Annotated in this window: 34 protein-coding genes; 31 read left to right on the top strand and 3 right to left on the bottom strand. The window is 47.2% G+C overall.

What is annotated here, in order from left to right:
* Nucleotides 1-331: 331 nt before the first annotated feature.
* The 16 genes from RDP42_RS07735 (at nt 332) to RDP42_RS07660 (ending at nt 20,380) form a co-directional block, all read left to right on the top strand.
* Complete coding sequence (locus RDP42_RS07735; protein ID WP_308763221.1) at nt 332-922, top strand: hypothetical protein; 591 nt, start codon at nt 332-334, stop codon at nt 920-922.
* 9 nt (nt 923-931) lie between these two features.
* Entirely contained in the window at nt 932-1,771 is an 840-nt protein-coding gene (locus tag RDP42_RS07730) for a DUF2764 family protein (protein ID WP_308763220.1), read from the top strand.
* A 15-nt stretch (nt 1,772-1,786) separates the two neighbouring features.
* On the top strand, nt 1,787-3,544 hold the full coding sequence (locus RDP42_RS07725; RefSeq protein WP_303916753.1) for a V-type ATP synthase subunit A: 1,758 nt from the start codon (nt 1,787-1,789) through the stop codon (nt 3,542-3,544).
* A gap of 24 nt (nt 3,545-3,568) precedes the next feature.
* Nucleotides 3,569-4,888, top strand: a complete 1,320-nt coding sequence (locus RDP42_RS07720) for a V-type ATP synthase subunit B (RefSeq protein ID WP_148330952.1) — start codon at nt 3,569-3,571, stop codon at nt 4,886-4,888.
* Between the two features lie 17 nt (nt 4,889-4,905).
* Nucleotides 4,906-5,511, top strand: coding sequence for a V-type ATP synthase subunit D (locus RDP42_RS07715; RefSeq protein ID WP_303916751.1), 606 nt, complete (start codon nt 4,906-4,908; stop codon nt 5,509-5,511).
* Nucleotides 5,508-7,316 carry a V-type ATPase 116kDa subunit family protein gene (locus RDP42_RS07710; RefSeq protein WP_308763219.1) on the top strand — a complete coding sequence of 603 codons (1,809 nt, stop codon included), beginning with the start codon at nt 5,508-5,510 and terminating at the stop codon, nt 7,314-7,316. The genes RDP42_RS07715 and RDP42_RS07710 overlap by 4 nt, the downstream gene beginning before the upstream one ends.
* A gap of 40 nt (nt 7,317-7,356) precedes the next feature.
* Entirely contained in the window at nt 7,357-7,818 is a 462-nt protein-coding gene (locus RDP42_RS07705) for a hypothetical protein (protein WP_022353285.1), read from the top strand.
* Nucleotides 7,819-8,054: 236 nt separating this feature from the next.
* Nucleotides 8,055-9,731, top strand: coding sequence for a glycosyltransferase (locus RDP42_RS07700; protein ID WP_308763218.1), 1,677 nt, complete (start codon nt 8,055-8,057; stop codon nt 9,729-9,731).
* A 28-nt stretch (nt 9,732-9,759) separates the two neighbouring features.
* Nucleotides 9,760-12,327: an alpha-glucan family phosphorylase gene (glgP, locus tag RDP42_RS07695; protein ID WP_308763217.1), complete on the top strand. Its 2,568-nt coding sequence runs from the start codon at nt 9,760-9,762 to the stop codon at nt 12,325-12,327.
* Nucleotides 12,328-12,416: 89 nt separating this feature from the next.
* Nucleotides 12,417-13,094: a response regulator transcription factor gene (locus tag RDP42_RS07690; protein WP_308763216.1), complete on the top strand. Its 678-nt coding sequence runs from the start codon at nt 12,417-12,419 to the stop codon at nt 13,092-13,094.
* Nucleotides 13,091-14,359, top strand: a complete 1,269-nt coding sequence (locus RDP42_RS07685) for a HAMP domain-containing sensor histidine kinase (protein WP_308763215.1) — start codon at nt 13,091-13,093, stop codon at nt 14,357-14,359. Before RDP42_RS07690 ends, RDP42_RS07685 begins: the two co-directional genes overlap by 4 nt.
* Nucleotides 14,360-14,463: 104 nt before the next feature.
* Nucleotides 14,464-14,898 (top strand): PepSY-like domain-containing protein, encoded by a 435-nt coding sequence (locus RDP42_RS07680; RefSeq protein WP_303916716.1) that lies wholly within the window; start codon nt 14,464-14,466, stop codon nt 14,896-14,898.
* 153 nt (nt 14,899-15,051) lie between these two features.
* The gene (locus RDP42_RS07675; protein ID WP_308763214.1) at nt 15,052-17,268 is read left to right on the top strand and encodes an alpha-L-rhamnosidase C-terminal domain-containing protein; all 2,217 of its coding nucleotides are present in this window, start codon (nt 15,052-15,054) and stop codon (nt 17,266-17,268) included.
* Between the two features lie 282 nt (nt 17,269-17,550).
* Nucleotides 17,551-17,697 carry a hypothetical protein gene (locus RDP42_RS07670; RefSeq protein ID WP_308763213.1) on the top strand — a complete coding sequence of 49 codons (147 nt, stop codon included), beginning with the start codon at nt 17,551-17,553 and terminating at the stop codon, nt 17,695-17,697.
* Nucleotides 17,684-18,685, top strand: a complete 1,002-nt coding sequence (locus RDP42_RS07665; protein ID WP_308763212.1) for a virulence protein RhuM/Fic/DOC family protein — start codon at nt 17,684-17,686, stop codon at nt 18,683-18,685. The genes RDP42_RS07670 and RDP42_RS07665 overlap by 14 nt, the downstream gene beginning before the upstream one ends.
* A 324-nt stretch (nt 18,686-19,009) precedes the next feature.
* Complete coding sequence (locus RDP42_RS07660) at nt 19,010-20,380, top strand: MATE family efflux transporter (protein ID WP_308763211.1); 1,371 nt, start codon at nt 19,010-19,012, stop codon at nt 20,378-20,380.
* Between the two features lie 57 nt (nt 20,381-20,437).
* Here RDP42_RS07660 and guaA read toward each other — a convergent pair whose 3' ends face one another.
* On the bottom strand, nt 20,438-21,991 hold the full coding sequence (gene guaA, locus RDP42_RS07655; RefSeq protein ID WP_303914232.1) for a glutamine-hydrolyzing GMP synthase: 1,554 nt from the start codon (nt 21,989-21,991) through the stop codon (nt 20,438-20,440).
* Nucleotides 21,992-22,175: 184 nt separating this feature from the next.
* On the opposite strand from guaA, the gene ruvX reads away from it, so the two are divergent.
* The 9 genes from ruvX to RDP42_RS07610 all read left to right on the top strand — a co-directional run bounded on the left by ruvX (nt 22,176) and on the right by RDP42_RS07610 (nt 30,996).
* Nucleotides 22,176-22,592, top strand: coding sequence for a Holliday junction resolvase RuvX (ruvX, locus tag RDP42_RS07650; protein ID WP_303914230.1), 417 nt, complete (start codon nt 22,176-22,178; stop codon nt 22,590-22,592).
* A 19-nt stretch (nt 22,593-22,611) separates the two neighbouring features.
* Entirely contained in the window at nt 22,612-23,166 is a 555-nt protein-coding gene (def, locus tag RDP42_RS07645) for a peptide deformylase (protein ID WP_204475374.1), read from the top strand.
* Nucleotides 23,163-25,166, top strand: coding sequence for a tetratricopeptide repeat protein (locus RDP42_RS07640; protein ID WP_308763210.1), 2,004 nt, complete (start codon nt 23,163-23,165; stop codon nt 25,164-25,166). The genes def and RDP42_RS07640 overlap by 4 nt, the downstream gene beginning before the upstream one ends.
* Before the next feature lie 74 nt (nt 25,167-25,240).
* Entirely contained in the window at nt 25,241-27,181 is a 1,941-nt protein-coding gene (gene thrS / locus RDP42_RS07635) for a threonine--tRNA ligase (RefSeq protein WP_308763209.1), read from the top strand.
* A 106-nt stretch (nt 27,182-27,287) separates the two neighbouring features.
* Nucleotides 27,288-27,866, top strand: coding sequence for a translation initiation factor IF-3 (infC, locus tag RDP42_RS07630; RefSeq protein WP_022233767.1), 579 nt, complete (start codon nt 27,288-27,290; stop codon nt 27,864-27,866).
* Between the two features lie 75 nt (nt 27,867-27,941).
* Nucleotides 27,942-28,139, top strand: coding sequence for a 50S ribosomal protein L35 (rpmI, locus tag RDP42_RS07625; protein WP_022233768.1), 198 nt, complete (start codon nt 27,942-27,944; stop codon nt 28,137-28,139).
* 110 nt (nt 28,140-28,249) lie between these two features.
* Nucleotides 28,250-28,600, top strand: coding sequence for a 50S ribosomal protein L20 (gene rplT, locus RDP42_RS07620; protein ID WP_007564746.1), 351 nt, complete (start codon nt 28,250-28,252; stop codon nt 28,598-28,600).
* A gap of 469 nt (nt 28,601-29,069) precedes the next feature.
* On the top strand, nt 29,070-29,831 hold the full coding sequence (locus tag RDP42_RS07615; protein ID WP_308763208.1) for an EFR1 family ferrodoxin: 762 nt from the start codon (nt 29,070-29,072) through the stop codon (nt 29,829-29,831).
* Between the two features lie 13 nt (nt 29,832-29,844).
* Nucleotides 29,845-30,996: a lactonase family protein gene (locus RDP42_RS07610; RefSeq protein ID WP_308763207.1), complete on the top strand. Its 1,152-nt coding sequence runs from the start codon at nt 29,845-29,847 to the stop codon at nt 30,994-30,996.
* A gap of 17 nt (nt 30,997-31,013) precedes the next feature.
* Here RDP42_RS07610 and RDP42_RS07605 read toward each other — a convergent pair whose 3' ends face one another.
* Complete coding sequence (locus tag RDP42_RS07605) at nt 31,014-32,288, bottom strand: PAS domain-containing sensor histidine kinase (protein ID WP_308763206.1); 1,275 nt, start codon at nt 32,286-32,288, stop codon at nt 31,014-31,016.
* Nucleotides 32,285-33,652 (bottom strand): sigma-54 dependent transcriptional regulator, encoded by a 1,368-nt coding sequence (locus RDP42_RS07600; protein WP_308763205.1) that lies wholly within the window; start codon nt 33,650-33,652, stop codon nt 32,285-32,287. Before RDP42_RS07600 ends, RDP42_RS07605 begins: the two co-directional genes overlap by 4 nt.
* Before the next feature lie 214 nt (nt 33,653-33,866).
* Here RDP42_RS07600 and RDP42_RS07595 point away from each other — a divergent pair, with 214 nt between their 5' ends.
* The 6 genes from RDP42_RS07595 to RDP42_RS07570 form a co-directional block, all read left to right on the top strand.
* Entirely contained in the window at nt 33,867-35,300 is a 1,434-nt protein-coding gene (locus RDP42_RS07595; RefSeq protein WP_308763222.1) for a TolC family protein, read from the top strand.
* A 12-nt stretch (nt 35,301-35,312) separates the two neighbouring features.
* The gene (locus RDP42_RS07590) at nt 35,313-36,563 is read left to right on the top strand and encodes an efflux RND transporter periplasmic adaptor subunit (protein WP_308763204.1); all 1,251 of its coding nucleotides are present in this window, start codon (nt 35,313-35,315) and stop codon (nt 36,561-36,563) included.
* Between the two features lie 218 nt (nt 36,564-36,781).
* Nucleotides 36,782-37,735 (top strand): tetratricopeptide repeat protein, encoded by a 954-nt coding sequence (locus RDP42_RS07585; RefSeq protein ID WP_308763203.1) that lies wholly within the window; start codon nt 36,782-36,784, stop codon nt 37,733-37,735.
* A gap of 41 nt (nt 37,736-37,776) precedes the next feature.
* A complete protein-coding gene (locus tag RDP42_RS07580) occupies nt 37,777-40,095 on the top strand; it encodes an FtsX-like permease family protein (protein WP_308763202.1) in 2,319 nt (772 codons plus the stop codon).
* A 110-nt stretch (nt 40,096-40,205) separates the two neighbouring features.
* Nucleotides 40,206-42,584 carry an FtsX-like permease family protein gene (locus tag RDP42_RS07575; RefSeq protein ID WP_308763201.1) on the top strand — a complete coding sequence of 793 codons (2,379 nt, stop codon included), beginning with the start codon at nt 40,206-40,208 and terminating at the stop codon, nt 42,582-42,584.
* A 39-nt stretch (nt 42,585-42,623) separates the two neighbouring features.
* A partial coding sequence (locus RDP42_RS07570; RefSeq protein ID WP_308763200.1) for an ABC transporter permease occupies nt 42,624-44,715 on the top strand: 2,092 nt, incomplete at its 3' end.

Genomic DNA, 44,715 nt, shown 5'->3' with positions numbered 1-44,715 from the left:
CGCCACGCCGATGGTACTGCGTACAAGTGGGAGAGTAGGTAGTCGCCGTTTTAGATAGAGCCCCGAGGCAGAAATGCTTCGGGGCTTTTTTTGTGCATCCTTCTTTCTCGGTTTTTCTATACTTTTGTTTGCTTAAGTCGTTGAAAACATGTACTTTGAACGGAATTAGAGGCTTTCCGCATTAAAAAGTCATAATTTAAGATTTTCATTTATTTTCAGTGTTCTCAGTTAAATATTCATGAGGAATATACTTGCTTTGAGTAAAAAAGTTGTTATATTTGGGCAACTAAAAAATCTTATAGGCAGTAATCTTTTATAAATATAAATCATCATGGAAAACAAAATTCAAGAGCTAACCGATAAAATCTACCGTGAAGGGGTAGAAAAAGGAAATGAGGAAGCTCAGCGACTGGTGAATGAAGCTCAGGCTCAGGCGGAGAAGCTGATTGAAGATGCGAAGAAACAGGCTGAAGTGATACTGGCCGATGCAAAAAAATCAGCTGATGAATTGACTGAAAACACGAAATCAGAGTTAAAACTTTTTGCAGGTCAGGCGGTGAATGCGTTGAAGACGGAAGTAGCCAATCTGCTGACTAACCAAACTGTGGAAGATGCAGTGAAAGGTTTTACTGCAGACAAGGAATTCCTTTATAAATTTATTCTGACTCTGGCTGAAAAATGGTCAGTTAATGAACCGATTGATATTTCAGTGAAAGATGCGGAAAGCTTGAAGAAATATTTTACCTCAAAGGCAAAGAATTTGCTGGATAAAGGTGTCACTATCACTCAGGTAAATGGAATGAAGATGTTGTTTTCCATTTCACCTGCAGATGGCTCTTATAAGGTGAATTTCGGAGAGGAAGAGTTTGAAAATTATTTTAAAGAATTCCTTCGTCCTCAGTTAGTTAAAATGTTGTTTTAATCCAATGGCATGAGCAACTATTATTACTTGGTGGCTGGCTTGCCTACTTTATCTTTGGATGATGGCAAGCTGAGCTATACCGTTGAAAACTTTAAATCTGAACTTTATCCTTCGTTGTCTGATAAGGACAAAAAACTGATCGATTTGTTTTACCTGAAATTTGATAATAGAAATCTACTTAAATTATTAAAGGATAAGGATGCGGGAGTGGACGAACGAGGAAATTTTTCTGCCGAAGATTTGCTTCTTCTGATAGAAGCTGTTCGTCAGGGGGATGCTCGTGAGAAAAAATTCCCTTCTTATTTATATGATTTTGTAGCATTGTATTTTCAGAATACAGGTGAAGAACATTTCGTTGCTGAGGAGGCACTTGCGGCTGCCTATTATGCGTACGCCATGAAATGTGGTAATCGTTTTGTGAGCCGTTGGTTTGAGTTCAGTCTGAATGTGAACAATATCCTTTCTGCTTTTATCTCACGTAAATATAAACTGGAAGTAGCTTCACGGATAGTGGGAGATACCGAGGTCTGTGAACTGTTGAGAACGTCGAATGCGCGTGATTTCGGCTTGGGTGAGCAGTTGGAGTATATGGAAGACTTGCAACGTATTGCAGAAATGGATGAACTGGTGGAACGAGAAAAGAAAACGGATTTGCTGGCTTGGAAATGGCTGGAAGACGAGTCATTTTTCAATTATTTCACGGTAGAGCGTCTGTTTGTCTTTTTGCTACAGCTGGAGATGATTGAACGCTGGATTTCACTGGACAAAGAAAAGGGAAGCGAACTGTTCCGTCAGATGATTCAGCATTTGAAGGAAGAGGTACAGATTCCGGAAGAGTTTAGAAAATAGTAAAAATAAAATAGAATGGCAACAAAAGGAACTGTGATAGGCGTTATCGCCAATATGGTTACATTAACCGTCGATGGTCCAGTGGCACAGAATGAAATCTGTTATATTTCGACCGGAGGCGACCGCCTGATGGCTGAGGTCATCAAAGTGGTGGGTAAAAATGTGTATGTACAGGTTTTTGAAAGTACACGTGGACTGAAAGTGGGTGCAGAAGCCGAATTTACGGGCCACATGCTGGAAGTTACATTGGGTCCGGGGATGCTTTCGAAAAACTATGATGGATTGCAGAACGACCTTGACAAAATGGAAGGGGTATTCTTGAAACGTGGCCAGTATACTTATCCGCTGGATAAAGAAAAGAAATGGTTATTTAAACCCATTGTAAAAGCGGGTGATGAAGTGGGGCCTTCTGCTTGGTTGGGTGAAGTGGAAGAAAATCATCAGCCATTGAAGATTATGGTACCTTTCCAGCTTCAGGGCACTTATAAGGTGAAATCCATTGTAGCGGAAGGTGAATATACGATAGAAGATACAATTGCAGTTTTGACGGACGTGGAAGGCAACGAGATTCCGGTGAATATGATTCAGAAATGGCCGGTGAAGAAGGCGATGACCAATTATAAAGAGAAGCCGCGTCCCTATAAACTGCTGGAAACGGGTGTACGTGTCATTGATACGATGAACCCGATAGTGGAAGGAGGTACGGGATTTATTCCGGGACCGTTTGGTACAGGAAAGACGGTGCTTCAGCACGCGATTTCCAAACAGGCTGAAGCGGATATCGTAATTATCGCAGCTTGTGGTGAGCGTGCTAACGAGGTCGTGGAAATCTTTACAGAGTTCCCGGAATTGGTAGACCCGCATACAGGACGGAAGCTGATGGAGCGTACGATTATCGTGGCCAATACTTCCAACATGCCGGTAGCTGCTCGTGAAGCCTCTGTGTACACGGCTATGACGATGGCTGAATTTTATCGCGCCATGGGATTGAAAGTCTTGCTGATGGCCGACTCTACTTCTCGTTGGGCACAGGCTTTGCGTGAAATGTCTAACCGTATGGAGGAACTTCCGGGACCAGATGCCTTCCCGATGGACCTTTCTGCTATTATTTCCAACTTCTATGGCCGTGCGGGCTATGTACATCTGAACAATGGACAGACGGGTTCCATTACTTTTATCGGTACGGTGTCACCGGCCGGTGGTAACTTGAAGGAACCGGTGACGGAAAATACGAAGAAGGTGGCCCGCTGTTTCTATGCCTTGGAGCAGGAACGTGCTGACCGTAAGCGTTATCCGGCTGTAAACCCGATTGATTCTTATTCCAAGTATCTGGAATACCCTGAATTTGAAGCTTATATTACAGAGCATATCAATGGAGAATGGATTGGCAAGGTGACAGAACTGAAGACGCGTTTGTTGCGTGGTAAGGAAATTGCCGAGCAGATCAACATCTTAGGTGATGACGGGGTACCTGTAGAATATCACGTGATTTTCTGGAAATCAGAACTGATTGACTTTGTGATTTTGCAGCAGGATGCGTTTGATGAGGTGGATGCAGTGACTCCGATGGAACGTCAGGAAGAAATCGTGAATATGGTGATTGATATTTGCCATACGGATTTCAGCTTCGACAATTTTGTGGAAGTGATGGACTACTTCAAGAAAATGATTAATATCTGCAAGCAGATGAACTATTCACCGTTCCGCTCTCCGCAGTACACGGAGTTCCGGAAACAGTTGCAGGAACTGGTGGATGAACGAAAAGTAAAATAAGTGAAATCAATAAATGGGTAGAAAATGGCGACAAAAGCTTTTCAAAAAATATATACAAAGATTAGCCAGATAACCAAGGCCACTTGTTCGCTGAAAGCGACGGGAGTAGGTTACGATGAACTGGCTATGGTGAACGGCAAGCTGGCGCAGGTGGTGAAGATTGCCGGTGATGAGGTGACTCTGCAGGTTTTTGAAGGTACGGAAGGTATTCCTACCAATGCAGAGGTCGTTTTCTTAGGTAAGTCTCCTACGCTGAAGGTGAGCGAGCAGCTGGCCGGACGTTTTTTCAATGCTTTCGGTGAACCGATTGACGGAGGGCCGGAGGTAGAAGGTACAGAAGTAGAAATTGGTGGCCCGTCGGTAAATCCGGTACGTCGTAAACAGCCTTCAGAGCTGATTGCAACGGGTATTGCCGGTATCGACTTGAACAATACCTTGGTATCCGGACAGAAGATTCCGTTCTTTGCCGACCCGGATCAGCCTTTCAACCAGGTAATGGCCAATGTGGCCTTGCGTGCACAGACTGACAAGATTATCCTGGGAGGTATGGGTATGACGAACGATGACTACCTTTATTTTAAGAATGTATTCTCGAATGCAGGTGCCCTCGATCGTATCATCAGTTTTGTGAATACCACGGAGAATCCGCCGGTAGAACGTCTGTTGATTCCGGATATGGCCTTGACCGCTGCTGAATATTTTGCGGTGGAGCACAATGAAAAGGTATTGGTGCTGCTGACGGATATGACTTCGTATGCCGATGCGTTGGCTATCGTGTCCAACCGTATGGATCAGATTCCTTCGAAGGACTCTATGCCGGGTTCACTCTATTCCGACTTGGCGAAGATTTACGAGAAAGCTGTACAGTTCCCGAGTGGAGGGTCTATCACGATTATTGCGGTGACTACCCTTTCGGGAGGAGATATTACACATGCAGTTCCGGATAATACAGGTTACATCACGGAAGGTCAGCTCTTCTTGCGTCGTGACAGCGACATCGGTAAGGTAATTGTCGATCCGTTCCGTTCATTGTCACGTTTGAAACAGCTGGTAAGCGGTAAGAAGACCCGTAAAGATCATCCGCAGGTGATGAATGCCGCCGTACGTCTGTATGCCGATGCCGCCAATGCCAAGACCAAGATGGAAAACGGTTTCGACCTGACCAATTACGATGAACGTGCGTTGGCTTTTGCCAAGGATTATGCCAACCAGTTGCTGGCCATCGATGTGAACCTGAACACAACCGAAATGTTGGATGTGACCTGGGGACTGTTCCGGAAATATTTCAAGCCGGAAGAGGTGAACATCAAGAAAGAATTCGTAGATCAGTATTGGAAGAAATAAAAATATAAGACTTTAAAATGGCAATAAAATTTCAGTATAACAAGACCTCTTTGCAACAGCTTGAAAAGCAGCTGAAGGTCCGTGTGCGTACGCTCCCTATCATTAAGAATAAGGAGAGTGCCCTGCGCATGGAAGTGAAACGCTGCAAGGAAGAAGCTGCCGGGCTGGAGGAACGACTGGAAGCGCAAATCTCCTCATACGAGCACATGCATGCCCTTTGGAATGAATTTGATGCCTCATTGGTAAGGGTAAAAGATGTGCATCTGGGTGTGAGGAAGATTGCAGGCGTCCGTGTTCCGTTGCTGGATGAGGTGGAGTTTGATATCCGGCCATTTAGCTTATTCTGTAGCCCGAAGTGGTATGCCGACGGTATTCATCTGTTGCAGAAACTTGCCGAAACAGCCATCGAAAGAGAGTTCACGCTGGCCAAGCTTGATTTGCTGGAACATGCGCGAAAGAAAACCACTCAGAAGGTAAACCTGTTTGAGAAGGTGCAGATACCGGGTTATCAGGATGCGCTGCGGAAAATCAAACGCTTTATGGAAGATGAGGAGAACTTGTCAAAATCCTCTCAGAAGATTTTGAAGTCTATTCAGGAGAAAAGAAAGGAGGCGGAAGTATGATTGCAAAAATGACAAAGGTTACTTTTTTGGTGTACCATAAAGAGTATGATTGTTTTTTGAAAAGTATCCGTGACCTGGGAGTCGTACATGTGGTGACAAAGGCGCAGGGAGGAGCTGAGAATGCTTCCTTGCAGGAGAGTATCCGCTTGTCGGCCCGGTATGCTTCTGCCATCAAGTTGTTGCAGGGAATGGGAGTGCCTTCTACTGAATCGCATAAAGGAGACGCAGACAGAGGAGAACAAGCCTTGCAGCAAACGGAAGAATTGCTTCATCAGTCGCAGCAACTTGCTCATCGCCTTCAGGCGGTAGAGAAAGAGGTGACGATGTTAGAACCGTGGGGCGATTTTGATCCGCAGAATATTTCCCGCTTACAGGCAGCCGGTTATCAGACAGGTTTTTATATCTGTTCGGAAAAGCAGCTCAAGCCGGAATGGACCGATTTGTATCATGCTACGGTGATTAATCAAATTGGTTCGAAGCTCTATTTTGTCACAATTACGAAAGGTGACACTGTGCCGGAACTGGAAGTGGAAACGGCTAAGTTGCCGGAAAATTCACTTTCTACTTTGCAACAGACCGTGACCGACTTAAAGGCTCAGCAGGAAACGCTTCAAAATAAATTGAAGGAACTGGCTGAAACCGTAATTCCGGATTTACAGGCTGCCCAGCATCGGGTACATTCGCAGATTGAGTTCTCGAAAGTCGTATTGAGTACCGATGCTTTGGCCGACAATAAGTTGATGTTGCTGGAGGGATGGATTCCGACGGAGCAAGTACCGGAAATGACCGAATATCTCCGTTCGCAGGAAGTCTATTACGAAACAGCAGCTCCACAGCCGGGGGATGATGTACCAATTCTATTGGAAAACAAAGGTTTTTTCCGGTTATTCGAACCAATCATGCGGTTGTATATGTTGCCGAAATACAACGAACTGGACTTGACTCCGTTCTTTGCCCCGTTCTTTATGTTGTTCTTCGGTCTTTGCTTGGGAGATTCCGGATATGGCTTGTTTATGTTGTTGGCTGTTACGCTATATCGTTTGTTTGCCAAGAAGTTGAGTGCCTCCATGAAGCCGATTCTGACTTTGGTGCAGATTCTGGGCGCTTCGACTATGGTGTGCGGACTGCTGACAGGTACCTGTTTCGGCTTTAACCTGTATGACATTCAATTGCCGTTCTTCCAGACTTTGAAAGAATCCATTTCGTTGGACAACCAGCAGATGTTCAATCTTTCACTGATCTTGGGAGGAGTACAGATTATTTTCGGTATGATTCTGAAAGCTGTCAATCAGACCATTCAGTTTGGCGTGAAATATGCCATCTCTACTATTGGCTGGATTCTGATTCTGGTCAGCACGGCGGTAGCTTTTGCGGCTCCGGGTGTGATGGCGATGGGCGGTACGTTGCATCTGATTTTCTTGGGCATAGGCGTACTGATGGCTTATCTGTACAATAGTCCGGATAAAAATGTGTTTGTCAATATCGGTTTAGGGCTGTGGGACAGCTATAACATGGCTACTGGTTTGTTAGGCGATGTCTTGTCGTATGTCCGTCTATTTGCCTTGGGGCTTTCCGGTGGTATTCTGGCCAGTGTATTCAATAGTTTGGCTGTCGGAATGAGTCCGGACAATGTGATAGCCGGTCCGATCGTCATGGTGCTGATATTTGTCATCGGCCATGCTATTAATATCTTTATGAATGTATTGGGTGCCATGGTGCATCCGATGCGTCTGACTTTCGTGGAATTCTTCAAGAATGCCGGATACGAAGGAGGAGGAAAGGAATACAAGCCTTTCAAAAATTAAAATAACAAAGTAATTAAAAACTAAAAAACAAATAATTATTATGGAAATGAATCTTTTGATTGCCTACATCGGCATCGCAATTATGGTTGGTTTGTCAGGTATCGGTAGTGCATATGGTGTAACCATTGCAGGTAATGCCTCCATTGGCGCATTGAAGAAAAATGACAGTGCGTTTGGTAACTTCTTGGTATTGACGGCCCTTCCGGGTACACAGGGTCTGTATGGTTTTGCCGGTTACTTTATGTTCCAGAGTATTTTTGGCGTATTGACTCCGGAGATTACGGCTATTCAGGCTTGTGCTGTGTTAGGTTCAGGTATCGGTCTGGGACTGGTTGCCTTGTTCTCTGCCATCCGTCAGGGACAGGTTTGTGCCAACGGTATTGCAGCCATCGGACAGGGACACAACGTATTTGGTAATACCCTGATTTTGGCAGTATTCCCTGAATTGTATGCTATTGTTGCTTTGGCAGCTACCTTCTTGATGGGATCTGCACTGGCATAAATTAGTGAATTATTCTGTATCCCCTTCATACGGTCGTCAGGCTGTCTGAAGGGGATTTCTTTTTCATTTTTGTTACATATACAAATTTCGTATTCTGTTGATAGTCTGATTGCTATGATACATTTGTCTATCTGTTATGTACAGAAACGAGGCTGTCGGCATAAAAAATTTTGTTTTTTTCTTCCGTTTCAATATTTTTTGTATCTTCGCGGTTGATTTAGAAGATATTAAAGACGATGATGAAACAGTTACTAACACCTGATTATATTTTCGAATCTAGTTGGGAAGTATGTAATAAAGTGGGTGGCATCTACACTGTATTGTCTACAAGAGCAAAAACCTTGCAGAACACTTTCCCTGATCGAATCTTTTTTATAGGACCAGATGTCTGGTTGGGTAAGGAAAATCCTATGTTCACCGAAGATCCGAAACTTTTGGAAGCGTGGAAAGAACATGCAGTCAAAAAGGACGGTCTGCAAATTCGGGTCGGACGATGGAATATTCCAGGGACCCCCATTGCAATCTTAGTGGATTTTACTCCTTTTTATAAAGATAAAAATGATATTTATACGCAAGCATGGCTTGACTATCATGTAGACTCCTTGCATGCCTATGGGGATTACGATGAAGCTTCCATGTTTTCGTATGCAGCCGGAAAGGTGGTCGAAAGTTTCTACAGGTACAATTTGACCATGACCGACAAGGTAATTTACCAGGCTCACGAGTGGATGACCGGAATGGGAGCCCTCTACGTGCAGAAACATGTACCGGAAATAGCCACAATCTTTACTACACACGCAACAACCATCGGACGTTCCATTGCCGGGAACAATAAACCCCTCTATGATTATTTATTCGCTTACAACGGTGACCAAATGGCCCGTGAACTGAATGTGGAGTCCAAGCATTCCATTGAGAAGCAGACTGCCCATTTTGTAGATTGTTTCACTACGGTCAGCGACATTACCAACAACGAATGCAAGGAATTGTTGGAAAAAGAAGCCGATGTGGTATTGATGAACGGTTTTGAAGATGATTTCGTTCCGAAAGGTGAAATGTTCGGAAAGAAACGAAAATATGCCAGAGCCTTGCTCCTGAATTTGGCCAACAAGCTGTTAGGTACGAAGATGGACGACGATACGTTGATTGTGGTTACCAGCGGACGCTATGAATTCAAGAACAAAGGTATCAATGTCTATCTGGAGGCCTTGAACCGTTTAACCCGTGAGAAGAACTTGACTCGTGAAGTCTTGGCTTTTGTCAATGTGCCAGGTTGGGTAGGCGAGGCGCGTGAAGACTTAAAGCAACGTCTGGAAAGTGATAAGGATTACGATACTCCCTTGGAGGTTCCTTTCATCACCCATTGGTTGCATAATATGAGTCACGACCAGGTTTTGGATATGTTGAAATATTTGAACATGTCGAATGCGGCTGATTCCAAGGTGAAGGTGATTTTTGTACCTTGCTACCTGGATGGAAAGGACGGCATATTGAACGAAGTGTATTATGACCTGCTTATTGGTGCCGACATGAGTGTGTATCCTTCTTATTATGAACCTTGGGGATATACGCCGTTGGAGAGTATTGCCTTCAAGGTGCCGACTGTGACAACCGATTTGGCAGGCTTTGGCTTGTGGGTGAACTCGCTGAAAGGACACTACGGTACGTTGCAAGACGGTGTGAAGGTGATTCATCGCACGGATTATAACTACTCGGAAGTGGCCGATGGAATTCGTGATACCATTACGGATTTCTCTAAACTGTCAGAATCGGAAGTGAACGTAATTCGTAACAATGCGGCAGATATCGCGGAAAAAGCTTTATGGAAACACTTTATCCGCTACTATTATGAGGCATACGACATCGCTTTGCGTAAGGCGCATGAACGTTGCAAATCCTATAAACAAAAATGAACTATTAAAACATTAGTAAATTAGTGATATGAAAATCAAGACAAACTATGCTAATTCTCCTGTATGGCGGGAGATTAATGTGAAATCCCGTATTCCGGAATCTCTGAAGATGCTGGAAGTGATGGCTCGCAACATTTGGTGGGCATGGAATGACGATGCCACTGATATGTTCAAAGAACTGGATCCGGAATTATGGCGTGCTGTAGGGCAGAATCCGGTTGCTCTGTTGGAACGATTGAACTATGAGAAACTGGAGGCATTGTCTGTAGATAAAGAGATGCTGGGCAAAATCAATGCGATTTATGATAGATTCACTGAATATATGTCTGTAAAGCCGGATAAGAACCGTCCGTCTGTTGCATACTTCTGTATGGAGTATGGTTTGACTCACGTACTGAAAATCTATTCCGGTGGTTTGGGTATCTTGGCAGGTGATTACCTGAAAGAAGCTTCAGACAGTAATGTAGACATGTGTGGTGTCGGTTTCCTGTACCGTTACGGTTATTTCACTCAGAGCCTTTCAATGGACGGACAGCAGATTGCCAACTACGAAGCACAGAACTTCGGTAGCCTGCCATTGGAACGTGTGAAAGACGAAAACGATCAGCCGTTGGTATTGGATGTACCTTACTTGAACTATTACGTACATGCATACGTATGGAGAGTCAATGTAGGTCGTGTACCTTTGTATTTGCTGGATACCGATAATGAAATGAACAGTGAATTCGACCGTTCCATCACTCACCAGCTGTATGGTGGTGACTGGGAAAACCGTTTGAAACAGGAAATCCTGTTGGGTATCGGTGGTGTATTGCTGTTGAAGAAACTGGGTATCAAGAAAGACGTATATCACTGCAACGAAGGACATGCGGCATTGTGTAACGTACAGCGTCTGTGTGATTACGTGGAAAGCGGCATGACATTCGATGAAGCATTGGAAGTGGTTCGTGCTTCTTCTCTGTACACTGTACATACTCCGGTTCCGGCTGGACACGACTATTTCGATGAAGGTTTGTTCGGCAAGTACATGGGTGGTTATCCGCAGCGTATGGGTATCAGCTGGCAGGATTTGATGGACTTGGGCCGTATCAATCCGGGTGACCCGAACGAACGCTTCTGTATGTCTACCTTTGCTTGCAACACTTGTCAGGAAGTGAACGGTGTGAGCTGGTTGCATGGAAAAGTTTCTCAGGAAATGTTCTCTGGTATCTGGAAAGGTTACTTCCCGGAAGAAAACCATGTAGGATATGTGACTAACGGTGTACATTTCCCTACTTGGTGTGCTTCTGAATGGAAAGCCTTGTACAATAAATATTTTGACAAGAACTTCATGAACGACCAGTCTAATCCGAAGATTTGGGAACGTATCTACAATGTGCCCGATGAAGAAATCTGGAAGACTCGTGTGGCTTTGAAGAACAAATTGATCAATTATATCCGCGACCAGTTCCGCGACACTTGGTTGAAGAACCAGCGTGACCCGTCTCGTGTGGTTTCTTTGATGGATAAGATTAATCCGAACGCACTGTTGATTGGTTTCGCCCGTCGTTTTGCCACTTACAAACGTGCTCACTTGCTGTTCACTGATTTGGACCGTTTGTCTAAGATTGTCAACAACCCGGACTATCCGGTTCAGTTCCTGTTTGCCGGTAAGGCTCACCCGCACGATGGTGCCGGTCAAGGATTGATCAAGAAGATTGTAGAAATCTCTAATCGTCCGGAATTCCTGGGTAAGATTATCTTCCTGGAAAACTACGATATGAAGCTGGCCCGTCGTCTGGTTTCAGGTGTAGATATTTGGATGAACACTCCGACCCGTCCGTTGGAAGCTTCCGGTACATCTGGTGAAAAAGCCTTGATGAACGGTGTAGTTAACTTCTCTGTATTGGATGGATGGTGGCTGGAAGGCTATCGTGAAGGTGCCGGATGGGCATTGACCGAAAAACGTACTTACCAGAACCAGGAACACCAAGACCAGTTGGATGCCGCTACTATCTACAGTATCCTCGAAACAGAAATCCTGCCGTTGTATTATGCGAGAAACAAGAAAGGATATTCTGAAGGCTGGGTAAGAACCATCAAGAATTCTATCGCTCAGGTAGCTCCTCATTATACCATGAAACGTCAGTTGGATGACTACTACAGAAAGTTCTATACCAAAGAAGCTACTCGTTTCCATACATTGGAAGCCAATAACTTTGAAGAGGCAAAGAAGATTGCCGCATGGAAGGAAGAAGTGGCTGCCAAGTGGGACGAAATCCAGGTGGTTTCATTCAACAAGTGCCAGGATTTGTGCAATGGTAACGTAGAAAGCGGTAAGGACTACAAGTTGACTTGCGTGATTGATGAAAAGGGTCTGGACGATGCCATCGGTGTTGAACAGGTCGTTACTTACACCAATGCGGAAGGACGCGAATACATCTATGCGGTCAATCCGATGAAGATGGTGAAACGTGAGGGTAATCTGTTCACCTTTGAAATGATCGCCGGTTTGTCGAATGCGGGTAGCTTTAAGGTAGCATACCGTATGTTCCCGAAGAACGACGCGCTGCCTCACCGTCAGGACTTCTGCTATGTACGCTGGTTTAATGAATAATAACTGTTTATTCAGATAATCATAACGAAGCCATTCCGGACAAATTTATAAGGTCTGGAATGGCTTTTTCTGCCTTTAAATGATATGTCATGAAAATATTGATTGTAGAAGACGATGCGGATCTTCGTGAAATCACTACTCGGTCGTTGGAAAAAGAACGTTATGTGGTATCCCAGGCACCTGATTATAAGACCGCTTTGCGCAAGGTGGAGGATTATGACTACGACTGCATCTTGCTGGACATCATGTTGCCCGATGGCTGCGGACTTGATTTGCTGGAAGAGCTGCAAGCTATGGGCAAGCGCACCAATGTGATTATCCTGTCGGCTAAGGATTCGCTGGAAGACAAGGTGAAAGGACTTGATTTAGGAGCAGACGATTACCTTCCGAAGCCCTATCACCTGGCCGAACTGCATGCCCGTTTGAAGAGTCTGTTCCGTCGTAACCAGCGCGAAGGAGAGAAGAAAGTGACTTATGGTAATGTGGAAGTTATTCCCGACCATTTTAAAGTCATTGTGGGGGGGACTGAAATCGATTTGAACCGGAAAGAATACGATATTCTGCTTTATTTCATGTTGCGTCCCGGACGGTTGGTGAACAAGACCACGTTGGCCGAATCGGTATGGGGCGACCACATTGACCAGGTAGATAATTTTGACTTCATTTACGCCCAGATTAAGAACCTGCGCAAGCATTTGAAAGATGCGGGAGCTACGGTAGAGCTGAAAGCTGTTTATGGTATAGGATATAAACTGGTAGAAGAATGAAACTGTTTCATCTGGTCATGTGGCGCATGTCCGCCATTCTGGTAGTCATCCTGACGTGCTGGGCTGTTTTGTTCTATTTGGCTGTGATGGAGGAAGTGAACGACGAAGTAGACGATTCTTTGAGCGATTATGCCGAATCTTTGATACTTCGTTCACTTTCAGGAGAGAAAATGCCGGACACGAGCAACGGTTCGAACAACCAGTATTTTTTGCATGAAGTGAGTGCGGAGTATGCTGCCTCTTATCCCAAAATCTCCTACCGGGATGAAATGGTGTATATTACGGCAAAAGGGGAAACCGAACCGGCCCGAATCCTGATCACCATTTTCCAGAAAGACGACGGAGGATACATGGAACTGGTGGTTTATACGCCTACCATCGAGAAGTACGACCTTCAGCGGGCCATCCTCGGATGGATTGTATTCTTGTACGTTCTTCTGTTGCTGATGATTTTGGCCGTCAATGCCTGGGTGTTCCATCGCAATATGCGTCCGCTGTACACCTTGTTGAAATGGCTGGAGAACTACCGGCTGGGTACCAAGCAGGAGCCGCTCGACGAGTCGTTGCGGATTGTGGAATTCCGGAAACTGAATGAAGCGGCCAATCTGTTCTCCGAACGCAGCGAGCAGCTTTATGAGCAGCAAAAACTTTTTATCGGGAATGCCTCCCATGAGATGCAGACCCCGCTGGCCATCTGTCGCAACCGCCTGGAGATGCTGATGGAGGACGACACGCTGTCCGAAAAACAGCTTTCGGAACTGATGAAAACCCACCGTACGTTGGAAAATCTGACCCGTCTGAACAAGTCGCTGCTGCTTTTGTGCAAGATAGAGAACCGTCAGTTTACCGATGTGAAGCCGATTTGCCTGAACGAGCTGCTGATGCACTACTTGGACGATTACAAGGAAGTGTATGCGTATCGTCACGTGCAGGTAGAAATGCACGTGGAAGATTGTTTCCGACTGGAGATGAGCGAGTCGCTGGCCACAGTCCTGCTGACCAATCTGTTGAAAAATGCGTTTGTGCATACTGAGGAAGGAGGCACCATTACGCTTACTTTCACTGCCTCTTCTTTTGAAATCCGCAATACCGGAGAAGCTTCCCTGGACAAAGACCGTATCTTTGAACGCTTTTATAAGGAAGGGAAGAAAGAAGGTTCCACGGGACTGGGGCTGGCTTTGGTCGATTCTATTTGTAAGGCGTATCGGCTCCGTCTTTCCTATCGTTTTGAGGACGGAATGCACATTTTCACGATTCTTTCTTGATTTTTTGTCGAAAAAAGGTGATTCTTCAGAATCTTTTCAGAATTGGGTCTCATCTTTGCAGTACAATAAATCATTAAAGTATTCATTTTAAAACAATAGACATTATGAAAAAGTTAGTTTTCCTGCTCGTGTGTGTGTTCACTGTATCAACCGTGGCAATGGCCGATAACGAAAAACCTATCCAGGTAGGACAGCTTCCTACCAAGGCTCAGACTTTCATTACTACCTATTTTAAAGGTAAAAAAGTGGCTTTGGCCAAACAAGACAGTGATTTGTTCAGCAAATCGTACGACGTGATTTTCACCAATGGCGAAAAAGTGGAATTTGACAAATCGGGTGAGTGGACGGAAGTGAAATGTAAGTCGGGTGTCCCGTCGCAGATTGTTCCAGCTGCCATCCGTACGTATGTGAAGACCAACTACCCCGATGCTTCCATTACTCAGATTGAGCGCAAACGAAATGAGTATGAAGTGAAACTTTCCAACCGTTGGGAAATTACTTTCGACGGCCAGATGCGTGTGATTGATATCGACGACTGATTCCAGACTATTTCTATGATATGCAGCCCGTTTCTCTGAGAAGAGGAGCGGGCTGTTTTTTATGCCATTTTTCTTAGTTTTGGGAAAATCTATTGTTTTGTCATTGTTTTCTTTTCATGTCTGTTATTTTTGTAGAGTAAAAAATCAAATAGCATGAAAAAGTGGTTATGTGTGATAGTTTGTCTCTTTTCTCTCTATACTCAGGCACAAGTGTGGACGATGAAAGGAAAAGAGCCGGCAGGCCCCGGTACCTGGTGGTGTTTCCGCAATACGGTGACGCTGGATGAAACGCCTCGTTCGCTGGAACTGCGTCTGGCTGCCGATACAAAGTATTGGCTTTGGGTGAACGGTGAGCTGCAAGTATCGGAAGGAGGGTTGAAACGCGGGCCGAATCCATCGGATACCTACTGCGATGTCATCACCTCGCTCCCTGCTCTGAAAGCGGGAAAGAATACCGTGGCTGTGCTGGTGTGGTATTTTGGTAAAGACGGCTTCAGCCACTGCAATTCTCCTACGGCAGGTATCAGTTTCTCCCTTTCCTGCAACGGAAAGCAGGTGAAACCTGATAAAAAATGGCGTGTTAGACTTCATCCGGCCTATTATGTGCCGGAAGGTGAGGAGCCTAATTTCCGTCTGCCGGAATCAAACATCGGGTTCGATGCGGCCAAAGACATCCCTTTCCAGTCGCCCGATTATGACGATAAGAAATGGGAGAAAGCCACCGAAATTTCGTTGGAGAAAGCGGGTTGGAACCGGCTGGTCGACCGTCCGATACCGTTCTGGAAAGACTATGGCCTGAAACCCTACGCACGCACCGAGATGCAGGGCGATACCCTATTGCGGGCCTATCTGCCTTACAATGCACAGGTCACTCCTTACCTCCGTTTGAAAGCTTCGGCCGGCAAGTGCATCCGCATCCGTACAGACAATTATTGGGGTGGTTCGGCTCCCAATGTGTTTGCTGAATATCGCACGAGGGAAGGCGAGCAGGAGTTTGAATGCAAGGGCTGGATGAACGGGCATTTCGTACAGTATGAATTACCGGAAGGCGTGGAGGTGCTCGACGTAAAATATCGTGAAACGGGATACGATACCTCTTTTGCCGGCAGTTTTGCTTGCGACGATCCGATGCTGACCCGCTTGTGGAACAAGGCGCAACGTACGCTGTACATCACCATGCGCGACACGTACATGGACTGTCCCGACCGCGAACGTGCTCAGTGGTGGGGCGACGTGGTGAACGAACTGGGCGAGGCCTTCTATGCCCTCGACGAGAAAGCCCATCTGTTGACCCGCAAGGGCATCCATGAGCTGATGGGATGGCAGCGGGCCGACAGCACCATCTTTGCCCCCGTACCGGCCGAGAACTACAAAGACGAACTGCCTATGCAGATGCTGGCCAGTGTGAGCCATTATGGTTTCTGGACCTACTACATGGGCACGGGCGACCGTCAGACGATTCTCGACGTACTTCCGCGGGTAAAGAAATACATTCATGTGTGGAAAACCGATTCCTTGGGATTGGTCGTACCCCGTTCCGGCGGATGGACTTGGGGCGACTGGGGAGAGAACAAGGACATGACGCTGCTGTTCAATCTCTGGTACGTGATTGCCCTGAAGGGATACGAAGAGATGAACCAGTTGGTTGGCGAACCGGAAGAAGCCGCCTGGGCACACGCCACTGCCGACCGCTTGCGGAAAGTGTTCCACCGTACGTTCTGGAACGGAAAATATTACATCTCTCCGGGTTATCAGGGAAAGCCCGACGACCGTGCACAGGCGTTGGCTGTCGTATCGGGTGTCTTGCCCGAAGCACTGTATCCGGTCATCCGTCCTTTCTTTTCCGAGTGGTATCATGCCAGTCCGTACATGGAGAAATACGTGCTGGAAGCCCTCTGTACGATGGGCTATTATCAGGACGCCTTGAACCGCATGAAGCTGCGTTACCACGCCATGATTGAGAGCCCGCTGACCACCTTGTGGGAAGGCTGGGGCATCGGCAGTGAAGGTTTCGGAGGCGGTACCTACAATCACGCTTGGAGCGGAGGCCCGCTGACCATTCTTTCGCAGTACATCGCCGGTATAGAGACCGTGGAACCGGCCTTTCGGACTTTCCGTGTAGCTCCTCATCCGGCACACCTGAATTTCATCCGTACGCAAGTCCCCTTGTCGGGTGGCCGCCGCATCGTGCTGGAAATGGACAAGTCGGCTCATGGCGGAACCATGTATCTCCGGGTGCCGGAAGGTACGTCTGCCGAAGTGGAGCTTCCTGCCGAATTTCGTAGCTGGCGTGTGAACGGCGAGCCGAAAAGCGAACGGCAGTTGAGGCTTTCCGCCGGGGAATGGCGGTTTGAGATGCAGGCGGATTAGGTTCGTTTTTGATGATGATATTCTGAAGGCCGGGAGTGGAAGAAACTTCCGGCCTTTTTATGTAAACGATGCTACATTAAGAGGAATAGGTCTTTACATTTTCTATGTTTCCCTATCGGGAACCGTACGTTTCCCGGTGCGGAGCCGTATGTTTTCCGTAAGGGAAACGTAGGTTTCTGCCTGCGGAAACGTAAAAAATGACAGGAGGTTTTCGGATGAAGGACTTGAGGGTCTGGGGATAAGGTTGGATGGAATCTTTTAAATGCAACTATAGCTTTTCTCATGCTTAATCATTACATTTGCAAATATGTCGCTATTGGTAAGATGAAAGAGCTGCAAGTAGAAATGAAGGACTTGTTGAAACAGGAAGAAGAAAGCAAGAAGGATTTGTTGAATCTGTTTAGGGAGTTAGGGTATGGAATTGAATGACAAAATAGTAATCTATCGTTCGGAAGATGGAGAAACACGGCTTGAGGTCAGAATAGATCAAGATACGGTATGGTTGAATGCCTATCAGATAGCTGAACTATTTGGGCGCGATTCAAAAACAATCCGTAAGCATATAGCGAATGCCATAAAAGAAGAACTTGCAGGCGAAGTGGTTGTCGCAAATTTTGCGACAACCACAGAACATGGTGCGATAGAAGGTAAAAGCCAGACACATGATGTACGTTTCTATAACCTTGATGTCATCATTTCTGTTGGTTATCGGGTCAAATCAAAAAAAGGTGTAGACTTTCGCCGTTGGGCAAATAGAGTGCTGAAAGACTATCTTGTAAAAGGCTATGTCGTCAACAAAACTTTGACCGAACAGCGTTATACTGAATTGAAGCAATTGGTAACGGTCTTGGGCCGTACAGTCAAGGCACAGGAAGCACTGACATCGGAAGATGCGCTCAATCTGGTGGAGGTGGTTTCCGATTACGCTTATGCTCTCGATACGTTGGACAGATACGATTATCAGCAACTGGCGGTAGAGCAGACCACTAACGAAATAAAGTTCCATGCTACCTACGAGGGAGCCATGCAGGCGATAGAAGAACTGAAGGAAAAATTCGGTGGAAGTCAGTGGTTTGCCCATGAGAAGGATGATTCCTTTAAAAGTTCCATCGGGCAAATATACCAGACTTTTGGCGGGCAAGATCTTTACCCTTCTGTGGAGGAAAAAGCGGCTATGCTGCTTTATCTCGTCACGAAAAACCATTCGTTTAGTGATGGCAACAAACGTATTGCTGCCACCCTTTTCCTGTGGTTTATGTCCGGTAACGGTATTCTCTACAATCCGGATGGGAGTAAGCGCATTGCCGACAACACCCTTGTGGCTCTTACGCTAATGATTGCTGAGAGTCGTACAGAAGAAAAGGATATTATGGTGAAAGTAGTAGTCAATCTGATTAACAAGAACAACTATGAGTAAGGAGAATTATAGACGGCTGGGTGATTATATTCGTGAGGTGGATGTAAGGAATCGGGATTTGGGAGTCAAGGAACTTTGAAACTGCATCAACCGCAATGAAACGGGGGCTACAGACTCAATGACAACAATCTACGTCGTTTTTATTGTTCGGATACTTACAAACGGCTATCTGACGAAACTACCAAGTTGTGGTACTATGTCCCGTAGCCCTTTATCAGGAATTTACGGACGAATTGAAACAGAAAGAAAACGAATAGGGAGATTTCATCCATCTTTCCCAAATTTGCAGTAACTTTGCCGCGCATTTTTGAAGAAGGTAAAAAGATGGATCAAAGCGTGGATAAGAAACGGACCCGGAGCAACGAGATTGACATGCTCAACGGGCCGTTGTTCAAGAAAATCCTGGTGTTTGCCCTTCCGCTGGCAGCCAGTAGTTTGTTACAGGAACTTTTTAATTCGGTCGATGTGGCCGTGGTAGGACACTTTGTGGGAAGTGAAGCCCTGGCAGCCGTGGGAAGTAACGCGCCTGTCATCGGGTTGCTTATCAACTTGTTCATGGGTATCTCTATGGGAGCCTGTGCCATTATTTCCAACCATATCGGTCAGCGGGACGACCGGAGCATACGTCATGCCATCAATACGGTGGAACTGGTGGCCCTGCTGAGTGGAATTTTTCTGCTGTTGCTGGGACAGGTAGCAGCCAAGCCGATTCTGACATGGATGGGAACCCCTCCGAATGTGCTGGATCAGGCCGTGACCTATTTGCGTATCTATTTCTTGGGCATGCCTTTCATCATGGCCTTCAACTTTGGGGCGGCGATTCTGCGAAGCATGGGCGATACCCGTCGTCCACTGTATATTCTGGTCATTGCCGGGGTGGTCAATACGTTGCTCAACCTGCTGTTCGTGCTTTGTTTCCACATGGGAGTGGCAGGTGTGGCCGTGGCCACAGGAATTTCCAATGCGGTGAGTGCGGCGCTGATTATCCGGTTACTGTGCAAGGAAAAAGAGCCTTTCCGGCTGCATTTCAGCAAGATGAAGATTTATTCTACGGAGCTGAACCGTATGTTGCGTATTGGTGTGCCGGCGGGCTTGCAGGGGATGATTTTCTCCATTTCGAATGTGGTGGTACAGTCGTCCATCAACAGTTACGGAGCCGATGCGATTGCCGGTTCGGCAGCAGCCGTCAATTTTGAATACTATTGTTATTTCATCATCCAGGGATTTAATGGAGCCGCCATCAGCTTCATTGCACAAAACTATGGGGCCGGAAGAATGGACCGTGTGCATCGGGTGTTCTGGATTTGCATGGGGTCGAGCGTGGCGTTTTGTGCGGCGTTTAACTGGCTCTTTGCCTGGCAGAGTGATTTCTTTTTGGGATTCTTTTCCGATGTACCGATGGTGCATCATTACGGGACTCTTCGTATGCACATTGTGCTGGCCTTGCAGTTCATCGCCAGCAGTTATGAGATTGCGGGCTCTTCCTTGCGAGGTATGGGCAAGTCGCTCACTCCGGCCTTGATGACCGTGTTTGGTACTTGCTTGCTTCGAATGGTGTGGGTTTACGTGGTGTCGCCGATATGGAGAGGATACGATGTGCTGATGACCGTTTACCCTGTGTCGTGGGTAGTTACCGGCTTGATGGTATTGACTGCCTATTGGTTGACGATACGGAAAAAGACAATGAAAGCATAAAAAATAGCCTCGGCTGAAAAAGCTGAGGCTATTTTTTATATCAAGAAGGAAATTGAATTATTCCCATTCGATGGTGGCTGGTGGTTTGGAAGAGATATCGTAGCAAACGCGGTTCACGCCTTTTACTTTGTTGATGATATCGTTTGAAACCTTTGCCAGGAATTCGTACGGCAGATGAGCCCAGTCGGCTGTCATGGCATCGGTACTGGTTACCGCACGCAGGGCTACTGCACGTTCGTAAGTACGTTCATCACCCATTACTCCGACACTTTGTACCGGCAACAGGATAACTCCGGCCTGCCATACCTGATGGTACAGGGCAGTTTCGTTTCCGTTTTCATCTTTTACTTTCCAGTCGCGCAAGCCCTGAATGAAGATATCGTCGGCATCTTGCAGGATGCGTACTTTCTCACGAGTAATATCACCTAAGATACGTACGGCCAAGCCTGGACCCGGGAACGGATGACGGGTAATCAGGTGTTCCGGCATACCCAACTCGCGACCTACGCGGCGAACTTCGTCCTTGAACAGGAGGCGCAGAGGTTCGCAAAGTTTCAGGTTCATCTTTTCGGGCAGACCGCCTACGTTGTGATGACTCTTGATGACGGTTCCGGTGATAGACAATGACTCGATGCAGTCGGGGTAGATGGTACCCTGTGCCAGCCATTTCACATCGTGAATCTTGTGGGCTTCTTCGTCGAATACGTCGATGAAACCTTTTCCGATGATTTTACGCTTGCGTTCCGGTTCAGTCACTCCAGCCAGTTCGGAGAAGAATTTCTCGCTGGCATCTACGCCGATAACGTTCAGGCCGAGGCATTCATAGTCATGCAACACGTTCTTGAACTCGTTCTTACGCAACATTCCGTGGTCTACGAAGATACAGGTCAGATTCTTGCCAATAGCTTTGTTCAGCAATACGGCTGCCACTGAAGAGTCTACGCCACCGCTCAGTCCTAATACCACTTTGTCGTTGCCGAGCTGTTCTTTTAAGCTGGCTACTGTGGTTTCGATGAAAGAGGCTGCGCTCCAGTCCTGCTTTCCTCCGCAGATGTCTACCACGAAATTCTTCAGGAGTTGGGTACCGTCTTCTGTGTGGAACACTTCCGGGTGGAATTGTACACCCCAGAGTTTTTCATTTTTTGCCTGATAAGCAGCGATAGCTACTTTGTCGGTAGAGGCGATCACTTCGAAATCGTCGGGAATGGCAGTGATGGTGTCACCGTGGCTCATCCATACCTGAGAGTGCTCACGGATGCCTTTCAGCAGCGGACTTTCGTGGTTGAAAGTAGCCAGGTGGGCACGTCCGTATTCACGGGTGTTGGCTGGTTCTACCTTACCTCCGTAGGTGTAGGCCATGAACTGTGCACCGTAGCAGATACCTAAGATAGGATACTTTCCGCGGATGTGGGTTAAGTCTACTTTAAAAGCCTTCTCGTCGTACACGGAGAAAGGGCTTCCCGACAAGATTACGCCGATAACCGACGGGTCGTCGTGCGGAAACTTGTTGTAAGGAACAATTTCGCAATACATGTTCAGCTCGCGCACACGGCGGCCGATGAGCTGCGTGGTTTGTGAACCGAAGTCAAGGATAATGATTTTTTCCTGCATATTGTGTGATGTAAAATATGTATTCTATGCGTGCAAAGGTACGCATATTTTTCCTAAATCCGATGTGTGCCTCTGATTTTATTTGAAATAGCAGGTTTCAGATTGGAAGGCTGGGGGAGGTGGTATGTTTTTTTAAGTATTATATATAAAGAGGTAAGGAATAAATTTGTACTTTTGTCGGCGTATGAGCAGAATTTTGGCAATTGATTATGGCAGAAAGCGCACGGGAATCGCAGTGACCGACCCGATGCAGATTATTGCAAACGGACTGACTACGGTACCGACGCACGAACTGATGGACTACCTCCTGAAATACGTGGCCCAGGAAAAGGTGGAACGTATCATTGTGGGGCATCCCAAGCAGCTGAACAACGAGGACTCGGAAAACATGAAGTATATCAAGCCTTTCCTTGCACAGCTGAAGAAAAAACTGCCGGACGTGCCGGTAGAACTGGTGGACGAACGGTTTACTTCTGTGCTGGCACATCAGGCCATGTTGGACGGGGGGCTGAAGAAGAAGGCCCGTCAGAACAAGGCGCTGGTGGATGAAATCAGTGCGACCATCATTTTGCAGTCGTACTTGGAATCAAGAAGAATGTAACTCAAAAACTGAATAAAATATGATTTTACCGATTTATGTGTATGGCCAGCCTGTGTTACGTCAGGAAGCCGAAGATATTACTCCGGATTATCCAGGCTTGAAAGAGCTGATTACGAATATGTTTGAAACAATGGAACGTGCAGACGGCGTGGGACTGGCTGCTCCGCAGGTGGGACTTCCCATCCGGGTGGTGGTAATCGACTTGGACGTGTTGTCGGACGACATGCCGGAGTTCAAGGATTTCAAACGTGCCTACATCAATCCGCACATCTTGGAAACGGGAGGCGAGATGGTATCGATGGAAGAGGGCTGTCTGAGCTTGCCGGGTATCCATGAAAGCGTGAAGCGTCCGGACAAGATTCATGTCACTTACCTTGACGAGAACATGCAGCCACACGACGAGTGGGTGGAAGGTTATTTGGCCCGTGTGATGCAGCATGAATTTGATCACCTGGAAGGGACCATGTTTATCGACCATCTGTCGGCTTTGCGCAAGCAGATGATTCGCGGAAAACTGAACGGCATGGTGAATGGCAAGGCTCGTTGCTCTTATAAAGTGAAAACCGTCAAATGATCAGAAGATTCCTATACATATTATATATAGGTATGTTTTTCCCGATGGTCGCCTTGGGTCAGATTAATACCGACCGGGTGATGACCATCGGGAAAAATGCACTTTATTTCGAGGATTATGTCCTCTCTATCCAGTACTTTAATCAGGTAATCGGAGCGAAGCCGTATCTGGCGGAACCGTATTTCTATCGCGGACTGGCCAAGATGAACCTGGACGATTATCAGGGGGCAGAAGCCGACTGCTCGGAAGCGTTGCAACGCAATCCGTTTGTGGTCAATGCGTATCAGGTGCGGGGTATCTCGCGTATCCGACAACAGAATTATCAGGGGGCTATTCAGGATTACCGGAAAGCCTTGGAAATGGATCCGGAAAACATTAGCTTGTGGCATAATTTGGCATTGTGCCGGATGCACGAGGAACAGTATGCGCAGGCCCGGGCCGACCTGGATACGCTGATTCGCATTTCTCCGCGTTATACAGATGCGTATCTGATGCGTACGGAGGTGTCATTGAAACAGAAGGATACGCTTCAGGCCATGGCAGATGCCGACAAGGCCATCGAAATGGACCGTTATAATCCGGACACGTGGTCGTCGAGAGGGATGCTCTTCCTGCAGCGGGAGAAATACAAGGATGCGGAAGCGGACCTGACGGAGGCCATCCGTCTTTCGGTGCGCAATGCGGGCGTGTATATCAATCGTGCGCTGGCTCGTTATCACCAGAATAATCTGCGAGGAGCCATGTCGGACTATGACCTGGCATTGGATGTGGACCGGAACAACTTTATCGGACACTATAACCGGGGATTGCTGCGTGCACAGGTGGGCGATGACAACCGTGCCATCGAGGACTTCGACTTTGTGCTTAAGATGGAACCCGACAATCTGATGGCCCGGTTCAACCGAGGATTGTTGCGTGACCGTACGGGAGATTATACGGGGGCTATCGAGGACTATTCGGCTGTGCTGAAAGAGTATCCTAACTTTCTGGCCGGTTATCAGTATCGTGCACAGGCCAGACGGAAAGTGGGTGACCTGAAGGGGGCGGATGCCGATGAGTTCAAGGTGCTGAAAGCGCAGATTGAATCGCAGAACGGAACGAAGAAACAGACGGCTTCAACAGACAAGACCCGAAAGAAATCGGATAAGAATGTGGAGAACTACCGCAAGATTGTAGTGGCCGACAACGAGTCGGAAGAAGACCGCTATAAGACAGATTACCGAGGCCGGGTACAGGACAAGAATGTGACCATCTTGCCGCAGCCGATGTTTGCACTAAGCTATTACGAACGTCCGGAAGAAGTGAAACGGCAGGTCAATTATTATAAAGGTATTGACGACTTGAATGCCCGTGGGGTTCTTCCTCATCGTTTGCTGATTACGAACAACGAAGCTTCGCTTTCGGAAGAACAGGTGAAACAGCATTTCGCATCCATCGATGAGCAGACGGCTGCCATTGTGAAGGAACCGAACGATGTGTTGCATTACTATGCGCGTGCGCTTGATTTCTATCTGGTGCAGGATTTTGACAATGCGTTGAAGGACTTGGACGATGCCATCCGTTGTGATTCTACTTTCTACCCGGCTTATTTCAGCCGTGCACTGATTTACTACAAACAGTTGGAATACCGCAAGCGTGACCGGAAGTATGAATTGGAAACAGTGGACAACAAGGATTTGCAGGTGCGCTCGTATGATTATAATAAGGTGCGTGAGGATTTGGACCGCGTGATTGAACTGGCTCCTGACTTTGTGTACGCTTATTATAACAGAGGAAATATTCTGGCGGTGATGAAAGATTACCGGGCCGCACTGGTGGATTACAATAAGGCCATTGAGCTGGATCCGCGTTTTGCGGATGTGTATTTCAACCGTGGGCTGACAAATATCTTCCTGGGTAACAACCGTCAAGGTATCCAGGATTTGAGTAAGGCGGGTGAGTTGGGAATTTTCTCAGCCTACAACATTATCAAGCGATTTACCACGGTGGAGGAGAAATAAATGAATGCAATTTTCTTCTTTAATTAAAAAGTTTATATTTTTGCGTCTCAATAACAGATAAACACATAAAGACTATGGTTAAGATAACTTTTCCTGATGGCTCTGTTCGTGAATACAACGAAGGAGTTACGGGTCTGCAGATTGCAGAAAGCATCAGTTCCCGTCTGGCACAGGATGTGCTGGCATGTGGCGTAAACGGCGAAACTGTAGATTTGAATCGCCCTATCAACGAAGATGCAAACTTCGTTCTTTATAAATGGGATGACGAAGAAGGTAAGCATGCCTTCTGGCACACCAGTGCACACTTGCTGGCTGAAGCGCTGCAGGAATTGTATCCGGGCATTCAGTTCGGTATCGGTCCGGCTATTGAAAATGGATTCTATTATGACGTAGATCCGGGTGAGGCTATCATCAAGGAAGGTGACCTGCCTGCCATCGAAAAGAAAATGGCTGAACTGGCTGCCAAGAAAGAAACATTGGTTCGCCAGAACATCTCGAAGGATGATGCGCTGAAGATGTTTGGTGAAAGAGGAGAAACTTACAAGTGTGAACTGATTTCTGAATTGGAAGATGGTCACATCACGACTTATACACAGGGTGCATTTACGGATTTGTGCCGTGGCCCGCACTTGCTTTCTACAGCTCCTATCAAGGCTATCAAGCTGTTGTCTGTAGCCGGTGCCTACTGGAGAGGTCAGGAAGACCGTAAGCAGATGACTCGTATCTATGGTATTACCTTCCCGAAGAAGAAAATGCTGGATGAATACCTGGTAATGCTGGAAGAAGCCAAGAAACGTGACCACCGTAAGATTGGTAAGGAAATGGACTTGTTCATGTTCTCTGATACGGTAGGTAAGGGACTTCCGATGTGGTTGCCGAAAGGTACTGCACTGCGTATCCGTCTGCAGGATTTCTTGCGTCGCATCCAGTCACGTTACGACTATCAGGAAGTAATGTGTCCGCCGATTGGTAACAAGCTGTTGTATGTTACTTCCGGACACTATGCGAAATATGGTAAGGATTCTTTCCAGCCTATCCACACTCCGGAAGAAGGGGAAGAGTACTTCCTGAAACCGATGAACTGTCCTCACCACTGTATGATTTACAAGAACTCTCCGCGTTCTTATCGTGACCTGCCGTTGCGTATTGCAGAATTTGGTACGGTTTGCCGTTACGAGCAGAGTGGTGAGTTGCACGGATTGACTCGTGTACGTAGCTTTACACAGGATGATGCGCACATCTTCTGCCGTCCGGATCAGGTGAAGGATGAATTCCTCCGCGTAATGGATATTATCTCTATCGTGTTCACTTCTATGGGATTGGAAAACTTTGAAGCACAGATTTCTCTGCGTGACAAAGTGAACCGTGAAAAGTATATCGGTAGTGATGAAAACTGGGAAAAGGCTGAACGTGCCATCGTAGAAGCTTGCGAAGAAAAAGGACTGAAGGCAAAAGTAGAATACGGTGAAGCTGCATTCTACGGCCCGAAACTGGACTTCATGGTGAAGGATGCCATCGGCCGTCGCTGGCAGTTGGGTACTATCCAGGTAGACTACAACTTGCCGGAACGCTTCCAGCTGGAATACATGGGCTCTGATAACCAGAAGCATCGTCCGGTGATGATTCACCGTGCACCGTTCGGTTCTATGGAACGTTTCGTAGCCGTATTGATTGAACATACAGCCGGTAAGTTCCCGTTGTGGCTGACCCCGGATCAGGTAGCTATCCTGCCTATTTCTGAAAAATTCAATGACTATGCCGACAAGGTTCGTCAGGATTTGAAGAAATACGATATCCGTGCCATCGTGGACGACCGCAACGAAAAGATTGGACGTAAGATTCGTGACAATGAATTGAAACGTATCCCTTACATGCTGGTTGTAGGTGAAAAAGAAGCCGAAAACGGAGAAGTTGCTGTGCGTAAGCAGGGTGAAGGAGACAAAGGAACCATGAAAATCGAAGATTTTGCAAAAAATATTGCAGAAGAAGTTCATAATATGATAAATAAATGGTAACTTTGCAACCGTTTGTGGAAGCAATGCGATATTTGCTTTCACAAACAGATAAATTTAATGATAATTTATAATTTAAAAGCAAACAAAAGGAAGAAAAGAATTTTTAATGAAAAATGACACTTTAAAAGGGCAGCATCGAATCAATGAACAGATTCGCGCCAAAGAAGTACGTATCGTGGGAGATGATATCGAATCGGCCGTATATCCGATAGCACAAGCTTTAAAACTAGCAGAAGAACACGAAGCTGATTTAGTAGAAATTTCACCCAACGCTGTTCCTCCAGTTTGTAGAATTATAGATTATTCTAAATTCCTTTATCAATTAAAGAAACGCGCAAAGGAACAAAAGGCAAAACAAGTTAAGGTTAATGTGAAGGAAATCCGTTTTGGGCCTCAAACTGACGAACACGATTACAACTTTAAGTTGAAGCATGCTATCGGCTTTTTGCAAGATGGCGATAAGGTAAAGGCCTATGTGTTCTTTAAAGGACGTTCCATCTTGTTTAAAGAGCAAGGAGAAGTGTTGCTTCTGCGTTTTGCTAATGACTTGGAGGACTATGCGAAGGTTGAACAAATGCCGTTGTTGGAAGGCAAGAGAATGACAATCTCTTTATCTCCTAAAAAGGCTACTGCTCCTAAGAAAACTGCTAAGCCGGTTGCTCCAAAGGCTGAAGAAGCTGAATGAAAATAGAAAAGAGCGTGTAACGCGCCGGTATAGTGCGTTGCCGCCATTGAGTAATAATAATTAAAATTTAATAAGATGCCAAAGGTAAAAACTAACTCCGGTTCTAAAAAAAGATTCGCTCTTACCGGAACAGGTAAAATCAAGAGAAAGCACGCTTTTCACAGTCACATCCTGACTAAGAAGACTAAAAAGCAGAAAAGAAACCTTGTACATGCAGGATTGGTACACAGTGCTAACCTGACTCAAGTTAAGGAACTTCTTTGCATGAAGTAATCTTGAAAGGAAAAAGCGTAAACGTATCATTTTAAATTATTAACCGAATGCATTAGCTTCAAGTTCGATTGTAAAATATCGGCGCTATCATTCAAAAAAGAATTAAAACTATGCCAAGATCAGTAAATCACGTTGCTTCTAGAGCAAAAAGAAAGAAAATTTTAGGTTTAACCAGAGGTTACTTTGGTGCAAGAAAGAATGTTTGGACCGTTGCTAAAAACACTTGGGAAAAAGGTCTGACTTATGCATACCGTGACCGTAAGAACAAAAAACGTAACTTCCGTGCATTGTGGATTCAGCGTATCAATGCTGCTGCACGTCTGGAAGGTATGTCTTACTCTAAGTTGATGGGTGCTTTGCACAAAGCAGGAATTGAAATCAACCGTAAGGTTTTGGCTGATTTAGCTGTAAACCATCCTGAAGCATTCAAAGCTGTTGTTGCTAAAGCAAAAGCTGCTTAATCACAGGTACGATTAACGAATAAGAACGGAGTGTCACGGAGAGTGATACTCCGTTTTTGCTTTTATATGAACTTGTCAGCAGGAGCTTTTAAAATTATCTCTTTTCTTGAAGAAAAATAATTGACGCTATTGGTCTATATTAAAAATTAAGTGGTTTATATTTTGTTTTTTCAGATTAAAGTATTATTTTTGTAATACAAAAATGAAGCCGCACTTGCAGAATCGGGAAACTCATCAAATTATAAGAAATACCGAGAACAGCTTCATCTTCCAATGGCGGGCCACGCCTTCGGGTAGCATTTATGCCGGTGGATTACAAAGGAAGGGGGGCACTCAAAACCTGTCATTCGGAGTTTCGTCACGCCTCGGGTACGGCTTCTCCTTTTTCTAAGGCGAAGAATCTTGGATGTATCAGAGTCAAGGTTCTTCGCTTTATTTGTATGTGAACGTTGAACGTAATAAGATTCATATGATTTTTTATTTTTCTGGAACAGGTAACTCTGAATGGGTGGCCCGGCAATTGGGACAGCTTTTACAGGACTCTGTATATAAATTAACAGACTTGCTGAACGGGAAACCGGACTTCCCGCAGTCTTCCGATGGCAGGTTGGGGTTTGTATTCCCAGTCTATTCATGGGGGCCTCCTCCAGTGGTACTGGAAGCGTTGGCCAAGTTGGAATGGAAAGGTGCACCCGATTATTTGTATTTTGTCTGTACCTGTGGCGATGATACAGGAAAGACGGCACAGGTGTTTGCGCGGGCTGCAGCTCGACGGGGCTGGCGTTGCAAGGCTGGCTTTTCGGTGATGATGCCTAACACGTATGTCTGTATGTCGGGCTTTGATGTGGACGAACCGGAATTGGCGGCTCGTAAACAGAAGCTGGCTCCCAGCAGGGTGGAGGATGTCAGCCGACGGATTGCCCGACGGGAAGAGGGATTTGATTGCCATGAAGGAAGTGTGCCTTGGCTGAAAACGTATGTGGTGCGTCCGATGTTCAACCGTTTCATGATCCGTCCTAAAAAGTTTTATGCATCGGAAGCATGTATCGGTTGTGGGCTTTGTGCCAAAAGTTGTCCGTTGGAGAATATCCGTATGGTAGAGGGACGGCCACAATGGGGCAGCCGTTGTGCGATGTGTCAGGCTTGTTACCACCATTGTCCGAAACATGCGGTATGTTATGGCAAGCTGACGCAGAAGAAGGGACAGTATTTGAATTCTTTATTAAAATAACCGTAAATCTAAGATGAAACAGATTTTAATGTCGTTGTGTGTGGGCGGTATCCTGATGGGAGCCTGCACCGGAAAGAGTGAGCAGAAAACCAGTGTGACCCATGAGGCAGATACGTTGCTGATGCTGGTGGGCAGTTATGCGAAAGCCGACCAGGAAGGGGTGAAGGTATATCGTTTCAATCAGGAGACAGGCGATGCCGTACAGGCCAGTGCCTTGTCGGGTATTGAGAATCCGTCTTACTTGGTCCCTGCTTCAGACGGGACGCACGTATATTCAGTGGGAGAAACCGAGAAGGGCTTTACAGCCAATGCTTTGGCATTGGATACCCTGACCGCCAGTCTGTCGCTGATGAATAGTCAGTCGACGGGAGGAGCTTCACCGTGTTATATTACGGTGAGTCCGGATGGAAAGTTTGTGTTGACAGCCAATTACATGGGGGCCAATATCACGGTCTTTCCCCGTCTGGCGGATGGAAGTTTAGGAGAGGGGCATGCTATTGCTTTTCAGGGAAAAGGAGCCGACAAAGAACGTCAGGACCAGCCTCACTTGCATTGCGTGTATTTCACGCCCGATGGCAAGTTCCTTTTGGCGAATGACTTAGGCACCGACCGTATCCACGCGTTTCCGGTGAAACAGGCTTCCGGTACACAGGGAACTGATTTGTTGGATGAATCTGCCGCTTTCGACATTGAACTGGCACCGGGTTCCGGCCCGCGTCACGCTTGTTTCGACAAGCAAGGGAAACATGCCTATCTGTTGACCGAACTTTCGGGAGAGGTTGTGGTATTTTCATACGATGGAAAGACCTTGACGCAGCAGCAGGTCATCAAGGCAGATACGGTAGGCGCGAAGGGTAGTGCCGATATCCATCTCTCACCCGACGGAAAGTTCCTGTATGCTTCCAACCGTCTGAAGGCGGATGGAGTGGCCATCTTCAAAGTGTCTCCTGCCGACGGAACCCTGACGAAGGTCGGTTATCAGCTGACGGGCATTCATCCCCGTAACTTTACGATTACACCCAATGGCAAGTACTTGCTGGTAGCTTGTCGCGATACCAACGAGATTCAGGTATTTGCCCGTGATGCAGAAACCGGTCTCTTGCAGGATACAGGAAAGACCATCCATACCGATAAGCCGGTCTGCCTGCAATGGGTCATGAAATAAGTCTTTATAAAATTTGATTATACGGCGGGGAAAGAGAGGCGGAAACAGCTTCCTTTCCCCGCTGTGCTTTGTACACTGATTTGTCCGCCGTGCAGGCTGACAATCTGTTTGCAGAGGGTGAGTCCGATGCCCGAACCGTTGCTTTTGGTGGTGAAGAAAGGGACAAAGATACGCTCTGTTACCTCCGGCAGCATGCCTTCCCCGTTGTCACGGATTTCGAAGACCAGCTCCTGCGCATGAGCTTCCACGCGGACACGGATATCCGGATGCGTCCGATGGGCACAAGCCTCGCGGGCGTTCTTCAGCAGGTTGATGAACACCTGTTCCATCTGTGTGCGGTCGGCCAGCCATTTAAGGGGAGAAGACGGGTATTCAAAATGAAATTCCGGGTCCGGATAAAGACGCTGTAAGTCATTGAAAAATTCTTTCACGGAAATTTCTGCTTTCACCGGAGCGGAAATGCGGGTCAGTTTCCGATAGTTCTCCACAAACTCCAGTAATCCTTTTCCCCGGCGGTAGATGACTTGCAATCCTTGCTGCACGTAGGTGCGTGTACGGGCATCGTTGGGGTGTTCCTGACTCCGTTCGTTCAAGGTGTCTGCCAAGGAAATAATCGGAGTGATGGAATTCATGATTTCATGCGTCAGCACCCGTATCAGTTTCTGCCAGGCTTCCATTTCCTTGTATTCCAAGGCCCCGTGAATGTTTTTCAGGCTGATCAACCGGCAGGTCCGTCCTTGCAGCTGAATGTGCGTGACGGATAGGGAGAGGTCAAAAGTGGCATTTCCCTTTTGCAGGTGGGCTACCTGCCGATTTTCCTGAATGGCGGTACTGATTTCTTCCGGCAGAAGGGCACAATGCCCCCACAGTTCACGGGCCGCCTTGTTCATCCATTCTATCCGGTTGTCCCGGTCGGCTACAAGAACGGCCGTATCCACCTTGTTCAACAGCATTTCATAGTATTGGTGCTTCACCTCCTCATCCAATATGCGGGTGCGAAGATTCTTCAGCGCCAGTGAAAGGTCGTCGGCCAGTTTCTGCATCTGCGGATCGGCAAAAGGCGCACAGACCCGTTGCCCCAGGTCATTCTGCTTCATACATTCCACGAGGCGACCCATGGTTTCGGTCTGACGCATCTGGATGCGGTATAAGTGATAGCAGATGCCCACCAGCAACAGTCCACAGATAATGCTGCAGAACAAAAGTTCATGCTGGATGGCCAGCACGCCTGCGATGATGCAGAGGACTAAGCCCGCAATGTGCAATATGAGGTGGTATCCATACGTTTTCATAAGCCCCATTTTTCCAGTTTCCGATACAATGCAAAACGCGTAATTCCCAACAGTTCGGAGGCCTTGCTCATGTTTCCTGCACTTATTTTCAAGGCCCGTTCAATCGCATTCTTTTCCAGTTTCTCCAGATTCAGTTCTTCCGCCAGCGCTTGCGGACGAGGCGTATTTCCCTGCGGAAACAGGAAGTCATCCGGCTTCAGAAGTCCGTTTTCACTCAAGATGACGGCCCGTTCCACGGTGTGCTGCAATTCGCGCACATTGCCCGGCCATTCATATTTCAAGAGTTTGTTTTTTGCCTCACGCGTCAGTCCCTTGATTTCCTTGCGGTATTTCCGGTTGTACTGACTTAAGAAATGCATGGCCAGTAGCAGGATGTCTTCTCCGCGTTCCCGGAGGGGAGGAATGTGCAGTTCCACGGTATTGATGCGGTAGAGCAAGTCTTGTCGGAATTTCCCTTCCGCCACCAGCTGGTGCAGGTTGGCGTTGGTGGCACAAATTAAGCGGACATCAATGTGTATCGGACTCACTGCCCCCAGGCGGGTGATGCACTGCTTTTCGATGGCCGTCAGCAACTTGGCCTGCATGGGCAGGGACAGGTTCCCGATTTCATCCAGAAACAACGTACCCCCCGAAGCCGTTTCCATTCTGCCCGGTTTCGCTTTCCGGGCATCCGTGAAAGCACCCTTTTCGTACCCGAACAATTCACTTTCGAACAGCTGTTCCGGGATACTTCCCAAGTCGATGGGAATGAACACCTGCTCCCGTCGGGGCGAGAAGAAGCGCAGCATGCGTGCCGCCAAGTCTTTTCCCGTACCGTTTTCTCCCAGTATCAGCAGGTTGGCATCCGTATCGGAGAGCTTGTAGATGGTTTCTTTCACTTTTTGCATGGCCGGAGAGTCGCCAATCAGTTCCGGAAGCGTGTCGTCTCCTTTCAACGCCTGCACTTCATTCTGCAACCGTCCGACTTCCTGACGGGAACGGCTCAGCTTGACCGCAGACGACAGGGTGGCCAGCAATTTCTCTTTCTCCCACGGCTTGGAAATAAAGTCGGTAGCTCCGGCTTTGATGGCCTGTACCGCCTTATCGGTATCCGCATACGCCGTCATGAATACCACTACCGCCTGCGGGTCGAGGTGAAGAATCTGTTTCAGGTAATCCAGTCCTTCCTGCCCGCTGATGGCATCCCGTTGGAAATTCATGTCGAGCAGAATCACGTCGGGGTGGAAAGTCGTCATGAAATGGGTAATCCGGGAAGGTTGCGTAGTGACCCGTATTTGTTCAATATAAGGCTCCAAGAGCAGGTTTAACGCGAAGAGCACGTCTTCGTTGTCGTCAATGATGAGTATTTTTCCTTTTTCTTCCATACAATATCAAGGTGTCTTTCGCAAAGATAATGCTTTTTTGCTTGTGCTGTATGTGCACTTTCGCACGCTTTTTGTGCGAATGCGCACATGAAATAAATTTGTCCATTCTTCCTATCTTATGCATAATCAACGTGTTATCCGAATGGCACGGTTTTTGGAACTAAAAAAGCAGATCACTATGCGTATGAAGATGGAACACAAAATAGGATTACTTATGGCTTGTCTGCTTTTCTGTGGACAAACCGTGTGGGGCGAGAAGCTGACACTGCAAGAGGCCATCCGGATGGCACAGGCCAGTTCTCCGGAGGCCGAAGCTGCCCGGCATACTTATCGGGCGGCGTACTGGAGTTACCGTTCGTTTCGGGCAGACTATCTGCCTGAGGTGAGTTTGTCGGCATCTCCTTATCTGAACCGGCAGATTAACAAAGTAACCCAGCCCGATGGTACGGAATTGTTTCTCCGCCAGAACCAGTTGGCTACCGACCTGACGCTTTCCGTCAGCCAGAACGTGTGGTTTACAGGAGGTAACTTTTTCATGCAGACGGCTGCCCAGCGCATGGATGAACTGGGTGAGAAAAGTACGGCCTATAACACCCAGCCCTTTACGATAGGTTACCAGCAGTCGCTCTTTGGCTATAATTCCTTGAAGTGGAACCGCCGCATTGAACCGGTCCGTTTTCAGGAAGCCAAGAAAACCTATGCCGAGACGCTGGAGCTGATTGCTTCGAAAACCTGTGAACTGTTTTTCGCGTTAGCCGCAGCCCAGTCCGATATGGAGATTGCCCGTGCCAACTATGCGTCTGCCGATACCTTGTATCGCTATGCCCGCGGACGGTATCGCATCGGCAACATTACGGAGAACGAGATGTTGCAGCTGGAGGTGAACAAGTTGACCGAGGAGACCAACCTGATGAAAGCCCGTATTAGTGTGGAAGACGCGATGCTTACTTTCCGTTCTTTCTTAGGTATCCGGGAGGAAGAAGAGATAGAGGTGATTCCGCACGACAGTGTGCCGGCTTTTGAAGTACCTTTGGACAAGGCACTGGAACAGGCTCATCTGCACAGTCCGGAAATCGAGACCTACCGGCGGAGGCAGTTGGAAAGCCGCAGCCAGTTGGCTTCCGCCCGTGCGAGCCGGGGATTGAAGGCAGATTTGTATCTTCAGTTCGGGCTTTCGCAGACGGCCGACCGGCTTCGGGATTCCTATCGTAATCCCCTCGACCAGCAATACGTGAGCCTGTCGGTAGTGATTCCGATATTGGACTGGGGAAGAGGAAAAGGAAAGGTACGTGTGGCCAAATCGAACATTGAACTGGTCAAGACGCAGGTGGAGCAGGGCATGAACGACTTTGAACTGAACGTACGGCAGATGGTGCGGCAGTTCAATCTTCAGGCGCGGCAGGTGGAAGTCGCTTCCCGTACCGATGAAACAGCCCGTCGGAGGTATGAAGTGGCCCTCCGCCTTTACCTGATGGGCAAATCGTCGGTGCTCGATTTGAATGCGGCCACCACCGAGAAAGACACCTCCCGGCGCAATTATATCGAGGCCCTGAAAACCTACTGGATGCTGTATTACGGACTCCGCAGCCTGACGCAATATGATTTTTACCGGAATTGTCCGCTGACTGAAACTTTACCTGAAATATAACACAAACCGATTATGGATATACAATTGAAAAAGAAACCCTGGTACGTGCGCTATCGTTTTTATCTGGCAGGCGGCGTACTTCTGCTGGCCGGACTGATTTATGTGATTATACTGGCCTCCGGTCCGCAGCGCTTACGCATTGAGGCAGACTCCGTGCAACTGGCCGAGGTGAAGCAGGCCCCTTTCCGTGAATACGTGGACGTGGAAGGAGTGGTGCATCCCATCCTGACCTTGATGGTCAATGCCCGCGAGTCGGGTAATGTAGAGCGTATCGTGGCCGAGGAGGGCAGTTTGCTGCAGCAGGGAGACACCATTTTGGTCTTGACCAATCCCAACCTGTTGCGTGAGATAGACGACCAGCGGGATGAATGGGAAAAGCAGCGCATCTCTTATCAGGAGAAATCCCTTGAGATGGAACAGAAAAGTCTGACCCTGAAACAGCAGACACTGGAGGCTGCTTACGAACTGAACAAGATACGGAAAAGCTTTGCCTTGGAGCAGGAAGAATACCGCATGGGCATCCGCAGCAAGGCGCAGTTGGAAGTGTCGGAAGATGAGTTCCGTTACAAGACGGCCTCTACCCAGCTGAAGATGCAGAGCCTGCAGAGCGATTCGGCCATGACGGTCATCCGCAGGGAACTGTTGCGCAACGACCGGGAACGGGAACAGAAGAAGCTGGAGCGTTCCTTGGAGCGGATGGAAGAGCTGGTGGTACGTGCGCCGTCGGATGGGCAGCTTAGTTTTGTGAAGGTCACATTAGGGCAGCAGGTGGCAGCCGGAGAGAATCTGGCGGAAGTGAAGGTCATGTCGCAGTTCAAGGTGCATGCTTCCCTGAGCGAATATTATGTGGATAGGGTAACGGTAGGCTTGCCGGCATCTGTGACTTACCAGGGAAAACGTTATGCCTTGAAAGTGAGTAAGGTGGTGCCGGAGGTGAAAGACCGCACCTTTGATGTGGACTTGGTCTTTACGGGAGAAATGCCCGAGAATGTCCGTCTGGGAAAAAGCTTCCGGGTACAGATCGAGTTAGGACAACCGGAACAAGCTTTGGTGATTCCACGCGGTAATTTCTATTCGCAGACCGGCGGTCAGTGGATTTACAAACTCAATGCCGACAAGACCCGGGCGAGAAAGGTTCCGGTGGTCATCGGGCGCCAGAACCCCCTGCAATACGAAATCACCGAAGGTTTGCAGCCCGGCGATTGGGTGATTACCACAGGATATGATAACTTTGGCGACGCGGAAGAGCTGGTGTTTAAGTGAATGAACCAGATGCTTCCACCTGCTTCCAGTACTTCCCCGGAAGTACCGGAGTACTGCCTAAGAAGTACTGGAGTACTTTCAAGGGAGTACTGGAGTACTGACAGGGAAGTACTGAAAACGATTAAAGTGAAGAATTACAGAAAGTTGGGAAAATAATAGTGAATATTGGAAACAATGACTCTCCGGAGTATCCTATAGTAGAATATAATTATTGATTTATGAAAGGGAAAATAAAACATATAACTATTGCTTTGGGAATCTGTCTTTTGTTGGCAATGATTGTACTGGGGCTTAAAAACCGTAATACTATATATACTTGGTTTTTGGGAGATGTCCAGACGCTTTACATGCAGGCAGACAGTTTGTACAGACAGAAAAAATATGAGGACGCCGCGACACTGTACTCAAAACTGGCAAGAATTGACAGTGCAAAGCGTTGCCAGTTTATTTTAGGTGACATATATTATCAGGGGAAGACAGGGGTAAGGAATTACAAAAAGGCCATGAAATTATTTCTGAAATCGGCAGATAACGGCAATGCAGATTCTCAGAACAATTTAGGCTATATGTATGCGTATGGCATAGGAACCGACATCGACTATTCTAAAGCCAGAAAATATCTCAGTCTGGCTGCTTTGCAAGGACATTCCCAAGCACAAGTGGGATTGGGCAGCCTTTACAGGCATGGCTGGGGAGTCACCAAGAGCTATTCGGAAGCGTTCAAGCTGTATAAAAGGGCTGCTGCGTATAATAATACGGACGCAATGAACAATCTGGGCTATATGTACACTTTCGGTTACGGAACTTCAACCAGTGTGGGCGATGCCATATACTGGTTTGAAAAATCTGCTTCAAGAGACAATGTTTCCGCATTGTTTAATCTGGCTGTGTTTCATATAGAAGGGCATGGATACCCCAAAGATTTATCGAAAGGAGCTGAACTTCTTTCAAGGGCGGCCGAATTGAATTCTCCCGCGGCGCAGTTCAATCTGGGATTGATGTACTATTTCGGAAAAGGTGTTGAGAAGGATTATGCCAAGGCAAAACATTTGTTCCAACAGGCTTCTGCCCAAGGACATAACCATGCGTTGGAGTTTCTCATGAAGGTGGAGAATAAGGAGAAGTTTTCTGAAATCGATTCAATTTATGATTGGAAATTGAAGGCGATATAATGTGGTATTAAAAATACCTGATTTTATAATTGTTGACACGAATGAGTGAAAAAGATATGATTGCACATTACCTGAAAATAGCTTGGCGTAACTTGCTGAAATACCGTATGCAGACTGTGGTCAATGTCATAGGTCTGGCGGTGGGGTTTGCATGTTTCGCATTTGCCAATCTTTGGATGCGTTACGAATCTTCTTTCGACAGCCGTTACGACGCAGCCAACCGCATGTACCTGATTTATACTGAAACTTCCATGGAGGCTGGAGGTATATCATCGCACGTGCCTTATCCTGTCTCCACGCTGTTGAAGAAAGAATTTCCTGAAATAGAGGCGGCTTGTGCCTTTACCCGCTATTCGACAGCTGAGTTGAGATTGGAAGATCAGCCTGCTTTGGAGGCCGTTAGTATGATGTTGGATTCCTGTTTTATGGATATGTTTGATGTTCGTGTGCTGACGGGTACTTATGATTTCTTTTATTCCGATGAAAAGGTTGCTCTGACAGAACGGATGGCCAGGAAGCTGTTTGGTACAACGGATGTGCTGGGCCGCACCGTAACCTGTAATGATAAGGAATCTACCGTTTGTGCCGTGGTAAGTGATTTGTCTCACAGTAACTTTTCGTTTGATTTTATTCATGAAGGAAGTTATTTCCGTAGATGGCAGGATGTATGGTACAACGGAGGATTTGAGGTGGTGGTCCGTCTTGCTCCGGGTGTTTCTTCTCAGTCGATGGAAAAGAAGTTTCGTGCCTATGCCGGGAAAGTGGATGATTTGAATAGCAAAATGATTGGCCGACTCCGCCTGATGCCTCTTTCCGAAGTCCGTCAAGCCTCGTTTAACAAAGATCGTCTCGTTAGCTTTTTCTATCTGAGACTATTTGCGGCAGCTGGAGGGCTGGTTATTCTCTGTTCGTTGTTCAATCATCTTGCCCTTTTCCTTTCGCGAATGGAAATCCGTCGTCGTGAACTGGCGTTGCGACGCGCATGCGGGTCTTCCGGAAGGGGACTGTTTGCCATGCTCACTACCGAGTACTCATTGCTTATTCTGTTGTCAGGTTTTTTCGGTTTTGTATTGGTGGAGTTGCTATATCCTTTATTCCAGCGGCTTTCGGGAGTGGAAGGCAGTGTGTACGGCAATTCACTGCTGTACTTCCTGATTGTGCTGCTGCTTTCGCTGCTGCTGTTGTTACCTTTTGTTTTCCGTTATTCTTCCTTGCGTCCGGAACGCAGAAAGTCGGGACAGCAAATGAAGGTGATGGTAGGAATACAGCTTTTCATCAGTCTGCTGGCCATTTTCAGCACAGTGGTATTGATGAAACAATTGAATTATTTGCGACAGACTGATTTGGGCTGGGAGCGTCATAATCTTGCGGCCTTCACCTTTGTCTATCCTGACACCTCAAAGGATGAAATCGTAGGGCATGTGCGCCAGATGCCTTTTGTCCGTCAGGTGCTTACCGGCTATTGGGGACTTCTGCCCGAAGGAGCCCGGGGAACTGTTACCATTGATTGGGATGGAAAGCCATCTGACTGGAAAATGCAGGATATACGCATGGCTTGTATGGACGATACGTTGGCAGCGTTCTATGATATTCAGCTGGCAGCTGGTCAATTTATTCGGCAGGATGGTGGAGACAATCAGGTAATGCTGAATGAATCGGCTGTCCGGGCTATGGGGGTAACCCATCCTGTGGGGATGGTCATAACCTATAGTCAGGAACAGAAGGAGAAGGCTACTGTAGTCGGGGTAGTGCGTGATTTTCATATTACAGCCCCTACCGTTCCAGTACAGCCTACACTTTATGTGAATAGATCTGGCTGGATGAACGGAAATCATGTTCTGATAAAATATCACGAAGGAAGCTGGCCTGAACTTCGTCATCGGGTAGACAGTATTTTTGCCAGCGACTATCCCGAAGTAAAATATAACCTGGTAAATGTGATGGATGAATATGATACTTATCTTAAGTCTGAAAATCTGCTGATGCGTTTGCTCGCTTTTGTTTCCACGGTCTGCATTCTGATGTCTGCTTTCGGGATTTTCTCGATGGTTACCTTGAACTGTGAACGCCGTCGCAAGGAGATGGCTATCCGTAAGATAAATGGGGCACGGGTAAAAGATATCTTAGGACTCTTTGCACGCGAATATCTGTGGCTGTTGGGCATTGCTTCTGCCATTGCTTTTCCTGTGGGTTACATACTGATGAAACGATGGCTGGAGAATTATGTAGAACAGGTTCCTTTGTCGTGGTGGCTTTATATGGTCATTTTCCTTTGCATGGCGCTGATGATAGCCCTTTGTATCAGCTGGCGTATCTGGCGGGTAGCGAAGGAGAATCCGGCAGAGGTGGTAAAGAGATAGTGATAGTCTATTGTCAGTTATCACATTGTGCTGGCAGGTGAACAAAGCCTCTCGCATCAATCTGCGTGAAGTAATGAAACATGAATATAAACTGAATAAATAGAAAGACTATGTGGTTACATTACCTGAAAATAGCCTGGCGTAACTTGCTGAAATACCGTATGCAGAGTGTGGTCAGTATTTTAGGACTGGCTGTGGGCTTGGCATGCTTTGCCCTTTCTGCCTTCTGGATACATTATGAGATGACGTACGATACGTTTCATCGTGATGCAGACCGTCTGTATCTGGTTGGAGTGAATGACGATAGTTTCGGAGGTTTTTCCGAGAGCTTCACGCCTTATGCCTTGGGACGTTACCTGAAGGAACATTATTCGGAAATTGAAGATTACTGTTTGTTTGAGGCAGAAACTTTTTTTGTGTTGAAAGACAACCGGATGCTGGAGTTGCCCATGCTTCTGCCCGATACTACCGCCTTGCGGATGCTGGACTTCCGTACCTTGGAGGGGGATGAAAGTTTTCTTCGTGCCGGTACCACAGATAGCCGTATTGCCATTACGGAGAAGACCGCAAAACAGCTGTTTGGCACTACGGATGTGATTGGCCAAACCGTGACCAATGCCAACTGGAACAAGGAATATACCATTGGCGCTGTAGTGAGCGACTGGGGAGCGCACACCAATTTCCCCTACGCCTTTCTGGGCAACGGAAGCGGACGGACAGGCTGGGACGATTATACTTACCGGACACTTGTCAAAGTGAAGCCAGGTACGGATGTCTCCCGATTGCTGGAGAAGATGAATGCCCACTTCCCCGAAGAACTGACCAAAAGCAGGTTTCAGGAGAACACGGGACTGACACGTTTCTACCTGGAGCCGCTGACGGGCCTTCGTGCCACGGAAGGTTTCATCCTTAAAAACAACCAGACAGTGCAGTTCCGTTATATTACCTGGTTTGCTGCTGTAGGTGGACTTATTATCGTTTGTGCCTTTATCAATTACCTGACGATTTATATCGACCGTTTCCGTACGCGCAGAAGAGAAATGGTGTTGCGGCAGGTTTGCGGGGCAGGACTGCGTTCGTTGGTTACTTTGCTTTGTACTGATTTTCTGCTGACAGTCCTGGCGGCCTTGGTCGTGGGGATGGTATTGGTAGAGTTGCTGATGCCGGTCTTCCTCCGGTATGCGCTGATTCAGGATGCTGACTTTTCGAACTACCGTTCAATCTTGTTCTACATCCTGTCGGTATCGGTCGTCATGATGGCCATCGTGGTGCTGTGGGTATGGCTGTTTCAGAAGCGGTCATTACATGGAAATATGCATACGGGTAATGCGCTTTCGGGTATCGCTTGGCGGAAAGGAAGTGTCATTCTCCAGCTGACGGTCTGTATGGCTTTCATCTTCTGTGCGGTGGCCATGCAGCTGCAACTGCACCATTTGCGGAATGTGGATACAGGCATGGACTATCGCGGACGGGCAGCCGTCAGCATTTGGATGAATGTGGACATGAACGTATGGGCCGAGAAAATCAAGGCTTTGCCGATGGTGACGGAAGTGATACGCCCGGTTTACTGGCCGTTGTTGGGTATGGGAGCTTATTCATCGTCCTTGATAGATGGAGGAACAGGTATGGAAGGCCGTTTGAAGGAGCCTTTGTCTTTTGATGAAGTGTTGGCAGGTGAAGACTTCTTCCGTTTTTACGGTATGCAGCTGTTGGCAGGCGAGTGGGTGTCGGAAAAGTCGGATTATCGGCAAGTGAACATTCTGGAAAGTACGGCCCGCCGGATGGGTTGGACTCCTGAAGAAGCTGTAGGCAAGCAGCTGTTTTTTGTTGATCGTAGGACAGAGCCGATGACCGTTATCGGGGTGGTGAAAGACTGTGCTTATAAATCGCCTACTGAGAAACTTCCCTGCACGATGTTTGTCAACACCGACCGGGTGGAGTGGATGCATGCCCGCTGTTTTGTCCTTTTTAAATACCGTCCGGGAACGTGGGACGAATGTCGCCGTCGCATTGAAGAGATGCAGCGTGCCGAGCTGCCCGACCGTAAGCTCTTTCTCTATAGTGAAGAAGAACGTTACAACGATTATCTGAAGTCGGAAGATGCCTTGTCGTCATTGCTTGGGTTCTCATCGCTGGTGTGTATCTTCATTTCGATATTTGGTATCTACTCGCTGGTGACATTAGCTTGCGAGCGGCGCCGTAAGGAGATAGCTATCCGCAAGGTAAACGGAGCTACGGTGAGGAATATCCTTGGGATGTTTTTCGGGGAATATGCTTTGCTGTTGGTCGTTTCTTCGCTGATTGCCTTCCCTGCTGCCTGGTGGGTGATGAGACGTTGGATAGAGCACTATAACCGTCAGGTGGAAATCGGATTCCTTCCATTTCTGCTGATTTTTGTCGGTGTTGCCCTTTGTGTAGTGGCTTGTATCGGGCATCGCATTTGGAAAACGGCAAATGAGAACCCGGCAGAGGTAATAAAGAGTGAATGATATAAAAGAATGATATAGAAAATAAGAAAAGAAAACAATATGAACACACTACGCTACGCTTTACGTTTCCTGCTCCGTGCACGGACGTACACCCTGATTAATCTGTTGGGACTGGCTTTCAGTCTGGCTTGCTGCATTATTTTACTCCGATACATCCATCGGGAACTGACGGTCGATACCCATTGTGTGGACCGGGAAAATGTATATGCCGTGCAAGTGAATGTGTCGGGAGGGGTATATTGGGGCTCTTATGCAGCTTATCGGAATGACAGTGTACTGATTGCTCCAGAACTGATAGAAACGAAATGTAGTTTTGTTCCGTTGGAGAATGATTTTCTGGTCAGTGAGGGACACCGTTACCGTTGCGATGCCCTTGCTACGGACAGCACGTTTTTTCAACTGTTCTCTTATCCGCTGATACAGGGAGAAAAGAATCTGACTGATCCTTCTTCAGTGGTACTGACCCAATCGTATGCACGGGAGGTTTTTGGGTCGGACAACCCTGTCGGAAAGACAATCACTTATTCCAACGGACAAGAATATGTGGTGAAAGGAGTGATTGGCTCTCCTACCAACAAGACCTGGCTGAATTTCGATTTGCTTCTGGCAAATACTTCTTCCAATAGGTGGGAGAAGATGCCGTTGGATTTGTATCGTTTTGTGCCCGGAGCAGATATGAATAAGCTTAATCAAGTAGGGAAACATCCACGCAGCCTGAATCCGCACTATCCGTCGGATACACGGGTGTACACCTTTCGTTTCGTACCTTTGAAAGAATGTTACTTTTCCAAGTTGGAAATAAGGGAACAATCACCTATTTATGTATGGGGAGATTGGGGACAGTTGCAGATATTCATGGGTATTTGTGTGTTGCTGCTGGTTACCGGATTGCTGAACTTCATCAACCTTTACATGATTTTTATGCTCAAACGCACGCACGAATATGGTATACGCCGGGTGTTTGGAGCAGGAAGAGGAGCTGTCTTTGCACAGATTTTTGCCGAGAACTTTCTGCTTTCCGCTTTGGCGGTGTTGCTTGCGTGGGTATGCATTGAACTGACCCGGGTACCTGTGTCCCGCTTTTTCGGGTTTGATTTCCCCTATACTGCTTTCGATGGGTGTTTGTCCTTGGTGTTACTTGTATTTCTGCCGCTGGTAGCCTCGCTTTATCCGTATTTCCGTTTCACGCGTATCTTGCCTTCCGTCGGCATCCGTTTGGTGAGTACGGCCGGGCAGTCGGTACGGGCGAGAATGGGACTGCTGGTGTTGCAGTATGTACTTACCTTGATATTAGTGGTTCTGGCATTTTATTTTAACCGTCAGCTTGATACTTTGCTGCATACAGACCCGGGGTATCGTACGGAGAATATTTTGGTGGCGCATCTGGCACACGAGTCGAAGGATTTCTCTTCTTATCGGAGCCCGGAAGACATACAGGCACGCATGCAGCGAGTGAAACAGCTTGATGCCAAGATGAAAGCTTGCCCTGATGTTGAGTATTGGGTAGCGGATCAATCTGCACTGACCTCCAGTGATTTTGGAATGAAGTTTATAGGAAACAATGAGCGTACGGCTTTTTTGTATATGTGGTATGCCACTCCTTCTTTCTTCCGGCTTTATGAATTGCGTTTTGTGGAGGGAGCGCTTCCCTCAATGGAAGAGGAAGAAGACGGGGAAGAGGAGTATTATGTGGTGAACCGTGCGGCACTGAAGGCGTTGGGGTATGATTCCTGTCAAGGAGCTACATTGATGTATGAAGATGATAAGATGAGGGCTCAAAACCCGGAAGCGCATCCTATTGTGGCGGTCATCGACGATTACTATGATGGACATATCAGTGCGGGGGTACATCCGATGGTATTTGTGGTGCGAAATAGTTTTTCCGGTGATCTTTATACGTTGTCATTCCGTCCGGGACGTCTGGCTGCGGTGATAGATTACTTGAAAAAAGTGGAACGTGAGGTGTATGGTACCGAAGAGTTTGAATATACGTTGTTTTCCGATCAGGTGAAACAGATGTATGCGGCAGACCGTCGGCTGGCAGTGCTTTACACTTCGTTTGCCTTTGTCGCCATCGTCATTTCCTGTCTGGGGTTGTTCGGCATTTCCTTGTTCGACATCCGCCAGCGTT

This window comes from uncultured Bacteroides sp. (assembly GCF_902472605.1).
Classification (GTDB): domain Bacteria; phylum Bacteroidota; class Bacteroidia; order Bacteroidales; family Bacteroidaceae; genus Phocaeicola.
Note: the sequence above shows the minus strand (reverse complement) of the source record. Positions and strands in the feature narration are given on the sequence as shown.

Coding starts and splice junctions, on each gene's coding strand:
- RDP42_RS07735 (WP_308763221.1), top strand. CDS start 332: ATGGAAAACAAAATTCAAGAGCTAACCGATAAAATCTACCGTGAAGGG.
- RDP42_RS07730 (WP_308763220.1), top strand. CDS start 932: ATGAGCAACTATTATTACTTGGTGGCTGGCTTGCCTACTTTATCTTTG.
- RDP42_RS07725 (WP_303916753.1), top strand. CDS start 1,787: ATGGCAACAAAAGGAACTGTGATAGGCGTTATCGCCAATATGGTTACA.
- RDP42_RS07720 (WP_148330952.1), top strand. CDS start 3,569: ATGGCGACAAAAGCTTTTCAAAAAATATATACAAAGATTAGCCAGATA.
- RDP42_RS07715 (WP_303916751.1), top strand. CDS start 4,906: ATGGCAATAAAATTTCAGTATAACAAGACCTCTTTGCAACAGCTTGAA.
- RDP42_RS07710 (WP_308763219.1), top strand. CDS start 5,508: ATGATTGCAAAAATGACAAAGGTTACTTTTTTGGTGTACCATAAAGAG.
- RDP42_RS07705 (WP_022353285.1), top strand. CDS start 7,357: ATGGAAATGAATCTTTTGATTGCCTACATCGGCATCGCAATTATGGTT.
- RDP42_RS07700 (WP_308763218.1), top strand. CDS start 8,055: ATGATGAAACAGTTACTAACACCTGATTATATTTTCGAATCTAGTTGG.
- glgP (WP_308763217.1), top strand. CDS start 9,760: ATGAAAATCAAGACAAACTATGCTAATTCTCCTGTATGGCGGGAGATT.
- RDP42_RS07690 (WP_308763216.1), top strand. CDS start 12,417: ATGAAAATATTGATTGTAGAAGACGATGCGGATCTTCGTGAAATCACT.
- RDP42_RS07685 (WP_308763215.1), top strand. CDS start 13,091: ATGAAACTGTTTCATCTGGTCATGTGGCGCATGTCCGCCATTCTGGTA.
- RDP42_RS07680 (WP_303916716.1), top strand. CDS start 14,464: ATGAAAAAGTTAGTTTTCCTGCTCGTGTGTGTGTTCACTGTATCAACC.
- RDP42_RS07675 (WP_308763214.1), top strand. CDS start 15,052: ATGAAAAAGTGGTTATGTGTGATAGTTTGTCTCTTTTCTCTCTATACT.
- RDP42_RS07670 (WP_308763213.1), top strand. CDS start 17,551: ATGCTTAATCATTACATTTGCAAATATGTCGCTATTGGTAAGATGAAA.
- RDP42_RS07665 (WP_308763212.1), top strand. CDS start 17,684: ATGGAATTGAATGACAAAATAGTAATCTATCGTTCGGAAGATGGAGAA.
- RDP42_RS07660 (WP_308763211.1), top strand. CDS start 19,010: ATGGATCAAAGCGTGGATAAGAAACGGACCCGGAGCAACGAGATTGAC.
- guaA (WP_303914232.1), bottom strand. CDS start 21,991: ATGCAGGAAAAAATCATTATCCTTGACTTCGGTTCACAAACCACGCAG.
- ruvX (WP_303914230.1), top strand. CDS start 22,176: ATGAGCAGAATTTTGGCAATTGATTATGGCAGAAAGCGCACGGGAATC.
- def (WP_204475374.1), top strand. CDS start 22,612: ATGATTTTACCGATTTATGTGTATGGCCAGCCTGTGTTACGTCAGGAA.
- RDP42_RS07640 (WP_308763210.1), top strand. CDS start 23,163: ATGATCAGAAGATTCCTATACATATTATATATAGGTATGTTTTTCCCG.
- thrS (WP_308763209.1), top strand. CDS start 25,241: ATGGTTAAGATAACTTTTCCTGATGGCTCTGTTCGTGAATACAACGAA.
- infC (WP_022233767.1), top strand. CDS start 27,288: ATGAAAAATGACACTTTAAAAGGGCAGCATCGAATCAATGAACAGATT.
- rpmI (WP_022233768.1), top strand. CDS start 27,942: ATGCCAAAGGTAAAAACTAACTCCGGTTCTAAAAAAAGATTCGCTCTT.
- rplT (WP_007564746.1), top strand. CDS start 28,250: ATGCCAAGATCAGTAAATCACGTTGCTTCTAGAGCAAAAAGAAAGAAA.
- RDP42_RS07615 (WP_308763208.1), top strand. CDS start 29,070: ATGATTTTTTATTTTTCTGGAACAGGTAACTCTGAATGGGTGGCCCGG.
- RDP42_RS07610 (WP_308763207.1), top strand. CDS start 29,845: ATGAAACAGATTTTAATGTCGTTGTGTGTGGGCGGTATCCTGATGGGA.
- RDP42_RS07605 (WP_308763206.1), bottom strand. CDS start 32,288: ATGAAAACGTATGGATACCACCTCATATTGCACATTGCGGGCTTAGTC.
- RDP42_RS07600 (WP_308763205.1), bottom strand. CDS start 33,652: ATGGAAGAAAAAGGAAAAATACTCATCATTGACGACAACGAAGACGTG.
- RDP42_RS07595 (WP_308763222.1), top strand. CDS start 33,867: ATGGCTTGTCTGCTTTTCTGTGGACAAACCGTGTGGGGCGAGAAGCTG.
- RDP42_RS07590 (WP_308763204.1), top strand. CDS start 35,313: ATGGATATACAATTGAAAAAGAAACCCTGGTACGTGCGCTATCGTTTT.
- RDP42_RS07585 (WP_308763203.1), top strand. CDS start 36,782: ATGAAAGGGAAAATAAAACATATAACTATTGCTTTGGGAATCTGTCTT.
- RDP42_RS07580 (WP_308763202.1), top strand. CDS start 37,777: ATGAGTGAAAAAGATATGATTGCACATTACCTGAAAATAGCTTGGCGT.
- RDP42_RS07575 (WP_308763201.1), top strand. CDS start 40,206: ATGTGGTTACATTACCTGAAAATAGCCTGGCGTAACTTGCTGAAATAC.